The sequence below is a fragment of the Pseudomonas sp. PAMC 25886 genome (assembly GCF_000242655.1).
Taxonomy (GTDB): Bacteria; Pseudomonadota; Gammaproteobacteria; order Pseudomonadales; family Pseudomonadaceae; genus Aquipseudomonas.
In genome coordinates this window covers 1-56111 of record NZ_AHHC01000062.1, presented here as the reverse complement: position 1 = coordinate 56111, position 56111 = coordinate 1, and the positions used below count along the sequence as shown (strand labels likewise).

53 protein-coding genes and 2 pseudogenes (1 of these 55 running past the window's edge) are annotated in these 56111 nt (G+C 62.7%); 27 read left to right on the top strand and 28 right to left on the bottom strand.

Translation table 11 applies throughout. The features are described 5' to 3' along the window. The 4 genes from otnK to MUM_RS0120865 all read right to left on the bottom strand — a co-directional run. Positions 1–659, bottom strand: partial view of a 3-oxo-tetronate kinase gene (otnK, locus tag MUM_RS0120880; protein ID WP_010173671.1) — the 5' portion only. Its footprint begins 634 nt before the window's first position; only the first 659 of its 1293 coding nucleotides appear in the window; its start codon is at positions 657–659; its stop codon lies off the left edge, out of view. 10 nt (positions 660–669) lie between these two features. Further along, positions 670–1605, bottom strand: a complete 936-nt coding sequence (gene ltnD, locus MUM_RS0120875; RefSeq protein ID WP_272903153.1) for an L-threonate dehydrogenase — start codon at positions 1603–1605, stop codon at positions 670–672. 249 nt (positions 1606–1854) lie between these two features. Then, entirely contained in the window at positions 1855–2577 is a 723-nt protein-coding gene (locus tag MUM_RS0120870) for a FadR/GntR family transcriptional regulator (RefSeq protein ID WP_010173668.1), read from the bottom strand. Between the two features lie 56 nt (positions 2578–2633). Then, on the bottom strand, positions 2634–4370 hold the full coding sequence (locus tag MUM_RS0120865; protein ID WP_010173667.1) for an IlvD/Edd family dehydratase: 1737 nt from the start codon (positions 4368–4370) through the stop codon (positions 2634–2636). A 192-nt stretch (positions 4371–4562) separates the two neighbouring features. On the opposite strand from MUM_RS0120865, the gene MUM_RS0120860 reads away from it, so the two are divergent. From MUM_RS0120860 to araH, 7 genes are all read left to right on the top strand, one after another. Continuing rightward, on the top strand, positions 4563–5885 hold the full coding sequence (locus tag MUM_RS0120860; protein ID WP_010173666.1) for an MFS transporter: 1323 nt from the start codon (positions 4563–4565) through the stop codon (positions 5883–5885). Positions 5886–5906: 21 nt separating this feature from the next. After that, entirely contained in the window at positions 5907–6899 is a 993-nt protein-coding gene (araD1, locus tag MUM_RS0120855) for an AraD1 family protein (RefSeq protein ID WP_010173665.1), read from the top strand. An 11-nt stretch (positions 6900–6910) separates the two neighbouring features. Further along, a complete protein-coding gene (locus MUM_RS0120850) occupies positions 6911–8491 on the top strand; it encodes an aldehyde dehydrogenase (NADP(+)) (RefSeq protein ID WP_010173664.1) in 1581 nt (526 codons plus the stop codon). 39 nt (positions 8492–8530) lie between these two features. After that, positions 8531–9406, top strand: coding sequence for an SMP-30/gluconolactonase/LRE family protein (locus MUM_RS0120845; protein ID WP_010173663.1), 876 nt, complete (start codon positions 8531–8533; stop codon positions 9404–9406). A 56-nt stretch (positions 9407–9462) separates the two neighbouring features. Then, on the top strand, positions 9463–10467 hold the full coding sequence (locus MUM_RS0120840; RefSeq protein WP_010173662.1) for a substrate-binding domain-containing protein: 1005 nt from the start codon (positions 9463–9465) through the stop codon (positions 10465–10467). A 64-nt stretch (positions 10468–10531) separates the two neighbouring features. Next, positions 10532–12073 (top strand): L-arabinose ABC transporter ATP-binding protein AraG, encoded by a 1542-nt coding sequence (araG, locus tag MUM_RS0120835; RefSeq protein ID WP_010173660.1) that lies wholly within the window; start codon positions 10532–10534, stop codon positions 12071–12073. Positions 12074–12083: 10 nt separating this feature from the next. After that, positions 12084–13052 carry an L-arabinose ABC transporter permease AraH gene (gene araH, locus MUM_RS0120830; RefSeq protein ID WP_010173658.1) on the top strand — a complete coding sequence of 323 codons (969 nt, stop codon included), beginning with the start codon at positions 12084–12086 and terminating at the stop codon, positions 13050–13052. A 45-nt stretch (positions 13053–13097) separates the two neighbouring features. Here araH and MUM_RS0120825 read toward each other — a convergent pair whose 3' ends face one another. Beyond that, positions 13098–14246, bottom strand: a complete 1149-nt coding sequence (locus MUM_RS0120825) for an aldose epimerase family protein (protein WP_010173656.1) — start codon at positions 14244–14246, stop codon at positions 13098–13100. Between the two features lie 139 nt (positions 14247–14385). Between MUM_RS0120825 and MUM_RS0120820 the strand changes: the two genes are divergently transcribed. The 5 genes from MUM_RS0120820 to MUM_RS0120800 all read left to right on the top strand — a co-directional run bounded on the left by MUM_RS0120820 (position 14386) and on the right by MUM_RS0120800 (position 18646). Next, complete coding sequence (locus tag MUM_RS0120820) at positions 14386–15168, top strand: SDR family NAD(P)-dependent oxidoreductase (protein ID WP_010173654.1); 783 nt, start codon at positions 14386–14388, stop codon at positions 15166–15168. Positions 15169–15300: 132 nt separating this feature from the next. After that, positions 15301–16170, top strand: a complete 870-nt coding sequence (locus MUM_RS0120815; RefSeq protein WP_010173651.1) for an isocitrate lyase/PEP mutase family protein — start codon at positions 15301–15303, stop codon at positions 16168–16170. 162 nt (positions 16171–16332) lie between these two features. Beyond that, positions 16333–17319: a taurine ABC transporter substrate-binding protein gene (gene tauA / locus MUM_RS0120810; RefSeq protein WP_010173649.1), complete on the top strand. Its 987-nt coding sequence runs from the start codon at positions 16333–16335 to the stop codon at positions 17317–17319. A 2-nt stretch (positions 17320–17321) separates the two neighbouring features. Further along, complete coding sequence (gene tauD / locus MUM_RS0120805; protein WP_010173647.1) at positions 17322–18155, top strand: taurine dioxygenase; 834 nt, start codon at positions 17322–17324, stop codon at positions 18153–18155. A gap of 14 nt (positions 18156–18169) precedes the next feature. Further along, positions 18170–18646: an AAA family ATPase gene (locus MUM_RS0120800; RefSeq protein WP_010173645.1), complete on the top strand. Its 477-nt coding sequence runs from the start codon at positions 18170–18172 to the stop codon at positions 18644–18646. Here MUM_RS0120800 and MUM_RS0120795 read toward each other — a convergent pair. From MUM_RS0120795 to paaG, 13 genes are all read right to left on the bottom strand, one after another. After that, positions 18643–19194, bottom strand: a complete 552-nt coding sequence (locus tag MUM_RS0120795) for a GNAT family N-acetyltransferase (protein WP_010173643.1) — start codon at positions 19192–19194, stop codon at positions 18643–18645. The genes MUM_RS0120800 and MUM_RS0120795 overlap by 4 nt on opposite strands. Positions 19195–19335: 141 nt before the next feature. Further along, positions 19336–21390 (bottom strand): phenylacetic acid degradation bifunctional protein PaaZ, encoded by a 2055-nt coding sequence (paaZ, locus tag MUM_RS0120790; protein ID WP_010173641.1) that lies wholly within the window; start codon positions 21388–21390, stop codon positions 19336–19338. Positions 21391–21419: 29 nt separating this feature from the next. Beyond that, on the bottom strand, positions 21420–23066 hold the full coding sequence (locus MUM_RS0120785; RefSeq protein WP_010173639.1) for a cation acetate symporter: 1647 nt from the start codon (positions 23064–23066) through the stop codon (positions 21420–21422). Beyond that, on the bottom strand, positions 23063–23371 hold the full coding sequence (locus tag MUM_RS0120780; protein WP_010173637.1) for a DUF485 domain-containing protein: 309 nt from the start codon (positions 23369–23371) through the stop codon (positions 23063–23065). The genes MUM_RS0120785 and MUM_RS0120780 overlap by 4 nt, the downstream gene beginning before the upstream one ends. A 48-nt stretch (positions 23372–23419) precedes the next feature. Continuing rightward, complete coding sequence (gene paaE / locus MUM_RS0120775) at positions 23420–24496, bottom strand: 1,2-phenylacetyl-CoA epoxidase subunit PaaE (RefSeq protein WP_010173635.1); 1077 nt, start codon at positions 24494–24496, stop codon at positions 23420–23422. 33 nt (positions 24497–24529) lie between these two features. Continuing rightward, a complete protein-coding gene (gene paaD / locus MUM_RS0120770; RefSeq protein WP_010173633.1) occupies positions 24530–25063 on the bottom strand; it encodes a 1,2-phenylacetyl-CoA epoxidase subunit PaaD in 534 nt (177 codons plus the stop codon). Then, positions 25050–25811 carry a 1,2-phenylacetyl-CoA epoxidase subunit PaaC gene (paaC, locus tag MUM_RS0120765; RefSeq protein WP_010173631.1) on the bottom strand — a complete coding sequence of 254 codons (762 nt, stop codon included), beginning with the start codon at positions 25809–25811 and terminating at the stop codon, positions 25050–25052. Before paaC ends, paaD begins: the two co-directional genes overlap by 14 nt. An 8-nt stretch (positions 25812–25819) precedes the next feature. Continuing rightward, on the bottom strand, positions 25820–26101 hold the full coding sequence (gene paaB / locus MUM_RS0120760; protein ID WP_003208899.1) for a 1,2-phenylacetyl-CoA epoxidase subunit PaaB: 282 nt from the start codon (positions 26099–26101) through the stop codon (positions 25820–25822). Between the two features lie 27 nt (positions 26102–26128). Next, on the bottom strand, positions 26129–27118 hold the full coding sequence (gene paaA / locus MUM_RS0120755) for a 1,2-phenylacetyl-CoA epoxidase subunit PaaA (protein ID WP_003208897.1): 990 nt from the start codon (positions 27116–27118) through the stop codon (positions 26129–26131). A gap of 483 nt (positions 27119–27601) precedes the next feature. Next, positions 27602–28927, bottom strand: coding sequence for a phenylacetate--CoA ligase PaaK (gene paaK, locus MUM_RS0120750; protein WP_010173628.1), 1326 nt, complete (start codon positions 28925–28927; stop codon positions 27602–27604). Between the two features lie 101 nt (positions 28928–29028). Continuing rightward, positions 29029–30240, bottom strand: a complete 1212-nt coding sequence (gene pcaF / locus MUM_RS0120745) for a 3-oxoadipyl-CoA thiolase (protein WP_010173625.1) — start codon at positions 30238–30240, stop codon at positions 29029–29031. After that, positions 30233–30682 (bottom strand): hydroxyphenylacetyl-CoA thioesterase PaaI, encoded by a 450-nt coding sequence (paaI, locus tag MUM_RS0120740; RefSeq protein ID WP_010173621.1) that lies wholly within the window; start codon positions 30680–30682, stop codon positions 30233–30235. The genes pcaF and paaI overlap by 8 nt, the downstream gene beginning before the upstream one ends. Before the next feature lie 13 nt (positions 30683–30695). Beyond that, entirely contained in the window at positions 30696–31487 is a 792-nt protein-coding gene (gene paaG, locus MUM_RS0120735) for a 2-(1,2-epoxy-1,2-dihydrophenyl)acetyl-CoA isomerase PaaG (RefSeq protein ID WP_010173619.1), read from the bottom strand. A 362-nt stretch (positions 31488–31849) separates the two neighbouring features. Here paaG and paaY point away from each other — a divergent pair, with 362 nt between their 5' ends. The 3 genes from paaY to feaR (MUM_RS0120720) all read left to right on the top strand — a co-directional run bounded on the left by paaY (position 31850) and on the right by feaR (MUM_RS0120720) (position 34416). Continuing rightward, positions 31850–32440 carry a phenylacetic acid degradation protein PaaY gene (gene paaY, locus MUM_RS0120730; protein WP_010173617.1) on the top strand — a complete coding sequence of 197 codons (591 nt, stop codon included), beginning with the start codon at positions 31850–31852 and terminating at the stop codon, positions 32438–32440. Between the two features lie 61 nt (positions 32441–32501). Further along, positions 32502–33425, top strand: a complete 924-nt coding sequence (paaX, locus tag MUM_RS0120725) for a phenylacetic acid degradation operon negative regulatory protein PaaX (protein ID WP_010173615.1) — start codon at positions 32502–32504, stop codon at positions 33423–33425. A 76-nt stretch (positions 33426–33501) separates the two neighbouring features. Next, positions 33502–34416, top strand: a complete 915-nt coding sequence (feaR, locus tag MUM_RS0120720; protein WP_010173613.1) for a transcriptional regulator FeaR — start codon at positions 33502–33504, stop codon at positions 34414–34416. A 163-nt stretch (positions 34417–34579) separates the two neighbouring features. Here feaR (MUM_RS0120720) and MUM_RS0120715 read toward each other — a convergent pair whose 3' ends face one another. The 6 genes from MUM_RS0120715 to MUM_RS0120690 form a co-directional block, all read right to left on the bottom strand. Next, complete coding sequence (locus MUM_RS0120715; RefSeq protein ID WP_010173611.1) at positions 34580–35101, bottom strand: hypothetical protein; 522 nt, start codon at positions 35099–35101, stop codon at positions 34580–34582. 125 nt (positions 35102–35226) lie between these two features. Beyond that, entirely contained in the window at positions 35227–35748 is a 522-nt protein-coding gene (locus MUM_RS0120710) for a methylamine dehydrogenase light chain (protein ID WP_003208877.1), read from the bottom strand. Positions 35749–35767: 19 nt separating this feature from the next. Then, a complete protein-coding gene (gene mauD / locus MUM_RS0120705; RefSeq protein ID WP_010173610.1) occupies positions 35768–36388 on the bottom strand; it encodes a methylamine dehydrogenase accessory protein MauD in 621 nt (206 codons plus the stop codon). A 3-nt stretch (positions 36389–36391) separates the two neighbouring features. After that, positions 36392–36931 carry a MauE/DoxX family redox-associated membrane protein gene (locus MUM_RS0120700; protein WP_010173609.1) on the bottom strand — a complete coding sequence of 180 codons (540 nt, stop codon included), beginning with the start codon at positions 36929–36931 and terminating at the stop codon, positions 36392–36394. A gap of 12 nt (positions 36932–36943) precedes the next feature. Beyond that, positions 36944–38092, bottom strand: a complete 1149-nt coding sequence (locus MUM_RS0120695) for an amine dehydrogenase large subunit (protein WP_010173608.1) — start codon at positions 38090–38092, stop codon at positions 36944–36946. Between the two features lie 1012 nt (positions 38093–39104). Then, positions 39105–40229 carry a sensor histidine kinase gene (locus MUM_RS0120690; RefSeq protein WP_010173607.1) on the bottom strand — a complete coding sequence of 375 codons (1125 nt, stop codon included), beginning with the start codon at positions 40227–40229 and terminating at the stop codon, positions 39105–39107. A gap of 211 nt (positions 40230–40440) precedes the next feature. Between MUM_RS0120690 and MUM_RS0120685 the strand changes: the two genes are divergently transcribed. The 9 genes from MUM_RS0120685 (at position 40441) to feaR (MUM_RS0120645) (ending at position 48372) form a co-directional block, all read left to right on the top strand. Beyond that, entirely contained in the window at positions 40441–41589 is a 1149-nt protein-coding gene (locus MUM_RS0120685; protein WP_010173606.1) for an acyl-CoA dehydrogenase family protein, read from the top strand. Between the two features lie 17 nt (positions 41590–41606). Continuing rightward, on the top strand, positions 41607–41978 hold the full coding sequence (locus MUM_RS0120680) for a hypothetical protein (protein WP_010173605.1): 372 nt from the start codon (positions 41607–41609) through the stop codon (positions 41976–41978). 3 nt (positions 41979–41981) lie between these two features. Then, positions 41982–42452 carry a nuclear transport factor 2 family protein gene (locus MUM_RS0120675; protein WP_010173604.1) on the top strand — a complete coding sequence of 157 codons (471 nt, stop codon included), beginning with the start codon at positions 41982–41984 and terminating at the stop codon, positions 42450–42452. Further along, positions 42449–43576, top strand: coding sequence for an amidase (locus tag MUM_RS0120670; RefSeq protein ID WP_010173603.1), 1128 nt, complete (start codon positions 42449–42451; stop codon positions 43574–43576). The genes MUM_RS0120675 and MUM_RS0120670 overlap by 4 nt, the downstream gene beginning before the upstream one ends. A 24-nt stretch (positions 43577–43600) precedes the next feature. Continuing rightward, positions 43601–44884, top strand: coding sequence for an aromatic ring-hydroxylating oxygenase subunit alpha (locus tag MUM_RS0120665; RefSeq protein ID WP_010173602.1), 1284 nt, complete (start codon positions 43601–43603; stop codon positions 44882–44884). Beyond that, positions 44881–45372, top strand: coding sequence for an aromatic-ring-hydroxylating dioxygenase subunit beta (locus MUM_RS0120660; protein WP_010173600.1), 492 nt, complete (start codon positions 44881–44883; stop codon positions 45370–45372). The genes MUM_RS0120665 and MUM_RS0120660 overlap by 4 nt, the downstream gene beginning before the upstream one ends. Before the next feature lie 190 nt (positions 45373–45562). After that, on the top strand, positions 45563–46303 hold the full coding sequence (locus tag MUM_RS0120655; protein ID WP_010173598.1) for an SDR family NAD(P)-dependent oxidoreductase: 741 nt from the start codon (positions 45563–45565) through the stop codon (positions 46301–46303). A 137-nt stretch (positions 46304–46440) separates the two neighbouring features. Further along, a complete protein-coding gene (locus MUM_RS0120650; RefSeq protein WP_029616032.1) occupies positions 46441–47391 on the top strand; it encodes a PDR/VanB family oxidoreductase in 951 nt (316 codons plus the stop codon). 60 nt (positions 47392–47451) lie between these two features. Next, complete coding sequence (gene feaR / locus MUM_RS0120645) at positions 47452–48372, top strand: transcriptional regulator FeaR (protein ID WP_029616031.1); 921 nt, start codon at positions 47452–47454, stop codon at positions 48370–48372. A gap of 260 nt (positions 48373–48632) precedes the next feature. Here the strand turns inward: feaR (MUM_RS0120645) and MUM_RS0120640 are convergent, their stop codons facing one another. Continuing rightward, positions 48633–49238 (bottom strand): response regulator transcription factor, encoded by a 606-nt coding sequence (locus MUM_RS0120640; RefSeq protein ID WP_010173591.1) that lies wholly within the window; start codon positions 49236–49238, stop codon positions 48633–48635. Between the two features lie 219 nt (positions 49239–49457). Here MUM_RS0120640 and hpaC point away from each other — a divergent pair, with 219 nt between their 5' ends. Continuing rightward, on the top strand, positions 49458–49970 hold the full coding sequence (gene hpaC, locus MUM_RS0120635) for a 4-hydroxyphenylacetate 3-monooxygenase, reductase component (protein WP_003212611.1): 513 nt from the start codon (positions 49458–49460) through the stop codon (positions 49968–49970). A gap of 185 nt (positions 49971–50155) precedes the next feature. Here the strand turns inward: hpaC and MUM_RS1000000135085 are convergent. The 3 genes and pseudogenes from MUM_RS1000000135085 to MUM_RS0120625 all read right to left on the bottom strand — a co-directional run. Beyond that, positions 50156–50752: pseudogene (locus tag MUM_RS1000000135085) on the bottom strand (methyl-accepting chemotaxis protein); the annotation flags it as partial. A gap of 258 nt (positions 50753–51010) precedes the next feature. Continuing rightward, a pseudogene (locus tag MUM_RS1000000135080) lies at positions 51011–52078 on the bottom strand (HAMP domain-containing protein); the annotation flags it as partial. 272 nt (positions 52079–52350) lie between these two features. Beyond that, positions 52351–53673 (bottom strand): hypothetical protein, encoded by a 1323-nt coding sequence (locus tag MUM_RS0120625; protein WP_010173586.1) that lies wholly within the window; start codon positions 53671–53673, stop codon positions 52351–52353. A 226-nt stretch (positions 53674–53899) separates the two neighbouring features. Here MUM_RS0120625 and MUM_RS0120620 point away from each other — a divergent pair, with 226 nt between their 5' ends. Beyond that, complete coding sequence (locus MUM_RS0120620) at positions 53900–54289, top strand: c-type cytochrome (protein WP_010173584.1); 390 nt, start codon at positions 53900–53902, stop codon at positions 54287–54289. A gap of 13 nt (positions 54290–54302) precedes the next feature. After that, a complete protein-coding gene (locus MUM_RS0120615; protein ID WP_010173581.1) occupies positions 54303–55793 on the top strand; it encodes an aldehyde dehydrogenase family protein in 1491 nt (496 codons plus the stop codon). The last annotated feature ends 318 nt before the right edge of the window (positions 55794–56111 follow it).

The following is a 56111-nucleotide window of genomic DNA, read 5'->3' as shown; positions in this document are numbered from 1 at the left end:
GCAGCGCCGAGGGTATAAAGGTCCTGGTCGGACAGGGCATCGGCAATCGCCATGCCGACACCCTGGGCGCGCAGCTCGGCGATCTTCTCGCGCACCTGCGTAACGCCCTGGGCGATGCTGTCGTAGCGCAGCAGGCCGACGGTATGTGAGGTTTGCGATTGCAGCACGCGCACCAGGTTGGCATCGGTCATCGGGGTCAGCGGATGGTGCTGCATGCCCGACTCATTGAGTAACTGGTCGTGCACGAACAGGTGGCCACGGAAAATCGTCCGGCCGTTTTCCGGAAACGCCGGGCAGGCGAGGGTGAAATCACTGCCCAGCGCCTTGAGCAGGGCTTCGCTGACCTGGCCGATATTGCCAGCGGAGGTTGAGTCGAACGTGGAGCAGTACTTGAAGAAAATCTGCTCGCAACCCTGTGCGCGCAACCATTCCAGGGCTGCCAATGAGTCGGCGACAGCCTCTGCAACGGGCAGGGTGCGGGATTTAAGGGCAATGACGATGGCATCGGCGTCCAGCCCGGCCGCGACTTCGTCGCTCGGGATGCCAATGCTCTGCACGGTACGCATTCCGCCGCGCACCAGCATGTTGGCGAGGTCGGTGGCCCCGGTGAAATCGTCGGCGATGCAGCCCAGCAAAGGGCGTGCGGCAGGTCGGTTCATGAAGCGGTCCTTATACGGAGTCAGGCTTGGCAACCGGCAGTTCGATGCCCGGGAAAATCTTGATGACGGCTGAATCGTCCTCGCGCCCGAACCCCGCGCTGGAGGCCTGCATGAACATCTGGTGAGCGGTGGCCGACAATGGCAGCGGAAACTTGCTGGCGCGTGCGGTATCCAGCACCAGGCCCAGGTCCTTGACGAAAATATCCACGGCGGACAACGGCGTGTAATCGGCCTTGAGAATGTGCGGCACGCGGTTCTCGAACATCCAGGAATTGCCGGCGCTGTGGGTGATCACCTCATACAAGGCGTCGGCGTCGACCCCTTCGCGCAGCCCCAGCGCCATCGCTTCGGCGGAGGCCGCAATGTGCACGCCCGCCAGCAACTGGTTGATGATCTTGACCTTGGATCCCAGGCCATGCACGTCGCCCAGGCGATAGACCTTGCCGGCCATGCCCGCGAGTACGTCGTCAGCCTTGGCATAGGCCTCGGTCGGGCCGGACGTCATCATGGTCATTTCGCCGGCGGCGGCCTTGGCGGCACCCCCGGAGATAGGGGCGTCGAGGTACAGCAACCCGGCATCGGCCAGGCGCTTGCCCAGCTCCACGGCGTAGGTCGGTGCCACCGTGGCGCAGCCAATCACCAGGCTTCCCGGGCGCAATGCAGCGGCAGCGGAGTGCTCGCCAAACAACACGGTCTCGGTCTGTTCGGCATTCACCACCACGGTGATGATCACATCGCATTCACCTGCCATATGGGCGGGTGAACTGCAGGCCACGCCGCCTTCGCTGGCGAACTGTTGGGTGACGGCTTCGCGCACGTCACAGGCATGCACATTGAAGCCGTTGCGCAGCAACGAGCGGGCAATGCCCAGGCCCATCGCGCCCAGTCCGATAACGCCTACGTTTTTATTATTCATGGGGGTTCCTGTTGGGTTGTCAGGGGTGATGCGTGTTGGCCTGATAATCCATCAGTGATCAGATTATGTGAAGTTATTTTTTCAAATAACATATTTTAACATTGGTGGCTTGGCCGTTTCACAGCGCCGGGCAGGGGGCGGTGGTCGGCATGAAAGCCGCCCAGCAGAGGGCGCAGCGCGGTGTTGCGCTGGCCGATCAAGCAGGTTCGGTAAATAGGTAGGAGCGAAAGGGCGCCCGCGAAGCGGTGGAGGCGCTGAGCAGGCCTCCCGTTCACCGGGTTACAGGGGCGTCAGCACATTCATCACGGTATCCAGCGCCACCCGGGTGTCATCCAGTTGCACCAGGGACGCATGCCGGGCGCCGAGGGCGTCGCGGTTCTGGATCGCGGTAAGGATCGCCTTGTGCCGGGGCAGGCTCAGGCCCTGGATGTCCGGGCGGCGGTTGGTGATGTTGATCGACTCGCGCAGCGGCAGCGACAGCATGTTGCACATGTAGGCGAGCAGGTCGTTGCGGGTCGCGTCGGCAATCGCGCGGTGGAAGTCCAGGTCAGCCTGCAACAGCGCGTCGTGGGTGTTCGCGGTTTCCATGCCGAGGTAGGCTTTTTCGATGGTGGCGATGTCGGCGTCGGTGGCGGTGGTCGCGGCCATGGCGGCGATTTCCGGCTCCAAAATCCGCCGAACACCGGCCAGGGTGTTGAAAAACTCGCTGTGGGGCGTCGACTGCATCAGCCAGGACAACACGTCCGGGTCCAGCAAGTGCCACTGCGCCCGTGGCCTTACCACTGCGCCGACCTTCGGCTTGGAGATCACCAGGCCCTTGGCGCTCAGCACCCGAGTCGCTTCACGCAAGACCGACCGGCTGACTTTGTATTCCTCGCACAGGCTTGCCTCCATGGGCAGTCGTTCTTCGGGCTTGAAGCGTCCGGAAACGATGTGCATGCCCAAGTCCTGAACGATTTGGGCGTGCATGCTCTTGCGCGGCTTGGTCGGCTGCTGATCCATAACAGGAAGGCTACTCTGGCGAAATTGGCGGCATCATAGCATTCCTCCCGTCCCAATTAGTGGGAATGACGCGGCACTTCGGCACCCCGGCAGCCCACCAGGAAGTCGAAGTCGCAGCCCTGGTCTGCCTGCAATACGTGGTCGATGTACAGCTGCCGGTAACCGCCGACAATCAACTGCTGTGGCGGCGCCAGGTCAGCCATGCGTGCTGCCAGTTCGGCGTCCGGGATGTCCAGGTGCAGGCGCCCGTTGGCGCAATCGAGTTCGATCCAGTCGCCTTCTTTCACTGTGGCCAACGGGCCGCCGGCCGCGGCTTCCGGCGCCACGTGCAGCACCACGGTGCCGTAGGCGGTACCGCTCATGCGCGCATCGGAAATACGCACCATGTCCGTCACACCCTGGGCCAGCAGTTTGGCCGGCAAGCCCATGTTGCCCACTTCCGCCATGCCCGGGTAACCCTTGGGGCCGCAGTTTTTCATCACCAGGATCGAGTTGGCATCCACGTCCAGTTCCGGGTCGTTGATCCGTGCCTTGTACATGTCGAAGTTCTCGAACACCACCGCGCGCCCGCGATGTTGCATCAGTTCAGCGCTGGCCGCCGAAGGCTTGAGCACCGCACCCAGTGGCGCGAGGTTGCCGCGCAGCACGCAGATGCCGCCGTCGGCGCGGATCGGGTTGTCGAGGGTGCGGATCACTTCGTCCTGTCCGTAGATTGGCGCCTCCCTGGTGTTTTCGCCGAGGGACTTGCCGTTGACGGTCAAGGCGTTCGGATGCGGGATCAGGTTGGCTTCCCCGAGGCGGCGCAGCACCGCCGGCAGGCCGCCGGCGTAGTAGAACTCTTCCATCAGGAAGCGCCCGGACGGTTGCAGGTCGACGATGGTCGGCATGCCGCGGCCCATGCGGGTCCAGTCGTCCAGGTCGAGCTCGACGCCGATGCGCCCGGCGATGGCTTTCAAGTGAATCACCGCGTTGGTCGAGCCGCCGATGGCTGCGTTGACGCGAATCGCATTTTCAAAGGCTTCCTTGGTCAGGATCTTCGACAGCTTGAGGTCTTCGCGCACCATCTCAACCGCACGCATGCCAGACATGTGCGCCAGCACATAACGGCGCGCATCCACCGCCGGAATCGCCGCGTTGTGGGGCAGGGAAGTGCCCAGTGCTTCGGCCATGCAGGCCATGGTCGAGGCGGTGCCCATGGTGTTGCAGGTACCCGCCGAGCGCGACATGCCGCCTTCGGCCGCGAGGAAATCGTCCAGGGTGATGGTGCCGGCCTTGACCTGTTCGCTGAGCTGCCACACCACGGTGCCCGAGCCGATGTCCTGGCCCTTGTGCTTGCCGTTGAGCATCGGCCCGCCGGTGACGACGATCGCCGGTACGTCGCAACTGGCGGCACCCATCAGCAGCGCCGGGGTGGTTTTGTCACAGCCGGTCAGCAGTACGACGCCGTCGATGGGGTTGCCGCGAATGGCTTCCTCCACGTCCATGCTGGCCAGGTTGCGGGTGAGCATGGCGGTGGGGCGCAGGTTCGATTCGCCGTTGGAGAACACCGGGAACTCCACCGGAAAGCCACCGGCTTCAATCACCCCGCGTTTCACATGCTCGGCAATCTGGCGGAAGTGCGCGTTGCAGGGCGTCAGCTCCGACCAGGTGTTGCATATCCCGATGATCGGCTTGCCATGGAACTGATGATCGGCAATCCCCTGATTTTTCATCCAGCTGCGGTACATGAAGCCATTTTTATCGGCAGTACCAAACCAGCTGGCGGAGCGCAGGACGGGCTTTTTCTCGGACATGATGTGTTCTCTTATTGTAAGACTATATTGATCTAATCCTGGCTTAACATAGGCGTAAATTCCCCGGTTTGGAAGTGTTGTTGATTAAATAGTAATACTATATAGTCCGGATCAACGAGGCCTGGCCCTGGCGGTTTTCCGCGAGAGGCGACCCGCAACGCTCTATAAAAATAACAATCGGAGACTGCCCGCATGAGCCAGGAACAGCGGCTGATACGTCGCATCACGCTCAAACTGATTCCCTTCCTGATCCTGCTGTACCTGATTGCCTACGTGGACCGCTCGGCCGTGGGCTTCGCCAAATTGCACATGGGTGCGGATGTCGGCATCGGTGATGCGGCGTATGGCTTGGGGGCAGGGCTTTTCTTTATTGGCTACTTCCTTCTCGAAATCCCCAGCAACCTGATGCTCGACCGTTTTGGTGCGCGGCGCTGGTTTGCGCGGATCATGGTCACCTGGGGCGCCATCACCATTGGCATGGCGTTCGTCCAGGGGCCCCACAGTTTCTACGTGATGCGTTTTCTGCTGGGCGCGGCCGAAGCCGGGTTCTTCCCGGGCGTCCTCTACTACATCACCCAATGGTTCCCGGTACGCCACCGCGGCAAGATCCTCGGGCTGTTCATCCTGTCCCAACCCATCGCCATGATGATCACCGGCCCCGTGGCGGGCGGTTTGCTCGGCATGGACGGGATCCTCGGCCTGCACGGCTGGCAGTGGTTATTCATCGTCATCGGCACCCCGGCGATCCTGCTGACCTGGCCGGTGTTGCGTTACCTGCCGGACGGCCCGCAGCAGGTCCGGTGGATGGACCAGGCCGAGAAGGACTGGCTCACCGGCGAGCTGGCCAAAGACCTGCAAGCCTACGGCCAGACCCGGCACGGCAACCCGCTGCACGCGCTGAAAGACAAACGCGTGCTGCTGCTGGCGCTGTTCTACCTGCCGGTGACCTTGAGTATTTATGGCCTGGGCCTGTGGTTGCCGACCCTGATCAAACAGTTCGGCGGCAGCGACCTGACCACCGGGTTCGTGTCGGCAGTGCCCTACATCTTCGGGATCATCGGTTTGCTGATCGTCCCGCGCAGTTCCGACCGCCTGAATGATCGCTATGGCCACCTCGCGGTGCTTTACGTGTTGGGCGCCATCGGCCTGTTCTTCAGCGCCTGGCTGACGGCGCCGCTGTGGCAACTGGCAGCGCTGTGCCTGGTGGCATTCGCGCTGTTCTCTTGCACGGCAGTGTTCTGGACCTTGCCGGGACGGTTCTTTGCCGGCGCCAGTGCGGCGGCGGGCATCGCCTTGATCAACTCGGTGGGCAACCTCGGCGGCTACATCGGCCCGTTCGTAATCGGCGCCCTCAAGGAGTACACCGGCAATCTCGCGTCGGGCTTGTACTTCCTGGCGTGCGTGATGGTGTTGGGGGTGGTGCTGACCGGCGTGGTCTATCGGCTGCTGGAGCGCAAGCACGTGCTGCCGCCCGACCAGTTCGCCGCCAGCGCCCGCGGCGCCACGCGTACTTAATTGGCAATCAGGAGAACACTCATGGGTTTAGTGCAGTTTGAATTGAACAACGGCGAACGCCGGGTGGGCGTGGTCGAGGGCGGGCAGGTACGCGAGGTGCAAACCGCGCGCACGGTACGCGACCTGGCACTCGCCGCCATCGAGGCCGGCGTCACCTTGCACCAGCAGGTGGAGCGCCTCGGGCTCGGGGCCCGCCACGACTATGCCGAGTTGCTGGCCGGGCAGCGGATCCTGCCGCCACTGGATCACCCGGACCCGGCGCACATGCTGGTCAGCGGTACCGGCCTGACCCACCTGGGCAGCGCGTCGGCGCGGGACAAAATGCACCAGCAGGCCGGTGACGAGAGCGCGATGACCGACAGCATGCGCATCTTCAAATGGGGCGTGGAGGGTGGTAAACCCGCCTCTGGCGAGGTGGGTGTGCAACCGGAGTGGTTCTATAAGGGGGATGGCAGCGTCGTGGTGCGCCCGGGTCAGCCGTTCCCGGTGCCGGCATTTGCCGAAGACGCCGGCGAAGAGCCGGAAATCGCCGGGCTGTATGTAATTGGCCAGGACCGCAAGCCCTACCGGCTGGGCTACGCGGTCGGCAACGAGTTTTCCGACCATGTGATGGAACGCAAGAATTACCTGTACCTGGCCCACTCCAAACTGCGCAGTTGCAGCTACGGTCCCGAGCTGCGTTTGGGTGAACTGCCCCAGCACCTGGCGGGCACCAGTCGCATCGTGCGCAACGGCGAGGTGCTGTGGCAGAGCGAATTCCTCAGCGGCGAGGCCAACATGTGCCACAGCCTGGAAAACCTTGAATACCACCACTTCAAATACGCCCAGTTCCTGCGCCCGGGGGATGTGCATATCCACTTCTTTGGCACGGCAACCCTGTCGTTTGCCGAAGGCATTCGTACCCGGCCCGGGGATGTATTTGAAATCAGCCAGGCTGAATTCGGTGCGCCCTTGATCAACGGCATTGCAGTGGTCGATAGCGTCGTGGCCCCTGTCGGCGTAGGCATTCTTTAAAGGAGACAGGTATGACCCGGATCAGCGGCCACAACTACATCGGCGGCCAGCGCAGCGCGGCCGGCAGCGTCACGCTCCAGAGTATCGACGCCACCACCGGTGAGGCCTTGCCCTTTGATTTCTACCAGGCGACGGCGCAGGAAGTCGACGCTGCGGCCAACGCTGCGGCGGCGGCTTACCCGGCCTATCGAACCTTGAGTGCGCAGCATCGCGCATCGTTCCTGGAGGCGATCGCCGATGAGCTGGACGCCCTTGGCGATGACTTCGTCGCGCTGGTCTGCCGCGAAACGGCATTGCCCGCCGGGCGGATCCAGGGTGAGCGCGGCCGTACCAGCGGCCAGATGCGGCTGTTCGCCAAAGTGTTGCGTCGCGGTGATTTCTACGGTGCGCGTATCGATCGGGCGTTGCCGGACCGGCAGCCTTTGCCACGCCCGGATCTGCGCCAATACCGCATCGGTCTTGGGCCGGTCGCGGTGTTTGGGGCGAGCAATTTTCCCTTGGCCTTTTCAACGGCCGGTGGCGACACCGCCGCCGCGTTGGCCGCCGGCTGCCCGGTGGTGTTCAAGGCCCACAGCGGCCATATGGCCACCGCCGAGCGGGTGGCCGATGCGATCCTGCGGGCGGCCCACACCACCGGCATGCCCGATGGCGTATTCAACATGATCTTCGGCGCCGGTGTGGGGGAAGCGCTGGTCAAGCACCCGGCGATCCTGGCCGTGGGGTTTACCGGTTCGCTCAAGGGCGGCCGAGCCCTGTGTGATATGGCGGCCGCGCGCCCGCAACCGATCCCGGTGTTTGCCGAGATGTCCAGCATCAACCCGGTTATCGTCCTGCCCCAGGCCCTGCAAGACCGGGCAGGCACCGTCGCCCGCGACCTGGTCGCCTCAGTGGTACAAGGCTGCGGCCAGTTCTGCACCAATCCGGGCCTGGTGATCGGGATTGCGTCGCCTGCGTTCCGTGCATTCATCCATCAGGTCGCTCAGTTAATGGGCGGCCAACCGGCACAAACCATGCTCAACGCAGGCACGTTAAGCAGCTATGGCAAAGGCCTGCAAAAGCTTCACGCCCACCCTGGCATTGAACACCTGGCTGGCCAGGCGCAAGCCGGCAACCAGGCGCAGCCCCAGCTGTTTGAAGCGGATGCCAGCCTGCTGATCAACGGCGATGAAGTGCTGCAGGAGGAAGTGTTCGGCCCCACCACGGTCTTTGTGGCGGTCGCCGACCAGGTGCAACTGAGTGCCGCGTTACACGGCCTGCACGGCCAACTGACGGCGACAATCATTGGCGAGCCGGCCGACTTCGCGCAGTTCAGCGAATTGACACCGCTGCTGGAACAGAAAGTCGGCCGCATCCTGCTCAACGGCTACCCCACGGGCGTCGAGGTGTGTGATGCGATGGTCCATGGCGGGCCTTACCCGGCGACTTCAGATGCTCGCGGCACCTCGGTAGGCAGCCTGGCGATCGATCGTTTCCTGCGACCTGTGTGCTTTCAAAATTACCCTGATAGCCTGCTTCCCGACGCACTGAAGAATGCCAACCCCTTGCGCATTCAGCGTCTGGTGGATGGGCAGCCGTCTCGCGAGGCGCTGTAACCCTTACCCCCTGAAAACAACCAGAACGCAGGAGGTTTCATGTCGTGGACCGCAGTGACACCGCACCGGGCCCGGTTGGGCGAAGGCCCGTTCTGGGACGTGCCGGACCAGGCGCTGTATTGGGTGGACATCATCGGCCAGCAGGCGTTGCGCCTGCAGGGCGGGCAACTGCGCACCTGGCAACTGCCGGAGCCCGTCTCGGCCTTTATCCCGTGTACAAGCGGCGACGCATTGGTGACCCTGAGCAGCGGCGTGTATCGGCTCGACCTCAATTCGGCGCCGACCGATCCACGCCTGACCCTGCTCTGCGTCGCCGACCCGCAACCGGGCAACCGTGCCAACGAAGCCCGTTGCGATGCCCGGGGCCGGCTGTGGCTGGGCACCATGCAGAACAACATCGGCGCCCAGGGTGAAGACCTGCCGGTACTGCGGCGTTCCGGCGGCTTGTTCCGGGTGGATGTCGACGGGCAGGTCACGCCGTTGCTGCAAGGCCTGGGGATTCCCAACACCTTGTTGTGGAACGACGAAGCCACCCACGTGCATTTTGGCGACAGCCTGGACGGCACGCTGTATCGACACGCGATCACCGACGCTGGGCAGCTGGCCCCCGCAGAATCCTGGTTCGGGCCTCACCCGCGCGGAGGCCCGGACGGCTCGGCCATGGACGCCGAAGGCTATCTCTGGAACGCCCGCTGGGACGGCAGTTGCCTGCTCCGGTTGACGCCGGGTGGCGAAGTCAACCGCGTGATCGAGCTGCCGGTCAGCCGGCCCACCAGTTGCGTGTTCGCAGGCCCTGACCTCAAGACCTTGTACATCACCAGTGCGGCCAGCCCGCTGAATCACCCGCTGGACGGCGCGGTACTGGCGATCGAGGTCGATGTGCCGGGGAAAATCTGCCACCGGTTTGCAGGATAACCCCCGGGCTACACCGCTGTTCAACGTACTCAAAAACAACAACAAGGAGTCACCCTATGAAACGTCGTCGTGGTATCCGTTCGCTGTGCTGCGCCGCTGTGGCGGTCTCGGCCGTCAGCCTCAGCAGCCTGTTGCTGGCTGCAGAACCGGTGAAGATCGGTTTTCTGGTCAAGCAGGCCGAAGAGCCCTGGTTCCAGACCGAATGGGCTTTCGCCGAAAAAGCCGGCAAGGACAAAGGCTTTGAAGTGATCAAGATCGCCGTGCCCGACGGCGAGAAAACCCTCTCGGCCATCGACAGCCTGGCCGCCAATGGAGCCAAGGGCTTTGTGATTTGCCCGCCGGACGTGTCCCTCGGCCCGGCCATCATGGCCAAGGCCAAAGCCAACGGCCTGAAAGTGATCGCCGTGGATGACCGTTTTGTCGATGCCAAGGGCAACTTCATGGAGGACGTGCCTTACCTGGGCATGGCTGCTTTTGAAGTCGGCGAGAAGCAGGGCAGCGCCATGGCCACCGAAGCGAAAAAACGCGGCTGGGACTGGAAAGACACCTACGCGGTGATCAACACCTACAACGAACTCGACACCGGCAAAAAACGCACCGACGGTTCGGTCAAGTCCCTGAAAGCGGCGGGTATCCCGGACGACCACATTCTGTTCGCCGCCCTCAAGACCCTCGACGTCCCCGGCAGCATGGACGCCACCAACTCGGCGCTGGTGAAACTGCCCGGCGGCGCGAAAAACCTGATCATCGGCGGCATGAATGACAACACCGTGCTTGGCGGCGTGCGTGCGACTGAAAGCGCGGGCTTTGCCGCCGCCAATGTCATCGGTATCGGCATCAACGGCACCGACGCCATCGGCGAGTTGAAGAAAGCCAACAGCGGCTTCTTCGGTTCCATGCTGCCCAGCCCGCACATCGAGGGCTACAACACCGCGAGCATGATGTTCGAGTGGGTCACCACCGGTAAGGAACCCCCGAAGTACACGGCGATGGACGAGGTGACGCTGATCACCCGCGAGAACTTCAAGCAGGAGCTGGAAAAGATCGGTCTGTGGAACTGAAGACCGCTGGCGTTCCCCGGCGGCCCTGCTGACAGGGCTGCCTGACCTGTGTGAAGAGGTGCTTATGCACGCGCAACTGAAACAACCCGACAGTGCCGGCGCCAGCCTGTGCTTCAACGGCATCGGCAAGACGTTTCCCGGGGTCAAGGCGCTGGATGGCATCAGCTTCAGCGCCCACCCCGGACAGGTCCACGCCTTGATGGGCGAGAACGGCGCCGGCAAATCCACGCTGCTGAAAATCCTTGGCGGCGCGTACGTACCGAGCAGCGGCAGCGTGCAGATCGGCGCACACACCATGGCCTTCAAGTGCGCGGCGGACAGCATCGCCAATGGCGTCGCGGTGATCCACCAGGAGTTGCACCTGGTGCCGGAAATGAGCGTGGCCGAAAACCTGTTCCTCGGGCATTTGCCGGCCAGCTTTGGCTTGATCAATCGCAGTGCGTTGCGCCAGCAGGCGTTGGCGTGCCTCAAGGGCCTGGCGGATGAAATCGACCCCCAGGAGAAAGTCGGGCGGCTGTCCCTGGGCCAGCGCCAGTTGGTGGAAATCGCCAAGGCGCTGTCTCGTGGCGCTCATGTGATTGCCTTCGACGAGCCCACCAGCAGCCTGTCGGCCCGGGAGATCGACCGCCTGATGGCAATCATCGGCCGCTTGCGGGACGAGGGCAAAGTGGTGCTGTACGTGTCCCATCGCATGGAAGAGGTGTTCCGTATCTGCAACGCGGTGACGGTGTTCAAGGACGGTCGCTACGTACGCACCTTCGAGGACATGAGCACGCTGACCCATGATCAGTTGGTGACCTGCATGGTCGGTCGCGACATTCAGGACATCTACGATTACCGCCCCCGCGCTCGGGGTGCGGTGGCGCTCAAGGTCACTGGCCTGCTGGGCCCCGGCTTGCGTGAGCCCGTGAGTTTCGAGGCCCACCAGGGCGAGATTCTCGGCCTGTTCGGGCTGGTGGGCGCCGGGCGCACCGAGTTGTTGCGGCTGCTGGGTGGCCTGGAGCGCACCACCGCCGGCGGCCTTGACCTGTGCGGCACGGCCCTGCGCCTGCGCTCACCCCGTGACGCCATCGATGCGGGCATCTTGCTGTGCCCCGAGGACCGCAAGAAGGAGGGCATCGTGCCGCTGTCCAGCGTCGCCGAGAACATCAATATCAGCGCGCGCGGTGCACATTCGCGCTTTGGCTGGTTGTTGCGCGGCCGTTGGGAGAAGCACAACGCCGCCACGCAGATCAAGGCGCTCAAGGTCAAGACGCCCACGGCCGCGCAGAAAATCATGTACCTCTCCGGCGGCAATCAGCAGAAGGCCATTCTCGGTCGGTGGCTGTCGATGCCGATGAAAGTGCTGCTGCTGGATGAGCCCACCCGAGGCATCGACATCGGCGCCAAGGCCGAGATTTACCAGATCATCCACGACCTGGCGGCTCGCGGGATTGCGGTGATTGTGGTGTCCAGCGACCTGATGGAAGTGATGGGGATTTCCGACCGGATCCTGGTGCTGTGTGAAGGCGCAATGCGCGGCGAAATGCTGCGCGAACACGCGAATGAATCCAACCTGCTGCAAATGGCCCTGCCGCGCCAACGCGCCGACGGCCAGGGGAACTGACGAGGTGACTATGACAAGCCAAAACACTGCTTTGCCTGCGGCGCGCAAGCCCCTGGACCTGCGCAGCCTGCTGGACAACTGGGCGATGCTATTGGCAGCGGTGGGGATCTTCGTGCTCTGCACCTTGCTGATCGACAACTTCCTGTCGCCGCTCAACATGCGCGGCCTGGGGCTGGCGATCTCCACCACCGGGATTGCCGCGTGCACCATGCTGTATTGCCTGGCGTCCGGGCATTTCGACCTGTCCGTGGGCTCGGTGATTGCCTGCGCCGGGGTGGTAGCGGCGATCGTGATGCGCGACACCGACAGCGTTTTTCTGGGTATCGGCGCAGCGCTGCTGATGGGCCTGGTGGTGGGGTTGATCAACGGAATCGTGATCGCCAAGCTGCGGGTGAATGCGCTGATCACCACGCTGGCGACCATGCAGATCGTACGCGGGCTGGCCTATATCTTTGCCAATGGCAAGGCGGTGGGTGTGTCCCAGGATTCGTTCTTTGTCTTTGGCAACGGCCAGTTGTTGGGCGTGCCGGTGCCGATCCTGATCACCATCGTGTGCTTCCTGTTCTTCGGCTGGCTGCTCAACTACACCACCTACGGGCGCAACACCATGGCCATCGGCGGCAACCCGGAAGCGGCGTTGCTGGCGGGTGTGAACGTGGATCGCACCAAGATCATCATCTTCGCCGTGCACGGCGTGATTGGCGCCCTGGCCGGCGTGATCCTGGCCTCGCGCATGACCTCCGGCCAGCCGATGATTGGCCAGGGTTTTGAGTTGACGGTGATTTCTGCCTGCGTGCTGGGCGGGGTGTCGTTGAGCGGCGGGGTGGGCATGATTCGCCATGTGATTGCCGGGGTGTTGATCCTGGCGATCATCGAGAATGCGATGAACCTGAAGAACATCGATACCTTCTACCAGTATGTAATCCGGGGCTCGATCCTGCTGCTGGCGGTGGTGATCGACCGCATGAAACAACGTTGATCCCTGTGGGAGCTGCCGCGCTGAAGCCCGGCAGCTCCCATCGGTTTACTCGGCGGAGAATTTCAGCACGGTGTTATGGGTGTAGGTCTGGCCAGGGTCGAGGCGGGTGGAAGGGAAGTTCGGCTGGTTGGGCGCGTCGGGGTAGTGCTGGGTTTCCAGGGTAAACGCGCTCCAGTGGGCGTAAGGCTTGCCACCCTTGCCCTTGAGCGAGCCGTCGAGGAAGTTGCTGGTATAGAACTGCACGCCCGGCTCGCTGGTATAGAGTTGCAAGCGGCGGCCGGACTGCGGGTCGCTCACCTCGACGGCCACTTTGCCCACATCGCCCTGGGTATCCAGCACCCAGTTGAAGTCAAAGCCTCCTTGTTTCGGTTCGGCGAATTTCAGCTGGGGATGATCGTCCTTGATGTGCTGGCCGATGGCGGTGGGTTTGAGAAAGTCCATCGGTGTACCGGCGACCGGGGCCAGCTCGCCGGTGGGAATCAAGGTGCTGTTGACCGGGGTGTAATGGCTGGCATGCAGGGTGGCCAGCTGTTTGAGCACGTCACCGTTACCGGCGCCGGCGAGGTTGAAGTAACTGTGGTTGGTGAGGTTCAGCACCGTGGGTTTGTCGGTGGTGGCCTTGTAGTCGATGTGCAGCTCGTTTTTGTCGTTCAGACTATAAGTGACGTCGACTTTGAGGTTGCCGGGAAACCCCATCTCACCGTCCTTCGACAGGTAGCTCAAGGTCACGCCCACCGAATCCTTTTGTTTGACGGGCTGGGCTTTCCACACGTGCTTGTCGAAGCCCTGGGCGCCGCCATGCAACGAGTTCGGCCCGTCGTTGAGGGGCACCTGGAAGTGCTTGCCGTCCAGTTCGAACGCGCCCTTGGCCAGGCGGTTGCCAAACCGGCCGATGGTCGCACCAAAGAACGCAGTGCCGGCCTGATAGCCCTGGACGTTATCGAAGCCCAGTACCACGTCGGCGAACTGACCGTGTTTGTCCGGTACCTTGAGCGACTGCAATACAGCGCCGTAGGTGATGACCGTGGCTTGCATGCCATGGCTGTTACGCAACACGTACTGCTCGACGGCGGTGCCGTCATTGGTTTTGCCGAAGGGTTTGTGTTCGCTGGACAGGCCAGCGGCATGAGCGCCAAGGCTGGCCATCGCCAGGGAGAGGCCAAGGCTGGTAAGCAGGAATCGGGATTGCCGCATGACAGAGCTACCTTTTATTGTTGTTGATTAAATAGTTCGACTATTTATTGTATTTAGATCACATGCAGTGCTGATATATAGACATAAACGCGAAATTTGCAATATAAAATAAGACTAAATAGATCGGAGTGACCGTCACATGAACACTGAGAAACAGCCTGTAGCCCACGCGACGTACCCGGACCTGCGGGATAAAACCGTGTTGATTTCCGGCGGTGCGTCCGGGATTGGCGAGTCCATGGTGCGTGCCTTTGCACGCCAGGGCGCCAAGGTGGCGTTTGTGGACCGGGCACAAGGGCAGGGCGACCGGTTGGCGGCGATATTGTCGGCCGAGGGCCATGCCGTCGAATTCGCCCATTGCGACATCACCGACGAGATCGCCTACAAGGCCGCGATCGGGCGCCTTGCGCAAACCCTGGGGCCGATCAACGTGCTGGTGAACAATGCCGCCAACGACGTTCGGCACACCCTGGATCAAATCGACTCAGCGCTGTTCGACCAACTGATTTCGGTCAACCTCAAGCACGCTTTTTTTGCCACCAGGGCCGTGGTACCGATGATGAAGGCCGCGGGAGGCGGGTCGATCATTAACCTGGGTTCCGTCGGCTGGATGATGGCCTCCAGCGGCTACCCGGTGTACGCCGCCAGCAAAGCCGCCGCCCACGGCATGACCCGCGCACTGGCACGGGAACTGGGGCCTGGACGGATCCGGGTCAATACCCTGGTGCCGGGTTGGGTGATGACCGAAAAGCAACTGGCGATGTGGGTGGACGATGCAGCCCGGGAACTGATCAGCCGCAGCCAGTGCCTGCCGGGCAGTGTGCAGCCCGAGCATATCGCCAACATGGCGCTGTTTCTGGCGTCTGATGTGTCGGCGATGTGTTCGGCGCAGAATTTTATTGTGGATGGGGGGTGGGTCTGAAACGCCGGTGCCAAACGTGATATCTAAGTTTCTCAAACGTCATCAACCATTTTTTTTCGGCGTGATACGCTAGCGTTACTTTTGAATTGGCACTGGTCGTTCCCGCGTATACGGCGACAGTGAGGAGTGAACATGTCGAAAATTTCCCACCAGGATCTACGGCGCTCGTTTCGCGAGTTGCTGGCCTCCCAACACTGCTTTCACACGGCTTCGGTATTTGACCCGATGTCGGCCAGGATCGCCTCGGACCTGGGCTTTGAAGTCGGTATCCTGGGAGGCTCGGTCGCGTCGCTGCAGGTGCTGGCTGCGCCGGACTTTGCGCTGATTACCCTGAGTGAGTTCGTCGAGCAGGCCACCCGGATCGGCCGGGTGGCGCAACTTCCAGTGATTGCCGACGCCGATCATGGCTACGGCAATGCGCTGAACGTGATGCGCACCGTCCAGGAACTGGAGCGTGCGGGCGTTTCGGCGCTGACGATTGAAGATACCTTGCTGCCCGCACAGTTCGGGCGCAAATCCACCGACCTCATCAGCACCGAAGAGGGCGTGGGCAAGGTCAAGGCGGCGCTGGAGGCACGGGTTGATCCGCAGCTTTCGATCATCGCCCGGACCAACGCCGCCGTGCTGCCGGTGGAAGACGTTATCCATCGCACCAAGGCGTATCAAGAGGCCGGTGCAGACGGCATCTGCATGGTGGGCATCCGTGACTTCGACCATCTTGAACAGATCGCTGAAGGCCTGACGGTTCCGCTGATGCTGGTGACCTACGCCAACCCGAACCTCAACGACAATGAACGCCTGGCCAAACTGGGCGTGCGGATCGTGGTGGCCGGCCACGGCGCCTACTTCGCTTCGATCAAGGCCACCTACGACAGCCTTCGCGAGCAGCGCAACCTCACCCGCAGCACGTCAAACTTGACGGCCAGCGAATTGACCCATACCTACACGTTCCCCGATACCTACGTGAACTGGGCCAAAGAGTTCATGGACGTTCAAGAGTGAAACCCTGCAGGAGCGAGCAAGCTCGCTCCTGCAGAGGCTCTAAGCTAATTCCATAAAATTATTTATTTTATTTTTTATAGATCAATATCATCTAACTGAGTTGACCCTTGGAGAGCCGGGAACCGCGCTGCTCAAGTCTTATCCGCTCAGGAATCTATAAAAATGAAAACGCTGAAACTGGCCCGGAATCTCTTCTCGGCTGTGGGCCTTGCTGTCCTTTCCCTAAGTGCTCAATCCGCTGACCTGACCTTCGGCTACATCAACGGCATCGACCCAATCAAACGCGCGATTGCCGATGGCGAATATGAAAAGGGCATTGGCCAGAAAATCGATTGGCGCGCATTCGATGCGGGCCCGGCCGTGTTGGCGGCCATGGCGTCCGGCGATGTTCAGATCGGCAATCTGGGTTCCAGCCCGCTGGCCGCAGCAGCTTCGCGCAACATGCCGTTGGTGGCGTTCATTGTCAGCGCACAGATTCGCAGTTCCGAGGCTCTGGTGGTGCGCGACGGCAGCGGGATCAAGAACCCTGACGACCTGATCGGCAAAACCATCGCCGTGCCGTTTGTCTCGACCTCCCATTACAGCCTGCTGGGTGCGCTGAAGCACTGGAACCTGGACCCGCGCAAGGTCAACATCGTCAACCTGACACCGGCGCAAATCACCGCCGCCTGGGCCCGTGGCGATATCGACGGGGCATTTACCTGGTCGCCTGCCCTGGGTGAAATCCGCAAGACCGGCAAGATCCTGACCGACGCTGGCGAGGTTTCAAACTGGGGCGCGCCGACCTTTGAAGTGTGGGTCGCACGCAAGGATTTCGCCGAAAAGAACCCCAAGGTCGTGGCCGACTTTGCCAAGGTCAGCCTGGCAGCCATTGCCGATTATGCGGCGCATAAAAAAGACTGGACCGCCGACTCTGCCCCTGTGAAGAGCATCGCCCGGCTCACCGGGGCCAACGCTGCGGACATTCCCGAACTGCTCGATGGCTCTTCGTTCCCGACAGCCGCCGAACAGAAAAGCGCCCAATACCTTGCCGGCGGCACCGCCAAGGAAATCGCCAAGACCGCCGAATTTCTGAAGGAACAAGGGAAAATCGAACAGGTCCTGCCGGACTATTCAGCCTTTGTCAGCGACAAGTTCATCGGAGAGTAATCATGGGCCTGACGCTTCATCCCCTTGGCCCTGCCATCGGCGCCGAGGTTGAGGGGCTGGATATGTCCCGGCCTCTGACTGACCAACAGCGCGACTGGGTGGAGCAAGCACTGCTGCAGCATCAGGTGTTGTTCTTCCGTAACCAGGCCATTACCCCCGCGCAGCACGTAGCGTTTGCCGCGCGGTTTGGTGATTTGCACCGGCATCCGATTTATCCGCACGTCGATCAGCACCCGGAACTGCTGCTGATCGACACCGCCGTGACCGATGTACGCGACAACGCCATCTGGCACACCGACGTGACCTTCCTCGCCGCGCCGGCGATGGGCTCCGTGCTGGCGGCCAGGCAAGTGCCGGCCTTCGGCGGGGATACGTTGTGGGCCAATGGCGTGGCGGCGTTCGAAGCGTTATCGGGCCCCCTCCGGCACCTGCTTGATGGCCTGACCGCTACCCACGAGTTGACCAAGTCCTTTCCCACCGAACGGTTTGGCAGCACGCCCGAAGCATTGGAACGCTACGAAAAAGCCAGGAAGGATCACCCGCCGCTGTCACACCCGGTGGTCAGGAGCCATCCCGCTACGGGTCGCAAGGCATTGTTTGTGAATGAAGGCTTCACCACGCGAATCAACGAGCTTGAGGCGGCTGAAAGCGAGGCGCTGCTGCGGCTGTTGTTCAGCCACGTGAGCCGCCCGGAATTTACCGTGCGTTGGCGGTGGAAGGCGAATGATGTAGCGTTCTGGGATAACCGCATTACCCAGCATTACGCAATTGATGATTACCGGCCACAAAGGCGGGTGATGCACCGCGCGACGATTTTGGGTGACGTGCCTTTTTGATGGAGGATCAGTCGATGGACCTGCCCTTGGTGATCAACCCGGACGACTATCTGGAAACCGAGTTCGGCAGGGAATTCACGCCTGAGCGAAATCGGCGGGCATGGCAACTGGCGTATGCACGGTTGAGGCACGTACTGTCAGAAGCCGAAGCGGGCGCTCATGTGTACGTGGTCATGGGCGTGCAAGGGGCTGGCAAGTCGCGGTGGGTGTCGGAAAACCTGGAGCGGTTGGGTCGTGGGGCGATCGTCTTTGATGCGGCCTTGCCGGCGCGGCGTCATCGGGAGGAGCTGCTTTCCATCGTCAGGGAATATGCAATCCCGGTAACGGGCATCCTGGTGAGCGCACCCTTGGAGCTGGCGTTAGCGCGAAACGCACAACGCAGCGCTGACAAGAGGGTGCCGGAGGAGGCGTTGAAAAGCGTGTTCAATATGCTTGAACCGCCTGATGAAGACGAAGGGTTTGTGCGGGCACAGACGATTGTAAGCGGCTAAAGGTATTCGCACTCTTCCCGCAGCAACGACAGTTGTACCAGGTCTTGGTGACTTCCGTTCCAGTATCCCGCCTGCCTCAGCGTGCCTTCACGCACGAACCCGGCTTTTTCAAGCAGGTTCAGCGACGGGGTGTTGTCGGGGTGGACCAATGCTTCGATCCTGTTGAGCGCCATGTGCTGGAACGCCCATTGAACGGCGGCGTAAACCGCCTCCTTCATGAGCCCGCGGCCTTGTGCCGATTGCGCCAGCTCAAACCCGATGGCGCAACTGCGCCACCCACGATTCCATTTGAAGAATCCACAGGTGCCGATCAGCGCTGCCGTGGCGGTGTCCTCAATCCCCCAGCGAACCCCCGGATTGGCCGAGGTGCGCCAACTGGCAAACAGCTCGATCAATTGCTCCGCTTGCCGAGGCTCGGTCAGCGGATCGGTGCCGAACCACTTCATCGCCTCCGCATCGCCATGAATCGCAAACGGCACCGCTGCGTCCTGCGGTGTCAGTTCCCTGAGCCGCAGGCGTTCGGTTTTGATGAGGGGGAAGTCGGACACGGTGGGCGTCACCTTTTGGAAAAACGACCCCTACGGTGTGTTGTACGGCGCAAAAAATCAATCAGGCGGGAGGCAAACACACTCTCCTGATCAACCGAGATCCAATGTGGGAGCTGTCGAGCCCCACATTGGTCTGAGCGATCAGTCCTCGCGTTTCACCACCAACGTCAAGATGTCATAGCTGGCCACCAACTCACCCAACTGGTTGGTCACCTCCACATCCCACGCCACCACGCCTTGGGGAATGCCCTGCGGGCTCTTCTTGCCCTGGTCAATCTTGCGTTTGCAGGTCAGTCGCGCCTGGATGGTGTCGCCAATGCCCACCGGGTTGATAAAGCGCAGGGTGTCGAGCCCGTAGTTCGCCAATACCGGGCCCGGCGCCGGGGACACAAACAGACCGGCCGCCGCCGACAGCACAAAATAACCGTGGGCGATGCGCTTGCCGAATTGCGATTCCTTGGCGGCGATGTCGTCGAAGTGCATGTAGAAGTGGTCGCCCGACAGGCAGCCGAAATTCACCAGGTCGGCCTCGGTGACGGTGCGGCGGTGGGTCAGCAGCGATTCGCCGATCTGCAGGTCCTGGAAGAATCGGCGGAACGGGTGCACTTCGGTCTCGATGACCTTGGCGCCGCGCACGTATTCGCCGGTGACCGCCGCCAGCATGGTCGGTGAGCCCTGGACCGCCGCGCGTTGCAGGTAGTGTTTCACCGCGCGCAGGCCGCCGAGTTCTTCACCACCACCGGCGCGGCCCGGGCCGCCGTGTTTGAGCTGGGGCAGGGGGGAACCGTGGCCGGTGGACTCGGCGGCGGATTCGCGGTCGAGCACCAGCAGGCGGCCGTGCCAGGCGGCTGCCACCGGGATGGCTTTGGCGGCAATCTGCGGGTCTTTGGTGATCAGGCTGGCGACGAGGCTGCCTTTGCCGCGTGCGGCCAGGGCCAGGGCTTCGTCCAGGTCGTCGTAGGCCATCAGGGTGCTGACCGGGCCGAAGGCCTCGATGTCGTGGGCGCCACCCTCAGCGTGCGGGTCGCGTGCCTGCAGCAGGGTCGGGGCGAAGAACGCGCCCTGGTTGACGTTTTCACCGCGCGGTTCAAACCCGTCGCGGGCGCCGAACAGCATGTCGCTGCTCTGCAACAGGCTTTCCAGGCGCTCGGCCACGTCTTTCTGTTGATCGTGGGAGGCCAGCGCACCCATGCGCACGCCTTCCACCGACGGGTCGCCCACCACGACTTTTTTCAGGCGGTCCCGCAGGCGAGTGGCAACCGCATCGATGTGTTTGGCCGGCACGATGGCGCGGCGAATGGCGGTGCATTTCTGCCCGGCCTTTGTGGTCATTTCCCGGGCGACTTCCTTGATGAACAGCTCGAACTCTTCGTCGTCCGGGGTGACGTCCGGGGCGAGGATCGCGCAGTTCAGCGAGTCGGCCTCGGCGTTGAACGGCACCGAGTTGCGGATCAGGTTCGGGTTGACCCGCAGCTTGGCCGCGGTGTCGGCGGAGCCGGTGAAGGTCACCACGTCCTGGCCTTGCAGGCGGTCGAGCAGGTCGCCGGTGCTGCCGATCACCAATTGCAGGCTGCCCGGTGGCAGCAGGCCGGATTCGTCCATCAGGCGCACCACGGCTTCGGTCAGGTAGCTGGTGGCGCTGGCCGGCTTGACGATGCACGGCATGCCCGCCAGGAAACTCGGGGCGAATTTTTCCAGCATGCCCCAGATCGGGAAGTTGAACGCGTTGATGTGCACCACCAGGCCGCCACGGGGCACCAGGATGTGCGTACCGGCGAAACTCCCCAGCTTGCTCAACTGCATTGCCGGGCCTTCGTGGACGATATTGCCCGACGGCAATTCCCGCGAACCGAGGCTGGCGTAGGTGAACAGCGTGCTGTTGCCGCCTTCGATATCGATCCAGCTGTCGGCGCGGGTCGCGCCGCTGTGGTGGGAGAGGGCGTAGAGCTGCTCTTTGCGCTCGCTCAGGTACAGGGCTATAGCCTTGAGGCGCTGGGCCCGTTGCTGGAAGTCCAGGGCCATCAGCCCGCTGACACCCTGGCGGCGCCCGTGCTCGATGGCTTCGGCGAAGTCCGGACGTTCTTCATGAGTGCGCGCAAGCTCGTGGCCGTCGATGGCGCTGCGCAGCACCTGTGCGCCGTGTTGGCCGATCCAGCGGCCAGCGATAAAACTTTGCAGGGTAGGGGCGTGAGGCATCACGATTCCTCCGGGTTGGAAAAAGAGAGTTAGTGTTTGCTGGCGCCAGCGGCACCAATGCCGGTCATGGAGCGAATGAACTGCGCCAGGTAGCGGCCGCGCTCAATGGCGGCGCGGGGCGAACGGTCGGTGACGGAAAAGGCCCAGGCGCTGAAAAACGCCAGGCTCATGGAGAACAGGGCCGGGTTGGAGTACGGGAACAGCGCCTTGTCGTAATGCAGCACGTTGACCCACACCGCCGGGCTCAGCACCAGCAGCACGATGGCCGAGACCAGCCCCGCCAGGCTGCCGGTCACCGCGCCACGGGTGGTCAGGCCCTTCCAGTACATCGAGAGGAACAGCACCGGGAAATTCACCGAGGCGGCGATTGCCAGTACCAGGCCCGACAGGAACGCAATGTTTTGCGACTCAAACAGCAGGCCGAGGATGATCGCCAACACGCCGATGCACAGCGTGGCGATGCGCGACACGCGGATTTCCTGCTGCTCGCTGGCCTGGCCCTTGCGGATCACACAGGCATACAGGTCGTGGGACACCGCCGATGCGCCGGACAATGCCAGCCCGGCCACCACCGCCAGGATCGTCGCGAAGGCCACCGCCGAAATGAACCCGAGGAACAGGTTGCCACCCACGGCCTGGGCCAGGTGCACGGCGATCATGTTGCCGCCGCCGATGATTGCGCCATTGGCATCGCGAAAGCTTGGATCGGTGCCTACCATGACGATGGCACCGAAGCCGACGATGATCAGCAGCAGGTAGAAGTAGCCAATGAAACCGGTGGCGTAGAACACGCTTTTGCGCGCTTCCTTGGCATCGCTGACGGTAAAGAAACGCATCAGGATATGCGGCAGCCCGGCGGTGCCGAACATCATGCCCAGGCCCAGGGAAATCGCATCGATCGGGTTCGACAGCAAGCCGCCCGGCGCCATGATCGCGTTGCCTTTGGCATGCACGGCGGTGGCCCCGGCGAACATCGCTTCGGTGCTGAAACCAAAGTGCTTGAGCACCATGAACGCCATGAAGGTGGTGCCGAACAGCAGCATTACCGCCTTGATGATCTGCACCCACGTGGTGGCGAGCATGCCGCCGAAGGTCACGTAGAACACCATCAGCACGCCCACCAGCATTACCGCATACAGGTAGTCGATGCCGAACAGCAGCTCGATCAGCTTGCCGGCACCAACCATCTGCGCCACCAGGTACATCAGTGCCACGGTCAGGGTGCCGAAGGCCGAGGTCAGGCGCACCGGCGTTTGCTCCAGCCGGTAGGACACCACGTCGGCAAAGGTGTACTTGCCCAGATTGCGCAGGCGTTCGGCGATCAGGAACAGGATGATCGGCCAGCCAGCCAACACGCCGAGGGCGTAGAGCAGACCGTCATAGCCGTTGAGGAACATCATGGCCGAGATGCCGAGGAATGACGCGGCGGAGATCATGTCGCCGGCAATCGCCAGGCCATTCTGGAAACCGCTCATGCCACCGCCGGCGGTGTAGAAGTCGCTGGCGGAGCGGGTGCGCAGGGCGGCCCAACGGGTGACGCCGAGGGTGAACAGCACGAACACCAGGAACATGCCGATGGCGTTCCAGTTCAATGGCCGGGACGCGCCATCGGCGGCCACCGCCAAGTCCGTGGCCAACGCCAAAGGCAGGAGAAACCACGCCACCAGCCGGCTCATGCTGCGCACTCCTGCTTGAGTTTGTCATTCAGCGGGTCGATCACGTGGTTGGCGCGGTACACGTAAAAGCCGGTCAGCGCGAACGCCAGCAGCACAATTACCACACCCACCAACATGCCCACGGTGGTCACGCCGCCGCTCAACGACTGCCCGAGGGTGGCCGGGGAGAACGCCACCAACAGCACAAATCCGAAATAGATCACCAGCATGATCAGCGACAGCGACCAGTACAGGTTCTGTTTGCGGCGTACCAACTGGATGAAATCGGGATGTCGACGGATGCGTTCGATATCGTCGGGGGTCATGACGGTGTGCTCCTTTTTATTGTTGTGGTTGTGGTGTTGCGGCACGCGTTACAGCTGATCGAAATCCAGTACCACCTTGTCGCTGACCGGGAACGCCTGGCACGACAGCACATAGCCGGCGGCCACTTCGTAGTCTTCCAGGGCGTGGTTGCTGTCCATCTCCACTTCGCCTTCGATCACCTTGCATTTGCAGGTGGAGCACACACCGGCCTTGCACGAATACGGCAGCTCGGCGCCCTGGGCGTTGCCCGCGTCAAGAATGCTCTGGCTGTTGCGCGGCAGGTCGAAGGCCAGGGCGCGGCCATCGCTGATCACGGTGATCTGGCTGACCGCCGCATCCACTTGCCGCGCCGCTTCACGCGCCTCGCGTTTGTGCTGGCTGCCGGCGGCGGCGAACAGTTCGAAGTGAATGCGCTCGGGCGCCATGCCCTTGGCCTTGAGGCTGTCGCGCACGGTTTCGGTCATTTCCTGGGGGCCGCAGATAAAGGCCGCGTCGAGGGCTTTTACGTCGAGCCAGCGGGAGAACAGTTGCTCGCATTTGTCGGCGTTGATGCGGCCGTTGTAGAGGTCCACGTCCTGCTGTTCGCGGCTGAACACGAAGATCAGGTTCAGGCGCTGCAGGTAGCGGTTCTTCAGGTCTTCGAGCTGTTCGCGAAACAGCGCTCCCGAGCTGGAACGGTTGCCGTACAGCAGCGTCACGCGGCTGTGGGGCTCGGTTTGCAGGGTGGTCTTGATGATCGACAGGATCGGCGTGATGCCGCTCCCGGCCGCCACCGCCAAGTAATTGCCATGGCGCGCGGGATCAAGGTCCACATGGAAATGCCCGGCGGGCGGCATCACTTCCAGGCTGTGCCCGGCCTTGAGCTGCTCATTGGCAAACGCCGAGAACCGCCCGCCGGCCACGCGCTTGATGGCGATGCGCAGTTCACCGTCATTGACCCCGGTGCAGATCGAATAGGAGCGGCGCACTTCCTCGCCATCCAGCCGGGTGCGCATCACCAGGTGCTGGCCCTGGGTGAAGTGGAAACTGTCTTGCAGGTGCTGCGGAATCTCGAAGGCGATGGACACCGCGTCACGGGTCTCGTTGCGCACATCCTTGATGGTCAGGCTGTGAAATTTGCTCATTGTTGTTCTCCAACCAAGCGGGCCGCTGGCCCCTCAGATGCACTTGAAATAGTCGAACGGTTCGAGGCAGTCGCGGCAGCGGTGCAGCGCCTTGCAGGCGGTGGAGCCGAATTCGCTGAGCACTTCGGTGTGAAAGCTGCCGCATTGCGGGCAGGCAATCACCGGGCTTTCGCCGAGCAGGCTGCGCTTGCTGCTACTGCCTTGGGGCGGTGCGATGCCATAGGCCCGCAAACGTTCGCGGCCACTGTGGGTGATCCAGTCGGTGGTCCAGGCCGGGGTCAACTTGCGTTCCAGTTGCGGCGCACGAAAACCCGCTTGCTCCAGGGCATCGCGGATATCGCCCTCGATCACCTCAGTGGCCGGGCAGCCGGAGTAGGTCGGCGTGACCACCACGTGCAGATGGCCGGCCTGCCAGTCCAGGTCGCGCACTATCCCCAGGTCGACCACACTCACTACCGGCACTTCCGGGTCCATGACCTGGGCGAGGGTGGCCCACGCGGCGGCCAGGTCGGTGGGTTGCGCCGGCCGTGCGCCCTGGTCGCTGGCGATCAGCTCACCAGGTTGCATCGGGGTACGCTCGGGGCAGGAATTGCATTTCCGCCAGCAAAATCCCCAGGTGCTCGCTGTGCAAGCCACGGCGGGCGTCCAGGTAGAAGTAGCTCGCGGCAGGCGGCAGGGGCAGGGTGGCGCTGGTGAAGATCTCGCTGACCTTGGCCTGCCACGCTGCGCCGACCTGGGCGGAGTCCGGCGTGATGCCGGCGGCGTGCAGGCGCTGTTCGCTGTCGTCGGCGCTGGTCAGTTCCACGGTGAAGCGCCACAGCTCGGGGATCGCCGCGAGCATGCGCGTGTGGCTTTCGTCGGTGCCGTCTCCCAGGCGCTCCACCCATTCGCCGGAGCGGCGCAGGTGATAGGTGACTTCCTTGACAGCCTTGGCGGCGATGCCGGCGATACGTTCGTCACTGGACTGGGCCAGGCCGCTCAACACCGGCAAGTGCCAGGCGTCATACAGGAATTGCTTGAGGATGGTCACCGCGTAGTCGCCGTTGGGTTGTTCCACCAGCAGCAGGTTGCGATAGGCGCGCTCGTCCCGGCGGAAGGCCAGGTGATCGGCGTCGCGCCCGTCGTCCAGCAACTCGGCGGCGTACTCCAGCCAATTGCGCGCCTGGCCCACCAGGTCGAGGCCGACGTTCATCAGCGCCAACTCTTCTTCCAGCGCCGGCGCGTGGCCGCACCACTGGCACAGGCGCTGGCCCTGGATCAGGGCGCTGTCGCCGAGGCGCAGCAGGTATTCGATCAGATCGGTTTCAGTGTTCATGGTCGACCTCACATGTGCCCGACTTCAGCCGGCAACTCGTAGAAGCTGGCGTGGCGGTAGACCTTGTCGTCGGCGGGGTCGAACAGCGGGTCTTTCTCGTCCGGCGACGAAGCGGTGATCAGCGCCGAAGGCACCACCCACAGGCTCACGCCTTCACTGCGCCGGGTGTACAACTCCCGGGCGTTTTCGATGGCCATGGTGGTGTCGGCGGCATGCACGCTGCCCACATGCTTGTGATTCAGGCCGTGCTTGCTGCGCACGAAAACTTCAAACAGGGTCCATTCAGACATAACGGTGACTCCACATCAGGTGGCCGATCAGGCGGCGTTCTTGTTCTGTTTTTTGCGGGCGTGGGCGACGGCGGCTTCGCGCACCCAGGCACCGTCTTCAATGGCTTTGCGGCGGGTGGCGACGCGTTCCTGGTTGCACGGGCCATTGCCCTTGAGCACCTCGTAGAACTCGCTCCACTGGATCTCGCCGAAATCGTAATGGCCGCGCTCGGCGTTCCACTTCAGGTCCGGGTCGGGGCAGGTGCAGCCCAGCAACTCCAACTGCGGGATGGTCTGGTCGATAAAGCGCTGGCGCAGCTCGTCGTTGCTCTGGCGCTTGATCTTCCAGGCCATGGACTGGGCGCTGTTGGGGGAGTGTTCGTCGCTGGGGCCGAACATCATCAGCGACGGCCACCACAGGCGGTTGATCGCGTCCTGGACCATGTCTTTTTGCGCCTGGGTGCCCTGGCGCATCATGGTCAGCAGCAGTTCATAGCCCTGGCGCTGGTGAAAACTTTCTTCCTTGCAGATGCGCACCATGGCCCGGGAGTAGGGGCCGTAGGAGGTGCGCTGCAGCACCACCTGGTTGACGATCGCGGCGCCGTCTACCAGCCAGCCCACTGCGCCCATGTCGGCCCAGTTCAGGGTCGGGTAGTTGAAGATGCTGGAGTACTTGGCCTTGCCGCTGTGGAGCTTGGCGATTTCTTCGTCGCGGTCGGCGCCCAGGGTTTCCATGGCGCTGTACAGGTACAGGCCGTGGCCGGCTTCGTCCTGGATCTTGGCCATCAGCTGCAGTTTGCGTTTGAGGGTAGGGGCGCGGGTGACCCAGTTGCCTTCGGGCAGCATGCCGACGATTTCCGAGTGGGCGTGCTGGGAGATCTGGCGGATCAGGGTTTGACGGTAGGCGTCGGGCATCCAGTTCTTGGCTTCGATCTTGATTTCGGCGTCGATCTTTTCCTGGAAGGCGCGCTCCTGGTCGGACATCTCCGAGAGGTCCTTGATGCGCTTTACTCCGGTTTCTACAAGCTGTGCGTACATGGGGGGTCTCCCGCCTTGTGTTTTGTCGTAGGCATGGAGAACTTTATAAGCGATACGGAAATTAATATCAAACACAAAATTTAGTGTCGGTATTGGGTTTTGTATCGCTTTGGGTGGGGGGTATATCCGTTTCTTCGGTAACGGCTTCCTATGGTTTCGCTCTTACAGCGACTCACTTTGGAAAAGCCCCAAAGTAAGCAAAGGGCTCTGCCCCGCCTGTCGGCACCTCGCCTAGGCTCGGTGTTCCCTCACTCCGGCATTGCTCCGCGGCGGCCCGCGGAGCAATGCCGGAGTGCGGGCACACCGAGCCTAGGCGAGGTGCCGAGTGGTGGGGCAAGAGCGTTTTGCTTACTTTTGCGCTGTTCAAAAGTGAGCCGCTGTAAGAGCGGAACCATAGGCGGCCATCACCCAGATAACGGATATGTACACCACCCAAACGAGCAAAAAAAGCCCCACAAAGGCGGGGCTGAAAAGGTGCAGCAGTCATGCTTTAGGACGTCTGTCCATCACGTGGCAAGCCTTGCCCTCAGACCGCTTGATCGAATGCAGTGGCTGCAAAACGATACGCGAGCTGATCCCGATATACGTCTTGATGTGCTTGCTCAACTCACTGGACACCGCTCGCTGCTGCTCATCATTGAGATGCTGATGCTCAGCCTTGAGCTCCACATGCACATCCACGCTGTCCAGGTTCCCATTGCGATACAGATGAATCTCATAGCACTCGGAAAGCTGTTTTACTTTAAGCACCTGCTCCTCAATCTGCGTGGGAAACACGTTAACCCCGCGAATGATCAGCATGTCGTCACTGCGCCCGGTGATCTTGTCGATACGCCGCATCGGCCGCGCAGTCCCCGGCAGCAACCGCGTCAGGTCGCGGGTGCGGTAGCGAATCATCGGTAACGCTTCCTTGCTCAAGGAGGTAAACACCAGTTCACCCATCTGCCCATCCGGCAATACCTCACCCGTCACCGGGTCAATGATTTCGGGGTAGAAATGGTCCTCCCAGATCGTCGGCCCATCCTTGGTCTCCGCACATTCCATGGCCACCCCCGGGCCCATGATTTCCGACAGCCCGTAGATATCCAGCGCGGTAATCCCCAGCCGCGCCTCGATCGCACTGCGCAGCTCGGCAGTCCACGGCTCGGCACCGAAGATCCCCAACCGCAACGCCAGCTTGTGCGGATCAATGCCCTGGCGCTCGATTTCATCGGCGATGTTGAGCATGTAGGAGGGCGTGACCATGATGATGTCCGGCTGGAAATCCTTGATCAGTTGCACCTGTTTTTCAGTCTGCCCGCCGGACATCGGAATCACCGTGCAACCCAGGCGTTCCGCACCGTAGTGGGCGCCGAGGCCGCCGGTGAACAGCCCGTAGCCATAGGAGATATGTACCTTGTCGCCACGTCGGCCACCGGCGGCGCGGATCGAGCGGGCCACCACATTGGCCCAGGTGTCGATGTCGTTCTGGGTGTAACCCACCACCGTCGGCTTGCCGGTGGTGCCGCTGGAGGCGTGCAGGCGCACCACCTCGTTCATCGGCACGGCAAACATGCCGTAGGGGTAGCTGTCCCGCAGGTCGCTCTTGGTGGTGAACGGGAATCTGGCCAGGTCGTCCAGGGACTTGATGTCATCGGGGTGCACCCCCAGCGCGTCGAAACGCTGTCGGTACAACGGCACATTCTGGTAGGCGTGGCGCAGGCTCCAGCGCAGGCGCTCCAGTTGATGGGCGCGCAGTTGGTCGACGCTGGCGGTTTCCAGCGGGTCCAGCACAGGGTTAAGCACGGCGTTTGGAATAGGCATGTTCATGAGTTCACTCGAATTATTTTTGTGTATCAGCCCACCGCACACCGTGGGCTTTGAGTGCATGCCCCAAGGATACCGCTAGGTTCCCCGGGAATCGCGAATCTTTAGTCGGACAGCCGCTCGATGATCAGTGCGATGCCCTGGCCCACCCCGATGCACATGGTGCACAAGGCGTAGCGGCCGCCACGTTCTTCCAGTTCATGCAGGGCGGTGGTCACCAGCCGTGCGCCGCTCATCCCCAGCGGATGGCCGAGGGCGATGGCGCCGCCGTTGGGGTTGACCCGTGGGTCGTTGTCCCCCAGGCCCAGCTCCCGCAGCACCGCCAAACCCTGGGCGGCGAAGGCTTCGTTGAGTTCGATCACGTCCATGTCCGCCAGGCTCAGGTTGGCCAGCTCCAGCACCTTGCGGGTCGCCGGCACCGGGCCGATGCCCATGATCCGTGGCTCCACGCCGGCGGTGGCCATTGCCACCACCCGGCCGCGGGCGACCAAGCCGTGACGCCTGGCAACTTCGGCGCTGGCCAGCAGCAGGGCGCAGGCGCCGTCGTTGACCCCGGACGCGTTGCCGGCGGTGATGCTGCCGCCTTCACGGAACGGCGTGCCAAGTTTCTGCAGTTGCTCAAGGGTGGTGTCGCCGCGCGGGTGTTCGTCGTGTTCAACCACCCTGGCCGGGCCTTTGCGCTGGGGGATTTCCACCGCGACGATTTCCTTGGCCAGGCGCCCGCTGGCCTGGGCCGCCGCTGCACGTTGCTGGCTGCGCAGGGCAAATGCATCCTGGTCGGCGCGGGAGATGTTGAACTGCTCGGCGACGTTTTCGGCGGTCTCCGGCATCGAGTCGATCCCGTAGGCTTTTTTCATCAGCGGGTTGACGAAGCGCCAGCCGATGGTGGTGTCGTACAGTTGCGCGTCGCGGGCAAACGCCTGCTCGGCCTTGCCCATTACCAGCGGCGCACGGGACATCGATTCAACGCCGCCCACCAGCATCAACCCGGCCTCGCCACAGCGAATCGCCCGGGCCGCGCTGCCGATGGCGTCCAGCCCCGAGCCGCACAAACGGTTGAGGGTGGTGCCCGGCACGCTCACCGGCAACCCGGCCAACAGTGCCGACATGCGGGCCACGTTGCGGTTGTCCTCACCGGCCTGGTTGGCGCAGCCGTAGATCACATCGTCGACGCTGCTCCAGTCCACTTGCGGGTGGCGGCGCAGCAGTTCACGCAGCGGCACCGCACCGAGGTCGTCGGCGCGCACGCTGCTCAAGGCGCCGGCGTAGCGGCCGATCGGGGTGCGTACCGCGTCGATGATCAAGGCGTCATTCATTCGGATTCTCCTGCGCCAGCACCGTGCCGCGCACTTTGTAGGATTTGCCATGGAACAGCGCAATCAGCTGGCCCAGTTGGTTTTCGATACGGACGTCGTAGTTGCCGGTGCGCCCCGAGCGGCTTTGCTCGCGGCAGTCGGCACTCAAGGTGTCGCCCAGCTGCGCCGCAGCGATGTAGTCGATGCTGCAGCCCAGCGCCACGGTGGCGTCGTTGTAGCTGTTGCAGGCCAGGGCAAAGGCCGAGTCCGCCAGCGCAAACAGATAGCCGCCGTGGCAGGTGCCGTGGCCCTGGATCATGTCGGCGCGCACGCTCATGCCCAGTCGCGCGCAGCCCGGCGCCACCGAGAGCAGGCGCATGCCCATGCCCTGGCTCGCGGCGTCGCGGCTGAACATCGCTTGGGCGCATTGGTTCGCCAGGTTCATGGCTTCATGGTTGGTCATGCCGTGCGCTCCCTTAGCGGCCCTTGAAGCTCGGGCTGCGTTTTTCCATGAAGGCGGCGACGCCTTCGCGGTAATCCTCGCTGCGCCCGGCCAGGCGTTGCAGGTCGCGCTCCAGCTCCAGCTGTTCGTCAAAGCTGTTGCTCAGGCTGGCATTCAGGCTGCGCTTGATCAGCGCCAGGCCGTAGGTCGGTTGGGTGGCCAGGTGGCGGGCGAGGGTCAGGGCTTCGTTGCGCAATTCGGCGTCGTCCACGCAGCGGTAGATCAGGCCCCATTGCTCGGCTTGTTCGGCGCTCAGGCGGTTGCCCAGCAAGGCCAGCGCCTTGGCCCGGGCGATGCCCACCAGGCGCGGCAACGTCCAGGTGCCGCCGGAGTCGGGGATCAGGCCGATCTTGCAGAACGCTTGAATGAAATTCGCCGAGCGCGCGGCCAGCACCAGGTCGCAGGCCAGGGGGATATTGGCGCCGGCCCCGGCCGCCACGCCGTTCACCGCGCAGATCACCGGCAGGGGCAGGTCGCGCAGTTGGCGGATCAGCGGGTTGTAGAACTTCTCGATGGACTCCCCCAGGTCCGGCATCGCACTGCCGGGCGCCACGTTGCGGTCGCTGAGGTCTTGCCCGGCGCAAAAGCCGCGGCCTTCGCCAGTCAGCAGCAATACCCGCACGTCGGGATTCTCCCGGACCTGCTGCAGCGCTTGCTGAACCTCGCCGTGCATCTGCGCGTTGAAGCTGTTGAGCTGGTCGGGACGATTGAGGCTGAGCAGGGCGACGCCGGCCTCGATGGAAAACAGGATGTGTTCGAAGTTCATGGTCGTGAGGCCCTCACGGTGCACGCTCGGCGGTCAGCCGGCTCATTATTGGATCGGCCTGGTCAGCCGGTTTTGCCGGAGTATATCTTTAACGTGATACATAAATGCAACAATAAAATTGATTTGGTGTGTCTTGTTTTGCGATTGGTAAAAATTGATATCCCGCGATATCGGTCTGTGAGCCGCTGATAAACCCCATATTTTATTGGCTTAAACCTGATTTTTAAACGCGCTGCGCACGGTCGCCTCGGCGGTCATATCAAGCGATACGCTTTTTCAGCTTTGTGCTTGCAAAAATGATGTGATACAAAATAAGCCAAGATCGGCATCGCTTTGCGAATACGCCCTATAAGGAATTCTCCATGACCTGCTACAGTCTCGACGGCCTGACTCCGGTGGTCGACCCCACGGCCTACGTTCACCCCTCGGCCGTACTGATCGGCGACGTGATCATCGGCCCCCATTGCTATGTGGGGCCGCTGGCGAGTTTGCGCGGCGACTTCGGGCGCATCGTCCTTGAAGAGGGCGCCAACCTGCAGGACACCTGCGTAATGCACGGCTTCCCGGACAGTGACACGGTGGTTGAGCGCAACGGCCATATCGGCCACGGCGCAGTGCTGCACGGTTGCCGGATCGGCACCGATGCATTGGTGGGCATGAATGCGGTGGTGATGGACAACGCGCGCATTGGCGCTCGCTCGTTCGTCTCGGCGGCGGCCTTTGTCAAAGCCGGTTTCGAATGCCCCGAGCAGTCGTTGGTGATGGGCACACCGGCCAGCGTCAAGCGCAGCCTCAGCGACGAAGAGGTGCACTGGAAGCAAACCGGCACCCGCGAATACCAGCGCCTGGCCCAGCGTTGCCTGGAGCAGATGCACGAATGCGAACCCCTGAGCGCACCGGAAGCCGACCGGCCACGGATCAGCGACAGCGGCCTGCGACCCAAGGGCACGTGAATCGCCTGCATCCTGACGCCGCTAAAAACGGTATATTTTCTCTTTTTGCCTCGGTACGCCCATGTCGTCACTGACACCCCTGAACCAACTGATCACCCGCTTCCAGGAGCAGACGCCGATTCGCGCCAGCTCCCTGATCATCACCTTGTACGGGGACGCCATCGAGCCCCACGGCGGAACGGTGTGGCTGGGCAGCCTGATCCAGTTGCTCGAACCCATCGGCATCAATGAACGGCTGATCCGCACCTCGATCTTCCGCCTGACCAAGGAAGGCTGGCTGACCGCCGAGAAAGTCGGACGCCGCAGCTACTACAGCCTGACCGGTGCCGGGCGTCGTCGTTTCGACAAGGCTTTCAAGCGGGTCTACAGCTCCAGCGTGCCGGCGTGGGATGGTTCGTGGTGCCTGGTGATGCTCACACAGCTGACCCAGGACAAGCGCAAACAGGTGCGTGAAGAGCTGGAGTGGCAAGGTTTTGGTGCGATTGCCCCGACCGTGCTGGCCTGCCCGCGCAGCGACCGCGCCGACGTCAACGCTACCTTGCTCGACCTCGGCGCCCAGGAAGACACCATCGTCTTCGAGACCACGGCGCAGGATGTACTGGCATCCAAGGCCCTGCGGGTGCAGGTGCGCGAGAGCTGGAACATTGAGGAGCTGGCGGCCCATTACAGCGAGTTCATCCAACTGTTCCGACCGCTCTGGCAAGCGCTTCGCGAGCAGGAACAGCTTGCGCCTGCCGACTGTTTCCTGGCACGGGTCCTGCTTATTCATGAATACCGCAAACTGCTGCTGCGCGACCCGCAATTGCCCGACGAATTGCTCCCTGGCGATTGGGAAGGCCGCGCCGCCCGCCAGCTGTGCCGCAATATTTACCGGTTGATCTACGCCAAGGCCGAGGAATGGCTGAACAGCGCGCTGGAAACTGCCGACGGCCCGTTGCCGGACGTTGGCGAGAGTTTTTACCGGCGGTTCGGAGGCCTGAAATAAGGAGCGACGCTGTTCAGGAGAACGGGTGGAGTGATGTGGCGTAGAGAATAAAAATAAGCCTGCGTGAGGCCTGAACATGATGTCTTCAATTGCACAGCGCTGTGATGGGTTCGACCAATGGATCCATCAGATCAATCAGATCTGCGGCGCGTTTGATGCGCAAATCCTGGGGGATGGTTTTTCCGGGCAGATCCGCGAATACCAGAGCGGCGCGCTGAAGCTCAGCTTTGTCGACGCCTGTCAGGCGCGGCTGTTTCGTACCCCCACGCAAATCGCGGCGGGCGAGGGCGGCAAGTACTTTGCGGTGTTCCAGCTCGATGGTACAGCCGGCATGGCCCAGGGCGACAGCAAGGCGCTGTTGAGTGCGGGCGACATCAGCCTGATCGATGCGGCGCACCCCAGTGATTTCACCTACAGCGAGAACTCGCGGCAGTTGTCGCTGATCCTGCCGTCATACCTGGTGGAACAGACCTTGCGCTTCAACCCGGTCAAATGCGGGCACCGCATCGAGGCGACATCGCCGATGGCGATGCTCTCCCGCCAGCTGATTCTGGAAGCGACCCGCCAGGACAACCTGACCTTGCAGGAAAGTGAAGCGACGCTGGAGGCGATCATCAATTTGTTGCGCCCGGCCATCAGCCAGGCGGGCGAAGGTAGCGACGCCCATGAACGGGTGTTTCGCAAGACCCTGGAGTGCATCGACCAACACATTCGCTCCGAAGAGCTGTGCCCGGAGTGGCTGGCGCGGGAGGTGGGGATGTCGGTGCGTGGGCTGTACCGGATCTTTGCGCGCAAGGGTTTGGTGGTGGCGCGGTACATCAAGAACCGGCGGCTGGATTTGTGTGCCGAGTCGCTGCGCCAGTCCAGGGTGGAGGAGAAGCTTTCGGTGCTGGGGTATTCGTGGGGGTTTTCGGATTCCAGCTACTTTTCGACGGCGTTCAAGTCGCGGTTTGGCATTGCGCCGGGTGAGTACCGCAAGCAACACACCTGATCAGGGGATACGCCGATCAAAAATGTGGGAACGGGCTTGCTGTGGTGAGCGGGCTTGCCCCGCGTTGGGCTGCGAAGCAGCCCCATCAATCTGTGGTGAACCCGACGGGGGACAAGCCCCCTCACCACAGCAAGCCCGCTCCCACATTTGGATCGCGTTTCGTTCAGTTGGGCATTCCGTCTTCGATCGCAATCCCTTGGGCACGCATCTCCTTGATCAACCCCGCCCGCGTCCCCGGCAGATTGAGCATTGCCTTCTGCCGCAACTCAGTCACCTCCGCCGCGCTATAGGGTTTGTAATCCACCGGCGTGCTCTTGCCCGCCATCCCGTCCGGGCGCATCAGCCAGTTCAGCAGGTCCGCCAGTTGCCCATCGTTCAGCGCCGACTGTGACATCCCCGGCACGCGCACCAAAAACTCCCGGCCTCCCGGCACCTTCAGAAAGTTGCCGACAAACCCGGTCATCCTCGGCGTGTCGTTCGCCGCCGAGCCCATGCCGCTGCCCAGATGACAGCCGGCACATTGCAGCTGATAGTTGGTCGCCACGCTGTACCCGGCCTGGGCGATGGGCGTTTGCGGCGATTCATTACCTGGTGCGTGCTTCTGGTTCGGATTGGGAATCGCCCGTGCCTGGGCGAGCGGGGCGGCGAAGACACACATCAAGCTCAGCAAAAACAACGTACGCATGACAAGCCTCTTTGCACTGACCTGTGGCGAGGGAGCTTGCTCCCGTTGGGCTGCGCAGCGGCCCCAAGATCTTTGGGAGCGCTTCGCACTCCAGCGGGAGCAAGCTCCCTCGCCACAGGGGTGAGTTAAACCGCGACGCCGCGAATGATCGAGACCGTGCAGTGGTAGATGTGGGATTTGGCCGCCAGGCACCAGTTCACATCGTTGTTGTTGAACGGGCGGTACGCCGGTTCTTCACTGTCGTTACGCGTGCACGCGCACTGGGCGCAGCTTTGCTTACCGCAGCAGTCGTTATAGGAAATGATGTAGTCCTTGCCATCCGCCGGGTTGCGGCAGGTGCCGATCCAGGTCACCTGGGACGCCTCGGTGCCGGGTGGGCAGGACGTCACCGAACCGCCGCAGCAACTGCACAGGAAGCCGTCGATGGAACAGTAGCGCCAGTAGTCGCAGCTGTTCGGGTCGCCCGGGTCACCGGCTTTCGGGTTATCGGCGGCCAGCGCCTTGCTGGTGCGGTCCAGGGGCAGCAGCAGGGGCAAGGCGGCGCCTGCGACCATCAGCGAACCCATGCGGGCCAACAGTTTGCGCCGTGACGTGGTGTCGGCCAGGCGACGGGTCGAGCGCTCGAATAACAGATCCAGCAATTTCATGAGAGTCTCCCTGCCTTAATCAGTGGCTATGGCCGTGGCTGTGGTCGTGGGGCTGCGGCTGGCTGTTGAGGTATTCCTGCAGCGTGGCGCTTTTCAGGTGTTCGACTTCGAACAGGCTGTCCAGGTGCTCGCGGGAATTGACCAGGCCCTTGGCGCGCAAGGTGCCGCTCTTGTCGATCAGCGCGGCATACGGCAGCTTGCCGATCTGGTAGGTCATGCCGACTTCCGGCCCGACCACGTAGGTGATGTCGTCCAGCTTGTGCTCGGTGATCAGTGCTTGCTGGGCTTCCATGTCGCCGTCGCTGATAAACACCACATCAAGGCGGTCAGCCTGCTCCTTGGCGATGGATTTGATCGCCGGCAACAGGGATTTGCAGATCGGGCAGGTCGGCGAGAGGAAGAACAGCAACTGGTTCTTCTCACCGGCATAGCCGAAGTTCACCGGGCGACCCTTACGGTCGGAAGCAGTGACTTGCGGCGCCGGCTCATTCACCGCCACGCCCTTGTCCACCATCAGCGCGCCGGCCGGGGCGATGCGCCCGTGCAGCACACCAATCTGGCGCACCAGGCCCATTACGGCAAACGCCAGTGCCAGCAGCAGGACCCACAGCAGTACGTTGGAAACAATCAGGCCTTCCATTGATCACCTACCAATCAGTTTGAGCAGAAGAGGGGAGTTCGCCAGCAGGCCATCGGCTGCGGCGTAAATCAGCAGCGCGACAGCGCTGGCGGCAACAGTGACGAAGCCGTCGAAAAAACCGAGGTCACGGGCAATCGGCAACACGCTGGCCAGCAGGGCCACGGCCACCAGTGCGCCGTTGCGCAGCAGCAGGATCGGTCGCAACGGCTGCGCCTGATCAGGCCCGGCGCAACCGCAGTCGATGTCCCGGCGACCGCGCCACAGGTTGATGCCAATCGCCGCGGCGTACAGCGCAATCAGGCCGGCGGCACTGAGGGCTGCCCAGGAACGGGTCGCCGGTACCAGCAGCGCAAAGGCAATCACAAGCTCCAGTACCGGAATCACCCGGGCGCCGGGACGGATCACCGCCTCGGGCAGTAACTGGTAGTCCGCCAGTTGCCGGGCAAAGCGTGCCGGTGCGCGCAACTTGTGGGTCGCGGCACTGGCCAGCAACACCGCAATGGCGAGGGCGCTGGCAATGATGAAGATCGGGTCGATATGCATGGCCGAACCTCTTTAGTAGCTCATGATCTGGGTTGCGGTCTTCGCAACCTTGGCCATGCTACCGGTGAGTTTGTTGGTCTTCAGGTCGAAGATCTGCAGGCCGCCTTCGACGTCGGCGCCCAGCAACAGGGGCTTGTCGTCGCCGGTGGCCTGCATGCTCCAGACCGGCGTCGGGGCTTCCAGGGTGGCTATCTTCTTCATGGTCTTGAGGTCGTAGGCCCAGATGATAGTGCTGGGGTCTTCCCACTTCATCGGTTCGTGGTTGTCGTGCATCAGCACGTACAGCCGGTTGAGTTTTGGCGCCACGGCCATCAACTGCCAGCCGCCGGGTGCCCAGCCGGTTTTCTTTTCCGCGTCGGTGGTCAGTGACCAGGACGGCAGGATTTTCGGCGCGTCGCCAGAGAAATCGACGGGGCGGATGGTGCCGGTGGTGGTGGTGAAGTAGTAGGTGTCACCCACATTCACCGCGCGTTCGTTGAGCTTCTCGGCGTTGGGGTCGAAGAAGTGCGTGCGGTTGCGTGAGGTTTCCTGGCCCTGGTCGTTGAGGGTGACCACTTGCAGGCTGCCGTCGCCGCACAATGAGGCGAAGCGGCGAGTGCCGACCGGGTAATTGAGCACGCAGCCCGGGATCGCGATTTCGGCGGTGACGGCGCGGGACTGGGTGTCGACCACGGTGACCGACGTCGACGGGGTGAAGTTGTAGACGTAGACGAAGCGGTCATCGCCGCTGGTTTTCAGGCCGTAGCGCTGGGTCAGGGATTCGGCGCGTTTGTTCGGGATCAGCACTTCCCACGACGGCGACAGGCTGGAGCTGTCCCAGGCGGTCAGCACGTCGGTGCGATCGCCACGGGTGCCGCGGGAATAGTAGATATCGGCGCTGTACAGGGTCTTCTGGTCGTGGCTCAGGGCCGAGGGGGCGGCGAAGCCTGTGGGCACCATGCCGAGGACGCGCTTTTTGTCGGGGTCGACGACGGTGACACGGCCGACCACGAAGCTTTCGAACTCGACGTCTACCACGAAGGCGCGGTGGGCTTCCGGCGGGAAGGCCAGGGTGGTCTGGCCGATGGTGTCTGGCGGTAAATCCGCCTGGGCGCTGTTCAAGCCGAGTACAAGCAGGCCCAGACCCAGCGCTGACTGTACGTTGATCCTGTTGCTTCGCATTAGGGGCACTCCCTGAATTATTGTGTTTTGCTAATCGCGGGTGCTTTGGCAGATTCTTGCAAGTGGATTCTGCCTTGTGGGGGGATTGCAAGAATTGTTGTGGCTGCCAAGTGGTTGTGTGTCTGTGCCAATGGTTTGGGGTGGGGTGTATATCCGTTATTTGGGTGATGGCTGATATCGGTTCCGCTCTTACAGCGGGTCACTTTTGAAAGGAGCCGGAATGCCGGCCCAGCCAAAAGTAACCAAAAGGCTCTTGCCCCACCACTCGGCACCTCGCTTAGGCTCGGTGTGCCCTCACTCCGGCTTTGGAGCGTGGGCCGCCGCGATGGGCCATCCTTGGCCCAGCGCGGCTAACCCGGCGTCCTGCCGGGTTACCCACGCTCCAAAGCCTGCGTTCGGCCAGCGTGGTTTAACGGGGCGCCTAAGATCAAGATCAAAAGCAGATCAACAGCACAGCGGCCTACAGGCCGGCTTGAGTGGTGTGAAGCAAAGGCAAGATCAAAATCTAAAGCCAGAGCGGGCACGGTCAAATGTGGGAGCTGGCTTGCCTGCGATGCAGACAACTCGGTACATCAGACACACCGAGGTGATGCCATCGCCGGCAAGCCAGCTCCCACAGAAAAGCAGAGCCGCAGCAGTTTCAGATTTGGTTTTCGCTTTGGCTTTTGCTGTGGCTTTTGCTCTGGCTTCTACCACTCAAGCCGGCCTGTAGGCCGCTGTGCTCTTGCTTTTGATTTTGATCTGGCTCTGACTGCCCCAATAAGCCCGAGGCCGAACGCAGGGATTGAGGAGCGGGTAAACCGGCAGGACGCCGGTTTAGCCGCGACGGGGCAGGGACGCCCCGTCGCGGCGGCCCGCGGAGCAATGCCGGAGTGAGGGAACACCGAGCCTAGGCGAGGTGCCGACAGGCGGGGCAGAGCGCTTTGGTTACTTTGCCGCTTTTGCAAAGTGACTCGCTGTAAGAGCGAAACCCTAAGCCGCCGTTACCCAACTAACGGATATGCCCCCAATCTCACGCCCCCACCAACGGCAGCGAAAAACTGAAAACCGCCCCACACGGCTCAAGATTCTGCGCCCAGATATCCCCATGATGCCGACCAATAATATTCTTGCACAACGCCAACCCAATCCCGTTACCACCCACCTTCGACGAAAAGAACCCGTCAAAGATTTTCTCCCGCGCCACCGCCTGAATCCCACGCCCACAATCCTCGACACTCAACCGCGCCACGCCTCCATCCCGACAGGCATGCAACCGCAGCACCCGACGCTCAAGGGGCAGCTCGCTCATCTCTTCGATGGCATTGAACGCCAGGTTCAGAATCACCTGTCCAATCAACACTCTCTCGCACTGCACCATCAGCGGCTCCGCGCTCGGGATGATCTCCAGCCGCACCTGGCCGGGCTCGGCCCGCAGGCTGATGAAGTACTGGGTCTCGTGCAGCAACTCATTCAAGTCCACCAACTCGGCGCTCTGCTCCAGCTTGACCACGTAATCACGCACACTCTTGATGATCAATGAAGCGTGCTCCACCTGCCGCACGGCACTTTGCAGCCCCCAGTTCACACCCTGGTCGGCACTGTGGGTATCACCCAGGCGAATCAACACCCCTTCGATAAAATTGCGGGTGGCCGCCAGCGGCTGGCTCAGCTCATGGGCAATCGCCACAGCCATCTCGCCCATGGCGTTATAGCGCGCCAGATATTCAAGCTGTTGCTCGCTGACACGCCGGGCTTCCTCAGCGCGGATCAGGTCGCGCTTGACCTTGTCCTCCCGGGAAATATCGCGGAACTGCACCATCAGCACATCGCGCCCGTCCAGGTGCACCAGCGTCGCAACAGCTTCCGAAAGAATCTCCACACCGGCCTTGGAGCGGTAACACCATTCGATGGTGCGCTGGCCGCTGCGGGCCGCGCGTTCCAGCCAGCGCAGGCCGATGGACCGCTTGTACTTCGGCGCATCGCGGGTCATGTCCGGGGCTTTCAGCGGGATCAGTTCTTCCAGGGTAAAACCCAGTGCCGACAGCGCGGCGGTGTTGGCCCAGAGGATGTCCTTGCTCTGCGCATCATGAAGGATGGTGCAGATCGGCATGGCTTCGATCAGGGTCTGGAAATCATGGTGATTGGGTTGGTACATCGCGTAGCCCTTGGCGGTGGAGGGGACGACTACAGTGGCAAGTTATACCGGTTTGCCTGCGCGGGCACGCTCAGAAGTTATCGGGGGCGCACTAGGGGATTTCTTTAGCCGGGGGGCGGCACGCCCCAATAGTTGACGGCGGATGGGCTTTTTACACTGGACCCATCAACGCCGGCCACGGCGTCCATAACAACGACAACGGAGAAAGCCCATGCTGCGTTCGGCCCTCGTGCAACCAGACGCTTTACCCGACGTGCAGCCCGCGCTGTTCCAGCAGGTGCTGGACGAGGTGCGCCAGCGCCGCGATGAGTTCGATGCCGGCTCCCATGTGCCACGGGACATGATCGAACGCTTCAAGCAGGTGGGCATCTACCGGGCCGCCACGCCGCGTTGTTTCGGCGGCGATGCCCTGGCCCCGGCGACGTTTTTGCAGATGATCGAGCGCATTGCCGAAGCCGACGGTTCGGCCGGCTGGGTCGCCAGTTTCGGCAGCGCCGGGGTGTACCTGGCAGCCTTGCCCAAGGAGACCCTCGCCGAGCTGTATGCCGACAGCCCCGACCTGGTGTTTGCCGGTGGATTGTTCCCGTTGCAGCCGGCAGAAACCGTCGACGGCGGCTGGCAGGTCAACGGCACCTGGAAGTTTGCCAGCGGCTGCAAAGGCGCCGATCTGCTGGGCGTAGGCATCGGTGCCGCGGGCGGCAAGCCACGCACCGCCGTGTTCAAGCCAGCCCAGGTGGAAATCATCGAAAACTGGGACGTGGTCGGCCTCAAGGGCACCGGCAGCCATGACCTGCGTGTCACCGACCAATACGTCGACGAGCGCTGGACGTTCATCCGTGGTGGCGCCGCCACCGTCGACGAGCCGCTGTTCCGTTACCCGTCGATCGCCTACGCCGCCCAGGTGCTGGCGGTGGTCAACCTGGGCCTGGCCCGGGCCGCCCTCGATGAAATCAGCGCCATGGCCAGCGGCAGCGGCATCACCGGCGCGCCGAAGCTGGCGGACCGCGCCTACGTGCGCATCGAAATCGCCAAGGCCGAAGCCCGGCTGAGCGCCGCCCGTGGCTTCTTCTACGGCGCCACCGAACAAGTGTGGAACTCGATCCTCGCCGGCAACCCGGTCACGCCCGAGCAGACCAGCCTACTGCGCCTGACCGCCATACATGTGTCCCAGGCCGGCGCCGCCGTGGTGCAGAGCGCCTACAGCCTGGCGGGCACCACCGCGATTTACCTGCGCCACCCGCTGCAACGCTACCTGCGCGACGCCATGGTGGTTACCCAGCACGCCTTCCTCAGCGAAGGCCTGTACGACGGCGCGGGCTCGGTGTTCCTCGGCGTTCCGCCATTCCCTGGCTACATCTGACTTTCAAGGATCAACCCATGTCCCAAGCCACTCAAGAACCGCTGCGCGTTGTGTTTTGCATCGGCATCACCCAGAACTTTTTCGACCTGCCGACCGGCGAAGGCCTGAGCGTGTGGAAAGGCTTCAGCCAGATGATGGGCGACCTCGGCGCCATGCCGGGCATCAACGTGCTCGGGGCGATGGATGACGACCGCTTGATGGTCGGCCCGTCGACCACCTCGCCGTGGACCGTCTACATCATGGCCGACGTGGATTGCCACCAGTCGGTGATTGACGCCTGCAACCTGTTTCGCACCACGCCGGTGGGTGAATACAGCCTGTGGCGCTACGCCAGGATCGAGGCGCGTATCGGCCGCCCGCTGACCATCCCCGACGCGGCCAGGGTGTGAGCCATGGACCTGTTGCAGCGTCTTGAAACCCTTGAAGGGGAGAGCCAGGTCCGGCGCTTGATGGCGCGCTACATGGACCTGTGCGACGTGCCCCGGGCGGCGATGAACGTCCGCGAGTTGGCCGGGTTGTTCAGTGTGGATGCGGTCTGGGAAGGCATTGGCACAACGACTGTGCAAACCTTCGGCCAGCACTGGGGGCGCGACGCGGTGGCGGCGTTTGTCGGCAGCTACCTGCCGCCGTCCGAGCACTTCGCGCTGAACCTGCATTACCTCACCAGCGAGTCGATCCAGGTGGACGGCAGCACGGCTGCGGGTCAGTGGATCATGCAGCAGATTTCCACCTACGCCGACCAGCGCAGCGAGTTGTTCGGCACGCGGCTGAACATCGATTTTCGTCGCGTCGATGGCACCTGGCTGATCGCGCATTTCCGTACGCAGCGCCTGTTCAATACCGTTTTGGGGGTGAACCCATGAGTACCTTCGTCAGCGAATTTTTACTCGGTGGCAGCGGTAAACGCGTGGCCATCAAGGATTCCATCGACATCGCCGGGCACCCGACCCGTTCCGGCAGCCGTGCCTTTGCCGACGCATCGCCCGCGACCCGGCATGCGGACGTGGTGCAGTTGGCGCTCGACGCCGGCTGGCAGATCGTCGGCAAGACCAACCTGCATGAACTGGCGTTTGGCGTCACCGGTATCAACGACTGGAGTGGTACGCCGATCAATCCCCAGGCGCCTGACCGGGTGCCGGGCGGTTCGTCCAGCGGTTCGGCGGCGGCGGTTGCGGCAGGCCTGGCGGATATCGCCATCGGCACCGACACCGGCGGCTCAGTGCGGGTGCCGGCGGCGTGCTGCGGGATTGCCGGGTTGAAACCGACTTACGGGCGAGTCAGCCGGGTGGGCGCCCAACCGGCAATGTCCAGCCTCGACTGTGTCGGGCCGTTTGCCGCGAACATGCAGGACCTGATTGAAGCGATGCAGGTGATTTGCCCGGGCTTCGAGCCGCAGGCTGTACCGACTGGCAGTGCTCATGTGGGCTTTCTGGATGTGGCCTGTGAGCCCTGGCTGAAGGCGAGCCTGATGGCCGCCGTCGACGCTGCCGGCTGGCGTCAACAACGCTTGCACCTGGACGATTTCAACGCGGCGTTCGGCGCCGGCCTGACGGTGATCAACGTCGAAAACTGGGCGGCCTTCGGTCATCTCACCGGCAAGGGCCTGATCGGTGCCGACGTCGAACAACGCCTGCTCGCCGCCAGCCGCACCAGCGCCGCTGATTTGGCCCAGGCCGAAGCCGTACGTACCCGTTTCAGTCACCAGGTGGATGCCGCGCTCGAAACGTTTTCCGTGTTGCTGTTGCCGACCCTGCCAGACCTGCCACCGACCCTGGCCGAAGCCCGCAACGGCAGCCAGGCCGTGGCCGGCATGACGCCGCTGGTGCGGCCCTTCAACCTCAGCGGCCACCCGGCGCTGACGGTGCCGGTCACCCTGGTCGACAGCGGGCTGAAGGTGGGCCTGCAGATTGTCGGCCGCAAGGGCCAGGACGAATGGGTGTGTGCCCTCGGCGCACAACTGCAGCAGAGCATCACGGCTCACCAATAAGAACAACGCCTTGAGGAGGGCTCCATGAGTACCCATGAATACCGGCTGATTGCCAAATCCAAGAGCCTCGACGAACTGGTCAGGCACGACCGCGTCGATGTCTCGCTGTACAACGACCCGGCGCTGTTCGAAGCCGAACTGGAAAAGATCTTCTACCGCACCTGGGTCTGGGTCGCCCATGAAAGCGAAGTGCGCAACAGCGGTGACTTCAAGACCGCCACCATCGGCCGCCGCCCGGTGATCGTGGTGCGCGACAAGAAAGGCGCGATCAACGTGCTGGAGAACCGTTGCCGCCACCGTGGCGCCACGGTCTGCGAAAAGCACAAGGGCAACGCCACCGGCTTCACCTGCCCGTATCACAGCTGGTCCTATGGTTTGGACGGCAAGCTGCGGGCGCTTCCGTACCCGGATGGCTACGAAGGCATCCTGGAGAAATCCGAGTTGCCCCTGACCAGCCTGCGGGTCGACAGCTACGCCGGGATGGTATTTGCCAGCTACAACGACGACATCGAGCCATTGGCCGACTTCCTCGGCGGCGCCAAACACTGGATGGACCTGTTCATGAAGCAGGGCGCCGGCTACCCGATCAAGACCCAGGGCGAACACAAATTCAGCTTCAAGGGCAACTGGAAGATCCAGCTGGAAAATACCACCGACGGCTATCACTTCCCCATCGTGCACAAGTCGTTCATGTCGTCGGTGGATGCCGAAACTTCGGAAATGCTTTCGTTCATGACCGACGAGCAAGCCGTCACCCATTCCCTGGGCAATGGCCACAGCGTGATGGTGATGGTGCCCGAGCATGTCGACCTGGACCACGATGACGGTACCGAGCCGTTGCAGGAGCGCTTCGCCCACGTCACCGAAGAACTGTCGAAAACCATGGAGCCGGCGCAGGTGCGGCGCATCGTGCGTTCACTGCATGGCGCCGGGTTCAACCTCAACCTGTTTCCCAACGTCGCCATGTCGATGTCGTTCTTCCGGGTGCTGCGGCCGGTGTCGGTCACCGAGACCGAAATCCGCCACGTTGCCCTCGGCATGGACGGCGGCCCGCAGATTGCCAACCGTGAGCGCCTGCGCATCCACGAACACTTCCAGGGCCCGTTCGGCTTTGGCAGCCCCGATGACGCCGAGGCCTGGGACCGGGTGCAACGCGGTTCGTATGCCGGCGTGGACGCGCCGATCCTGGTCAACCGCGGCCTGAACCGCGAAGTGCTGGCCGACAACGGCGACAAGGTCTCCCACGCCACCGATGAAGGCGGCATGCGCGGGGCCTATGACATGTGGAAAAGGATGATGAGCCAATGAACACGCTGACTGGTTTTACTGCACCGCTGGCCCAGGCCATCGAATTCATCTGGCGTGAAGCCGAACTGCTGGACCACAAGGACTATGTGCAATGGGCGGCGTTGTGGAGCGAGAGCGGGCGCTATGTCGTGCCGATCGACCCGGACACCGACGATTTTGAAGCCAGCCTCAACTACGCCTACGACGACGCGCGCCTGCGTGATTTGCGGATTGAGCGGCTGACGGCGGGGTATTCGCCGTCGGCGGTGGATGCGGCGAAAACCGTGCGCAGCGTGTCGCGATTTACGCTGGTGGAAGCGGCGGGAGAGGTGGTGGAGGTCAACTGCGCGCAGTTGCTTTATGCCTACAAGCGCGGGGTGCACACGCCGTTCGTGGCCGACCTGAACTACCGCATTCGCTTCAGCGCCGGCACGGCGACCCTGGAGCGCAAGGTGGTGCGGCTGATCAACTCCACCGACAGCCTGAGTGCACTCGGCTTTCTGTTGTAAGCAAGATCCAAACAACGACACAAAACCAATGTGGGAGCGGGCTTGCTGTGGTGAGCGGGCTTGCTGTGGTGAGCGGGCTTGCCCCGCGCTGGGCTGCGAAGCAGCCCCATCAATCTGTGGTGAACCCGACGGGGGACAACCCCCCTCACCACAGCAAGCACGCTCCCACAGTTGAGATGAGGACATCCTGATGAACCGAATCGCGCTTGTAACCGGCGCCTCCCGTGGCCTCGGCGAATGCATCGCCCGGCGCCTGCACGCCGCCGGCTACCGCGTGGGCCTGGCAGATGTGCGCCTGGACGGCGTGCAGCGGCTGGCTTCTGAACTCGACAACAGCGGCGAAACCGCCGTCGCTATCGAGCTGGATGTGCGCAACAAAACCGATTTTATCCGCGCCCGGGATCTGCTGTCGGAGCGCTGGGGCGGCACCGATATCCTGGTGAACAACGCCGGGGTGTCGAAAGTCGCGGCGCTGATGGACATCACGCCCGAGGAGTTCGACGAGTCGATGGCGATCAACCTGCGGGGCACGTTCGTGGCCTGCCAGGTGTTCGGCGCGCACTTCGCCGAGCGGGGGTTTGGGCGCATCGTCAACATCGCCTCCCTGGCCGGCCAGAACGGCGGCACCGCCACCGGCGCGCATTACGCCGCGGCCAAGGGCGGCGTGGCCACGCTGACCAAGGTCTTCGCCCGTGAACTGGCGCCCCGGGGTGTGACGGTCAACAGCATCTCGCCAGGCCCGCTGGACTTGCCAGTAGTGCGCGAAACCGTGGCCCCGGAGCGCCTGGAGCAGATCCTCAAGATCATCCCCACGGGCACCCTCGGCGACCCGCACACCATCGCCGACACCGTGCTGCTGTTGATTGCCGACCATGCCGCTTCGGTAACGGGTGCGTGCTGGGACATCAACGGTGGCCTGTTCATGCGCTAGTCACCCCTGTGGTGCTTGTCCCCCTTTGGGGTGCGAAGCGCACCCAAGAGAGTGGGCCTGCTGCGCAGGCCAACGGGAGCAAGCTCCCTCGCCACAGGAATAGCGTTCAACCGAAACAACTGTATTCAGGTGCTGCAATGATGAAGGTGAAGATCGAACGCATCGTCGACGAAGCGCTGGATATCCGTTCCTTTCGCCTCGTGCGCAGTGACGGCCAGTCCCTCGACAGTTATGAACCGGGGGCCCATGTGGACCTCACCGGGCCCACCGGCGTCACCCGCCAATATTCCCTGTGCAGCCCGCCCCATGATGGCCGCGCGTACCTGGTGGCGGTGAAGAAGGAAGCGCAATCCCGGGGCGGCTCCCTGGCCCTGCACGAGCAAGTGCAAGAGGGCATGGAGCTGGAGATGGGCGCGCCGCGCAACCTGTTCCGCCTCGACCCCGAAGCGCCGGCCCATGCGCTGTTTGCCGCCGGTATCGGGGTGACGCCGCTGTTGAGCATGGCTTATCGACTGGCCGACAGTGGCCAGCCGTGGCGCCTGCACTATTTTGCACGTTCGGCGCAGTACGCGGCGTTTACCCAGCTGCTGGCCGATACGTTCGGCGAGCATGTGCAGTTTCACTATGGCGTCGAACCGGGCGCACTGGATGCGGCCTTGAGCGGCTGTCTGGAACAGGCCGGTGATGCGGCCCACGTCTACACCTGCGGCCCGGCGCCGTTCATGAACAAGGTGGTGGAAGTCGCCGCGCGCAGCCGTCCCGGGGAGGCGATTCACCTGGAGCACTTCCAGGCCGACCCGGCGGCGAACGCCGGGCCCAGTGGTGGTTTTGAAGTACAGCTGGCCAGCTCCGGCGTGGTGCTACAGATTCCGCCAGATACTAGCCTGGTGGACGTGTTGCAGGCCCACGGTTGCGACATCGACACCGAGTGCCGCGAAGGCATCTGCGGCACCTGCATTGTCGAGGTGCTGGAGGGCGTGCCCGAGCATCGTGACCACTGCCTGTCGACCAAGGAAAAGGCCGCCAACCGGCAGATTTGCGCGTGTGTTTCCCGGGCGGTTTCCGCTCGTCTGGTATTGGATATTTGATCGGCAGTGCCAGTAAGATTGCTTGGACCAAAAAAATAAAAAACGTGAGGCCTTGCGGTCATGATGAGTTCAACGGTGCAACGTAACGAATCGTTCGAGCGTTGGTTACATCAGGTCAATCAGGCCTGTGGACGCTTCGATGCCCGTGCCCTGGGCACGGACTTCTATGGCGAATTGAGCGAGTTCCGCAGCGGCGCGATCAAGCTCAGTGTGGTCGACATGGCCCATGTGCACCTGTATCGCAGCAGCAAGGAAGTCAGCACCGGCAGCGAGGGGCACTACTACGCGGTGTTCCAGTTGCAGGGCAGCGCGCAACTGGAGCAGGGCGACAACCGGGCGCAACTGGGTTGTGGCGACATCGCCCTGATCGACGCCTGCCGCCCCAGCGACATGACCTACCACGACAACGCCCGGCAACTGTCGCTGATCCTGCCGCGCCAGGTGGTGGAGCGTGGTTCGCACTTCAACGCCGTCAACTGCGCGACGCGGATCTCGGCCCACACGCCGTTGGCGGTAATGGCCCGCCAGATGGTGCTCGACGCCCGCCAGCAAAACGACCTGGGCATGCAGGAAAGCGAAGCGGTGCTGGACGCGCTGGTGAGCCTGTTGCTGCCGGGGATCAGTGCGCGGGACAACGGCGTGGACACCCAGGAACGGCAGTTTCGCAAAACCATCGCCTACATCGACGCGCACATCGGCGCCGAAGAACTCTGCCCTGAGCTGATCGCCCGGGAAGTCGGAGTGTCGGTGCGCGGGCTGTACCGGATGTTCTCCAAGCGCGGGCTGGTGGTGGCGCAATACATCAAGCACCGGCGCCTGGATTTCTGCGCCGAAACCCTGCGCCATTCGCCGGCGGAGCAGAAGCTCTCGGCGCTGTGTTATGCCTGGGGCTTCTCCGATTCCAGCTACTTCTCATCGGCGTTCAAGTCGCGCTTCGGCGTGTCGCCGGGGGAGTACCGCAAGCGCTATAGCCATCATTGATGCGTGCCGCTCCCGGACCTGGAATGCATTTTCCTGTGGGAGCCGGGCTTGCCCGCGATGCAGGCCACTCGGTCTGACAGGCACACCGCCGCGATCCCATCGCAGCCTCGCTAAAGCTCGACAGCTCCCACATTGGAATGAGGTCAACTGTGGGAGCTGGCTTGCCTGCGATGCAGGCCACTCGATACCCCAGGCTCACCGCCGCGATCCCTTCGCAGCCTCGCTAAAGCTCGACAGCTCCCACATTCAATCATCGCGCGCTACGGATACAACACCTCGCGGACCAGCATGGCAATGCTGGTCACGCCCATCTTTTCCTTGATCTTGGTGCGGTGCACGTCAACGGTCTTCACACTGATGTTCAGCTCGCGGGCAATCACTTTGCTCGCCTTGCCATCCACCACCAGCATCAACACTTCCCGCTCCCGGCTCGTCAGCAGCGCCAGCTTGCCTTGCAGGTGCTCGCGCTGTTCCTGGTCGGCCTGGGCTTGTACGGCGGTCTTCAGCGCGGCCTGGATACGGTCGATCATCTGTTGCGGGTTATAGGGCTTCTCGACGAAGTCCAGCGCGCCGTTTTTCATCGCGGTGACCGACATCGGGATGTCGCCGTGGGCCGACACGAAGATCGTCGGCAGGGTGCTGCCGCGCCGGTTGAGGATCTCCTGCAACTGAAAGCCGCTGGTCTGCGGCATGCGCACATCCAGCACCAGGCACGCGGGTTGGCGCGGGTCGTAGTGTTCGAGGAACTCTTCGGCCCCGGCGAAGCATTGCGCCTTTACGCTGACTGACTCCAGCAGCCAGGCCAGTGAGGTACGCAGGTCTTTGTCGTCATCAACGATGTAAACGATCGGTGTGCGATTTTCCATCAGGGACTGCCACGAGAATTTCTAATTATTGTTTTCGCACGCAGGCACGCAGCGGCGGACATTGGCTCATCCAGGGAACCTTGCAAGCAGAATACCCAGTGTGAACGGCCCTGACGATAAAGAAACCACCTAGTCGGCATGGGGATCGTCTGAATGGTCGCGCCGCACGGGGCGTCTTAGTCTTGTGGCATCACCCACGGACCGTAAAGGGGCACCGACATGGCCGACCTGAGCCAGCAGCAAATCGACTTTCGCAACGCCATGGCGCAACTGCCGGCCGCGGTGAACATCATCACCACCAACGGCCCGGGCGGGCGTTGCGGGATCACGGCGAGTGCGGTGTGCTCGGTGACGGATTCGCCCCCCACGGTGTTGGTGTGCGTGAACCGCGGGAGTGCGACCCATGATGTGTTCCGCACCAATGGGCAGTTGTGCGTGAACGTGCTGTGCGGCGAGCAGGAAGAGCTGGCGCGGCATTTTGCCGGGATGACCCAGGTGCCCATGGCGGAACGGTTTGCCTGGGACCTGTGGGACGGCGGCGAGGCAGGCGTGCCGGTGCTGCGGGATGCGCTGGTGCAACTGGAAGGGCGGATCAGTGAATGCAAGGAAGTGGGCTCGCATTCGGTGATGTTCGTGGAGTTGTCGCGGGTCGGGGTACGGGGGCAGGGCGACAGCCTGGTGTACTTCAATCGGCTGTTTCACCGGATTGAACATGCTGGCGCCCATTGCTGAAGGTTTAGGAAATCTAATGTGGGAGCTGGCTTGCTGTGGTGAGCGGGCTTGCCCCGCGTTGGGCTGCGAAGCAGCCCCATCAATCTGTGGTGAACCCGACGGGGGACAAGCCCCCTCACCACAGGACAAGCCCCCTCACCACCGCAAGCCCGCTCCCACATTAGTTTTGTGGTGTCAGCTGTTGGTCAGATGCGAAAGCTGCCCACCAGCTGATTCAATCGTTGCGCCTCCCGCTCAAGCTCGGTACAGGCCTGCAGCGTCGACTGCAGGTTTTCCACCCCGGCCTGGTTCAGCATATTGATTTCGGTAATGTCCACATTCAACGCTTCCACCACCGACGTCTGCTCCTCGGTCGCCGCCGCCACCGACTGGTTGACGTTATCAATCTCGCCAATGCGCAGCGTCACACTGGCCAGCCGCGTGCCCGCCAGGTTGGCAATGCTGACGCTTTCCTCGCTGTGCTGTTGGCTCTCGGTCATGGTGCTGACGGATTCCCGGGCGCCCACTTGCAGCTCTTCGATCATCTGCTGAATTTCCAGCGCCGATTCCTGGGTGCGATAGGCCAGGCTGCGCACCTCATCGGCCACCACCGCAAACCCGCGTCCGGCTTCACCGGCCCGGGCGGCTTCAATGGCGGCGTTCAGCGCCAGCAGGTTGGTCTGTTGGGAGATGCCCTTGATCACTTCGAGGATCTGCCCGATGTTCACCGTCTTGTGATTCAGCGCATCGATATGCACGCACGAGGCACTGATCTTGCCCGACAGTTCATTCATCACCGCAATCGTGCGCTCCACCACCTGGCGCCCATCCTCGGCCTGGTGTCGGGCGCCGGAGGCTTGTTGCGAGGCATCGGAGGCGTTGCGGGCGATTTCCTGGGCTGCGGCCCCCAGCTCATTGATCGCCGCCGCGACGCTGTTGGTGCGGGTGGCCTGTTCGTCGAAGTTGTTCAGCGAGGAGTTCGACGCCAACAACACGCGCTTGACCACCTGGTTGACCCCAAGCCCTGCCGACGACACTTCGCGGATCGACTGGTGGATGCGTTCGACAAAGCGGTTGAACGCACTGGCGAGTTGGCCGATCTCATCCCGGGACTGCACCTCCAGCCGCCGCGTCAGGTCGCCTTCGCCCCGGGAAATATCTTCCATCACCCGGGTCAGGGTTTGCAGCGGGCGGGTAATGCGCAAGGCCGCGTACCAGATCAACAACAAGCCGAGCAGGGCCGAGCCGCCGCCCAGCAGCAGTTCCAGGGCGGTGCTTTTTACCCCTTGGGCGTCCAGTTGCTGTTGCAGAGCGGTGACCGGTGCCAACAGCATCGACTGCGGCACGCCCACCAGCACGCCCCACGGCGCAGCACCGGCGATCGGTGCCAGTGGCTCAAGCAGTTTGATCTGTTGTTGATCGATAAAGGTGTGTGGCTGCCCCTGGCGCAGCGCGTCGAGTATTTGGGCACCGTCCGGCATCACGGTGCTGATTGGCTGCCCCAGGTGGCTGGCATCCTCGCTGTAGGCGGAAATAACCCCCTTGGGGCTGACGATGCTGACTTGCCCGTGGCCGTCGAACAGTTGCCCGGCGCTGGTTTGGCTGGCCTGCTGCAAGGCCGCCAGGTTGATGTCCAGCCCGACCACCGCAATCACCTTGCCGTGTTCCATCAGCGGGAACGCAATGCTGGTCACCAGCTTGCGGCTGCCGGACGCCTCGTCGAAATACGGCTCCAGCACACAGGCTTTGGCGGTGTCGCGGGCGCAGGTGTAGAAGGCGTTGTACGGCGCGCCGCTGGGCCCGGGAGAGGTATTGGCCAAAAGCGCTTCGTCGCCGACCACCGCCGTCAGCTCGCCCGGTGTGGCCTGCACCCAGTACTGGGCGAAACGCCCGGCTTCGTTACTGCCCACGGCCGCCTGGTCGATGAACTGTGCATCGTCGCCGTCCAGGGTATTGGCTTCAAAAATGACATAAATCCCGAGCAGGTCGGGCTTGTCGATCAGGGCCTGGTGCAGTTGGGCATTCAGCTCCTGGCGCAGTTGCGGGCGGGTCAGCTTGCCTTGCTGTTGCAGTTGCCGCAGGTACCGCACATAACGCGACAAGCCCTGGCCGTATTCGTGGGTTTGCATGAAGGTGCGTTGCACCTGCATGGCTTGCACTTGCCCCAGGGCCTGCATGTGTTCCCTGGCGGCGGCGGCGAGCATTTCGCTGCTGGCTTGAGCCACGTGCTGGCTGCTCTGGTGGGTCTGGTACAGCGACAGGCTCATCAGCAAGCCGACTACCAACAACAGGCAGAGGCCGGCGAGCAGGGCGATCTTGCTCTGGATCGTGAGGAATTTCTTGTGCATGGCTAAGGCCTTGGCCAGGCGGGGCGATGGCGGCGCCACCGCCCCGGCCGGGCTTAGAAGTTAGTGGCGAACACCACTTGGCTGTAGAGGTTTTTATCGTGGTTGCCCAGCTGCGTGCCGCCCTGGTCGGCGCTCTTGTCCGGCTGGTACAGGCCAATCAGCGGCATCACCGTCAGGTGTTCGTTGACGTGCCATTCGGCATACAGGTCCAGCTCGTGGCCGTCGTTGTTGCCGAGGTTGCGGTCGATGGTCTTGAAGTCGAATAGCACCGCACCGACGCTGAGGTTTTCCAGGGGCGAGACCTTGAACGTGACGTTCTGGATGCGTGAGTTGTTGTTGAACGGCCCAGCGTAGTTGCCCGCCACTTCACCCTGGAACCAGGTGCCATAACCACGGCTGAAGCCGTAGAACAGTGGGTCGAAACCTTCCGAGAAACGGCTGTAGCGGTAGCTCACGTACGGCGTCCAGGTCACGTCGGCAAAGGTCCAGCCGGCTTCCAGGTACCAGGCGTCTTCGTTGCCGGTGTGGGGTTTGTCCTGCCAGGCGTACTCGCCGGACAGGAACAGGTTGGTCACCCCGGCATTGCCCGTGGCCCGCAGGCTGTAGGTCTTCATGCCGTCGCGCTCCAGCTGGGTGGGGGAGGCGTACTGCTTGTCGACATCGGTGGTGTCGATGTAGGTCAGCCCCACGGTACCTTCGGTGGCCACGTGTTCGAGGGTGGCGACGTACATTTCGGTCTTGGCCTGGGCGCGATTATCGGACTTGAGCCACATCAGGTCGCTGCGCCAGCCTTCCTTGCCGCCGAGGCGCAACACGGCGGTCTCGTCGAAGGCTTTGCGGGCAGCGATGTAGTAACCGCCGCCGCGATTGAGATCGCCATCGGCCACGCCCTTGCCGAAGTTCAAGGCGTCGCCGTCGATCAGGAAGCCGTCGCCGACCACGATGTTCTGGCGGCCGAAGGACAGGTCCACGCCGTTCTCGCCCAGGGCCTCAAACAGCTTGCCCGAGCGCCAGCCGAGGTAGGCGTCTTCGAATTTGGTGGTGCGCTCCGAACCGTCGCTGAAGCCGGCAGCGTCGCCGTCGCCCCAGGTGCCGGAGCTCAGCAGGTTGGCCGCGCCGTAGGTGGTGCCGGCGCCGCTGAAGCTCTTGTCGAAGCTCAGGCCGTACTTGACGTAGCCCTCGCGCCAGGACGAGGAACCTTTGGCCAGGCGGCCGGAGGGGGCGTAGTTCTGCTGGCTGTGGAAGGCACCGAATACCGCCTCCAGGGTGGCGTTCAGGTGACTGCTGTCATCGGCGTACAACTCATAAGCGCCGGCCTGGTTGGCGCCGATCATCAGCGCGAGGGTCGAGAGACGAAGCAAGGGGGACTTGAGCATGGTGTGGCATCCATTCTTGTTCATGACCACAGGGTTGGGGTCTGCCGCGATACTAATGCTGGCGAAGTGACGTGCCTTTTGTCTGGTTGCCAAAGACTTGACTGTGCTTGCCAGAATCCATGGTTTGGCAGCCCCGCCAACACAACTGGCACGCAGGGCAAAACCCGAGCGACCTTGAGCCCTGACAATCGTCGGCAACTTCGATGGTTTCCAAGGTCGCTTTTCTATGTTCACTGCACACAGATTGTCCCTGGCCGGCGTGTTGTCGCTGGTCCTCGCCCACAACGCCTTCGCCGCTGAATGCGGCCCTGACCAGAGCCGTGGCGCCCAGGTGTTCGCCAACGAATGCAGCGTGTGCCACGCGGTCACCCAGGGCGGTGCGACGATGATGGGGCCGAACCTGGCCGGCGTGTACGGGCGCAAATCCGGCTCCCTGGCAGGCTTCAGCTATTCCCAGGCGATGCGTGACAAAAACGTCGAGTGGCAAGCCGAGACCATCGCGCAATTCATCACCCAACCCCAGGCGTTTGTGCCCGGCACCTACATGCCCTACATGGGCCTGGCTTCGGCCGACGATCGCCAAGCGGTCGCCTGCTTTCTCAAAGAACAACAGTGAATACAGGTGAATCATGAGCAACGTTGAAATCCTGCCGCAGGTGGCTGCATTCCTCGACCGTCGTCATGGCTGCTTTATCGATGGCCAGTGGGTGTTTGCCGAAGGCGAGCACATCAAGGTGGTCAACCCGGCCACCGGGCAAACCCTGTGCGAAACCCTGGACGCGCCGCTGCACGTGGTGGAGCAGGCGGTGCAGTCATCCCATGCGGCGTTCAAGTCCCGTGTGTGGTCGGGTTTGCGCCCGGCTGACCGCGAGCGGATCCTGCTCAACTTCACCGCGTTGGTCGAGGCCCATGCCGAAGAGCTGGCGCAGCTGGAAACCTTGAGCCAGGGCAAGTCGATCAACCTGGCGCGGGGGCTGGACTTGAACGCCACCGTGGAGTTCATGCGCTACATGTCGGGTTGGGCCACCAAGATCGAAGGGCAGACCTTTGACGTGTCGATCCCGTTGCCGCCGGGGGCCAGGTTCACCGCGTTCACCAAGCGTGAGCCGGTGGGGGTGGTGGTGGGTATCGTGCCGTGGAACTTCCCGCTGCTGATTGCTGCCTGGAAACTGATGCCGGCCCTGGCCACCGGGTGCACGGTGATCATCAAGCCGGCGATGGAAACGCCGCTGACGGCCATGCGCCTGGCTGAGCTGGCGCTGGAAGCGGGGATTCCGGCGGGGGTGTTCAACGTGGTCACTGGTGGCGGTGCGTCGGTGGGTGGGGTGCTGACGGCGCATCCGCTGGTGAGCAAGGTGTCGTTTACCGGCTCGACTGCGGTGGGCAAGAGCGTGGGTGTGGCGTGCATGGAAAACATGACGCGGTTTGCCCTGGAATTGGGGGGCAAGAATCCGATGATCGTGTTGGCGGATGCGGACATTGATAAGGCGATCCAGGGGGCGATCCTGGGTGGGTTGCTGAACAACGGGCAGGTGTGTGCGGCGGCTTCGCGCTTCTATGTGCATCGTTCGGTGTATGACCGGTTTGTCGAGGGGTTGGCGGCGGCGGTGTCGGCGATGCCGTTGGGGGCCGGGATGGATGGTGAGGCGGCGATTAATCCGTTGGTGTCGCGCAAGCAGCAGCAGGGCGTACTGCGCCATATCGAGCAGGCTCGGGCTGAAGGGGCACGAGTGGTGATCGGTGGCGATGAGGTCGCGGGTGAGGGGTTTTATGTGCGGCCGACGATTTTGGCGGATATCGATCATGGGATGGCGGTGGCCCGGGAGGAGGTGTTTGGGCCGGTGTTGGGGGTGATGGCGTTTGACGATGAGGATGCGGTGATTGCTTTGGCCAACGACAATCGTTATGGGTTGGCGGCGAGCCTTTGGACCAATGATCTGGGTAAGGCGATGAACCTGGTGCCGCGGATCGAGGCGGGGACGGTTTGGGTGAATGCGCATGTGCTGCTGGACCCGGCGATGCCGTTTGGCGGGGTGAAGCAGTCGGGGATGGGGAGGGAGTTTGGGCGGGCGGTGATTGAGGCTTATACCGAGTTGAAGTCGGTGTGTATTGCGCATTGATCGGGTGTATATCCGTTGGTTGGGTAACGGCGGCTTATGGTTTCGCTCTTACAGCGACTCACTTTGGAAAAGCCCCAAAGTAAGCAAAGGGCTCTGCCCCGCCTGTCGGCGCCTCGCTGTGGCTCGGCGTTCCCTCACTCCGGCATTGCTCCGCGGGCCGCCGCGACGGGGCGTCCCTGCCCCGTCGCGGCTAAACCGGCGTCCTGCCGGTTTACCCGCTCCTCAATCCCTGCGTTCGGCCTCGGGCTTATTGGGGCAGTCAGAGCCAGATCAAGATCAAAAGCAAGAGCACAGCGGCCTACAGGCCGGCTTGAGTGG

Bases quoted from the DNA above. Each gene is read 5' to 3' on its own strand.
- MUM_RS0120870 (WP_010173668.1), bottom strand. From the start codon at position 2,577: ATGGATCAGCAGCCGACCAAGCCGCGCAAGAGCATGCACGCCCAAATC.
- MUM_RS0120865 (WP_010173667.1), bottom strand. From the start codon at position 4,370: ATGTCCGAGAAAAAGCCCGTCCTGCGCTCCGCCAGCTGGTTTGGTACT.
- MUM_RS0120860 (WP_010173666.1), top strand. From the start codon at position 4,563: ATGAGCCAGGAACAGCGGCTGATACGTCGCATCACGCTCAAACTGATT.
- araD1 (WP_010173665.1), top strand. From the start codon at position 5,907: ATGGGTTTAGTGCAGTTTGAATTGAACAACGGCGAACGCCGGGTGGGC.
- MUM_RS0120850 (WP_010173664.1), top strand. From the start codon at position 6,911: ATGACCCGGATCAGCGGCCACAACTACATCGGCGGCCAGCGCAGCGCG.
- MUM_RS0120845 (WP_010173663.1), top strand. From the start codon at position 8,531: ATGTCGTGGACCGCAGTGACACCGCACCGGGCCCGGTTGGGCGAAGGC.
- MUM_RS0120840 (WP_010173662.1), top strand. From the start codon at position 9,463: ATGAAACGTCGTCGTGGTATCCGTTCGCTGTGCTGCGCCGCTGTGGCG.
- araG (WP_010173660.1), top strand. From the start codon at position 10,532: ATGCACGCGCAACTGAAACAACCCGACAGTGCCGGCGCCAGCCTGTGC.
- araH (WP_010173658.1), top strand. From the start codon at position 12,084: ATGACAAGCCAAAACACTGCTTTGCCTGCGGCGCGCAAGCCCCTGGAC.
- MUM_RS0120825 (WP_010173656.1), bottom strand. From the start codon at position 14,246: ATGCGGCAATCCCGATTCCTGCTTACCAGCCTTGGCCTCTCCCTGGCG.
- MUM_RS0120820 (WP_010173654.1), top strand. From the start codon at position 14,386: ATGAACACTGAGAAACAGCCTGTAGCCCACGCGACGTACCCGGACCTG.
- MUM_RS0120815 (WP_010173651.1), top strand. From the start codon at position 15,301: ATGTCGAAAATTTCCCACCAGGATCTACGGCGCTCGTTTCGCGAGTTG.
- tauA (WP_010173649.1), top strand. From the start codon at position 16,333: ATGAAAACGCTGAAACTGGCCCGGAATCTCTTCTCGGCTGTGGGCCTT.
- tauD (WP_010173647.1), top strand. From the start codon at position 17,322: ATGGGCCTGACGCTTCATCCCCTTGGCCCTGCCATCGGCGCCGAGGTT.
- MUM_RS0120800 (WP_010173645.1), top strand. From the start codon at position 18,170: ATGGACCTGCCCTTGGTGATCAACCCGGACGACTATCTGGAAACCGAG.
- paaZ (WP_010173641.1), bottom strand. From the start codon at position 21,390: ATGCCTCACGCCCCTACCCTGCAAAGTTTTATCGCTGGCCGCTGGATC.
- MUM_RS0120785 (WP_010173639.1), bottom strand. From the start codon at position 23,066: ATGAGCCGGCTGGTGGCGTGGTTTCTCCTGCCTTTGGCGTTGGCCACG.
- MUM_RS0120780 (WP_010173637.1), bottom strand. From the start codon at position 23,371: ATGACCCCCGACGATATCGAACGCATCCGTCGACATCCCGATTTCATC.
- paaE (WP_010173635.1), bottom strand. From the start codon at position 24,496: ATGAGCAAATTTCACAGCCTGACCATCAAGGATGTGCGCAACGAGACC.
- paaD (WP_010173633.1), bottom strand. From the start codon at position 25,063: ATGCAACCTGGTGAGCTGATCGCCAGCGACCAGGGCGCACGGCCGGCG.
- paaC (WP_010173631.1), bottom strand. From the start codon at position 25,811: ATGAACACTGAAACCGATCTGATCGAATACCTGCTGCGCCTCGGCGAC.
- paaB (WP_003208899.1), bottom strand. From the start codon at position 26,101: ATGTCTGAATGGACCCTGTTTGAAGTTTTCGTGCGCAGCAAGCACGGC.
- paaA (WP_003208897.1), bottom strand. From the start codon at position 27,118: ATGTACGCACAGCTTGTAGAAACCGGAGTAAAGCGCATCAAGGACCTC.
- paaK (WP_010173628.1), bottom strand. From the start codon at position 28,927: ATGAACATGCCTATTCCAAACGCCGTGCTTAACCCTGTGCTGGACCCG.
- pcaF (WP_010173625.1), bottom strand. From the start codon at position 30,240: ATGAATGACGCCTTGATCATCGACGCGGTACGCACCCCGATCGGCCGC.
- paaI (WP_010173621.1), bottom strand. From the start codon at position 30,682: ATGACCAACCATGAAGCCATGAACCTGGCGAACCAATGCGCCCAAGCG.
- paaG (WP_010173619.1), bottom strand. From the start codon at position 31,487: ATGAACTTCGAACACATCCTGTTTTCCATCGAGGCCGGCGTCGCCCTG.
- paaY (WP_010173617.1), top strand. From the start codon at position 31,850: ATGACCTGCTACAGTCTCGACGGCCTGACTCCGGTGGTCGACCCCACG.
- paaX (WP_010173615.1), top strand. From the start codon at position 32,502: ATGTCGTCACTGACACCCCTGAACCAACTGATCACCCGCTTCCAGGAG.
- feaR (WP_010173613.1), top strand. From the start codon at position 33,502: ATGATGTCTTCAATTGCACAGCGCTGTGATGGGTTCGACCAATGGATC.
- MUM_RS0120715 (WP_010173611.1), bottom strand. From the start codon at position 35,101: ATGCGTACGTTGTTTTTGCTGAGCTTGATGTGTGTCTTCGCCGCCCCG.
- MUM_RS0120710 (WP_003208877.1), bottom strand. From the start codon at position 35,748: ATGAAATTGCTGGATCTGTTATTCGAGCGCTCGACCCGTCGCCTGGCC.
- mauD (WP_010173610.1), bottom strand. From the start codon at position 36,388: ATGGAAGGCCTGATTGTTTCCAACGTACTGCTGTGGGTCCTGCTGCTG.
- MUM_RS0120700 (WP_010173609.1), bottom strand. From the start codon at position 36,931: ATGCATATCGACCCGATCTTCATCATTGCCAGCGCCCTCGCCATTGCG.
- MUM_RS0120695 (WP_010173608.1), bottom strand. From the start codon at position 38,092: ATGCGAAGCAACAGGATCAACGTACAGTCAGCGCTGGGTCTGGGCCTG.
- MUM_RS0120690 (WP_010173607.1), bottom strand. From the start codon at position 40,229: ATGTACCAACCCAATCACCATGATTTCCAGACCCTGATCGAAGCCATG.
- MUM_RS0120685 (WP_010173606.1), top strand. From the start codon at position 40,441: ATGCTGCGTTCGGCCCTCGTGCAACCAGACGCTTTACCCGACGTGCAG.
- MUM_RS0120680 (WP_010173605.1), top strand. From the start codon at position 41,607: ATGTCCCAAGCCACTCAAGAACCGCTGCGCGTTGTGTTTTGCATCGGC.
- MUM_RS0120675 (WP_010173604.1), top strand. From the start codon at position 41,982: ATGGACCTGTTGCAGCGTCTTGAAACCCTTGAAGGGGAGAGCCAGGTC.
- MUM_RS0120670 (WP_010173603.1), top strand. From the start codon at position 42,449: ATGAGTACCTTCGTCAGCGAATTTTTACTCGGTGGCAGCGGTAAACGC.
- MUM_RS0120665 (WP_010173602.1), top strand. From the start codon at position 43,601: ATGAGTACCCATGAATACCGGCTGATTGCCAAATCCAAGAGCCTCGAC.
- MUM_RS0120660 (WP_010173600.1), top strand. From the start codon at position 44,881: ATGAACACGCTGACTGGTTTTACTGCACCGCTGGCCCAGGCCATCGAA.
- MUM_RS0120655 (WP_010173598.1), top strand. From the start codon at position 45,563: ATGAACCGAATCGCGCTTGTAACCGGCGCCTCCCGTGGCCTCGGCGAA.
- MUM_RS0120650 (WP_029616032.1), top strand. From the start codon at position 46,441: ATGATGAAGGTGAAGATCGAACGCATCGTCGACGAAGCGCTGGATATC.
- feaR (WP_029616031.1), top strand. From the start codon at position 47,452: ATGATGAGTTCAACGGTGCAACGTAACGAATCGTTCGAGCGTTGGTTA.
- MUM_RS0120640 (WP_010173591.1), bottom strand. From the start codon at position 49,238: ATGGAAAATCGCACACCGATCGTTTACATCGTTGATGACGACAAAGAC.
- hpaC (WP_003212611.1), top strand. From the start codon at position 49,458: ATGGCCGACCTGAGCCAGCAGCAAATCGACTTTCGCAACGCCATGGCG.
- MUM_RS0120625 (WP_010173586.1), bottom strand. From the start codon at position 53,673: ATGCTCAAGTCCCCCTTGCTTCGTCTCTCGACCCTCGCGCTGATGATC.
- MUM_RS0120620 (WP_010173584.1), top strand. From the start codon at position 53,900: ATGTTCACTGCACACAGATTGTCCCTGGCCGGCGTGTTGTCGCTGGTC.
- MUM_RS0120615 (WP_010173581.1), top strand. From the start codon at position 54,303: ATGAGCAACGTTGAAATCCTGCCGCAGGTGGCTGCATTCCTCGACCGT.